At 52.5% G+C, this 57671-nt stretch carries 53 protein-coding genes, 1 tRNA gene, 1 other RNA gene and 1 pseudogene (2 of these 56 cut by a window edge); 39 read left to right on the forward strand and 17 right to left on the reverse strand.

The window, feature by feature from the left end:
- Together infB and rbfA are read left to right on the forward strand one after the other, a co-directional pair.
- Positions 1 to 855 carry the final stretch of a translation initiation factor IF-2 gene (infB, locus tag A4S02_RS13345; RefSeq protein WP_070324056.1) on the forward strand. 1815 nt of this gene lie to the left of the window's left edge, so only the last 855 of its 2670 coding nucleotides appear in the window; the start codon falls outside the window, past its left edge; it ends in the stop codon at positions 853 to 855.
- The gene (rbfA, locus tag A4S02_RS13350; protein WP_070324057.1) at positions 852 to 1316 is read left to right on the forward strand and encodes a 30S ribosome-binding factor RbfA; all 465 of its coding nucleotides are present in this window, start codon (positions 852 to 854) and stop codon (positions 1314 to 1316) included. The genes infB and rbfA overlap by 4 nt, the downstream gene beginning before the upstream one ends.
- 4 nt (positions 1317 to 1320) lie before the next feature.
- Here rbfA and A4S02_RS13355 read toward each other — a convergent pair whose 3' ends face one another.
- Positions 1321 to 1773, reverse strand: a complete 453-nt coding sequence (locus tag A4S02_RS13355; protein WP_070324058.1) for an Lrp/AsnC family transcriptional regulator — start codon at positions 1771 to 1773, stop codon at positions 1321 to 1323.
- Between the two features lie 128 nt (positions 1774 to 1901).
- Between A4S02_RS13355 and alr the strand changes: the two genes are divergently transcribed.
- From alr to A4S02_RS13370, 3 genes are all read left to right on the forward strand, one after another.
- The gene (gene alr, locus A4S02_RS13360; protein WP_082246848.1) at positions 1902 to 3047 is read left to right on the forward strand and encodes an alanine racemase; all 1146 of its coding nucleotides are present in this window, start codon (positions 1902 to 1904) and stop codon (positions 3045 to 3047) included.
- A gap of 30 nt (positions 3048 to 3077) precedes the next feature.
- Positions 3078 to 4337: a D-amino acid dehydrogenase gene (locus tag A4S02_RS13365; protein ID WP_070324060.1), complete on the forward strand. Its 1260-nt coding sequence runs from the start codon at positions 3078 to 3080 to the stop codon at positions 4335 to 4337.
- 250 nt (positions 4338 to 4587) lie between these two features.
- Positions 4588 to 6120 carry a glucoamylase family protein gene (locus tag A4S02_RS13370; protein WP_070324061.1) on the forward strand — a complete coding sequence of 511 codons (1533 nt, stop codon included), beginning with the start codon at positions 4588 to 4590 and terminating at the stop codon, positions 6118 to 6120.
- Between the two features lie 48 nt (positions 6121 to 6168).
- Here the strand turns inward: A4S02_RS13370 and A4S02_RS13375 are convergent, their stop codons facing one another.
- From A4S02_RS13375 to ssrA, 4 genes are all read right to left on the reverse strand, one after another.
- Entirely contained in the window at positions 6169 to 6561 is a 393-nt protein-coding gene (locus A4S02_RS13375; RefSeq protein WP_006115077.1) for a VOC family protein, read from the reverse strand.
- 59 nt (positions 6562 to 6620) lie between these two features.
- Positions 6621 to 8273, reverse strand: coding sequence for a fumarate hydratase (locus tag A4S02_RS13380; RefSeq protein WP_070324062.1), 1653 nt, complete (start codon positions 8271 to 8273; stop codon positions 6621 to 6623).
- Between the two features lie 46 nt (positions 8274 to 8319).
- Positions 8320 to 8856: an SspB family protein gene (locus tag A4S02_RS13385; protein ID WP_019088599.1), complete on the reverse strand. Its 537-nt coding sequence runs from the start codon at positions 8854 to 8856 to the stop codon at positions 8320 to 8322.
- 173 nt (positions 8857 to 9029) lie between these two features.
- Positions 9030 to 9358, reverse strand: a transfer-messenger RNA (tmRNA) gene (ssrA, locus tag A4S02_RS13390).
- A gap of 111 nt (positions 9359 to 9469) precedes the next feature.
- Between ssrA and thyX the strand changes: the two genes are divergently transcribed.
- From thyX to A4S02_RS13405, 3 genes are all read left to right on the forward strand, one after another.
- Positions 9470 to 10378, forward strand: coding sequence for an FAD-dependent thymidylate synthase (thyX, locus tag A4S02_RS13395; protein ID WP_019088598.1), 909 nt, complete (start codon positions 9470 to 9472; stop codon positions 10376 to 10378).
- A 22-nt stretch (positions 10379 to 10400) separates the two neighbouring features.
- A complete protein-coding gene (locus tag A4S02_RS13400; RefSeq protein WP_070324063.1) occupies positions 10401 to 10679 on the forward strand; it encodes a hypothetical protein in 279 nt (92 codons plus the stop codon).
- 124 nt (positions 10680 to 10803) lie between these two features.
- Positions 10804 to 11085, forward strand: coding sequence for a hypothetical protein (locus tag A4S02_RS13405; protein ID WP_070324064.1), 282 nt, complete (start codon positions 10804 to 10806; stop codon positions 11083 to 11085).
- Positions 11086 to 11159: 74 nt separating this feature from the next.
- Here A4S02_RS13405 and A4S02_RS13410 read toward each other — a convergent pair whose 3' ends face one another.
- A complete protein-coding gene (locus tag A4S02_RS13410; RefSeq protein ID WP_026019294.1) occupies positions 11160 to 12275 on the reverse strand; it encodes an Mrp/NBP35 family ATP-binding protein in 1116 nt (371 codons plus the stop codon).
- Between the two features lie 158 nt (positions 12276 to 12433).
- Here A4S02_RS13410 and A4S02_RS13415 point away from each other — a divergent pair, with 158 nt between their 5' ends.
- The 7 genes and pseudogenes from A4S02_RS13415 (at position 12434) to A4S02_RS13440 (ending at position 19186) form a co-directional block, all read left to right on the forward strand.
- The gene (locus A4S02_RS13415; protein WP_070324065.1) at positions 12434 to 13645 is read left to right on the forward strand and encodes an OpgC family protein; all 1212 of its coding nucleotides are present in this window, start codon (positions 12434 to 12436) and stop codon (positions 13643 to 13645) included.
- Positions 13646 to 13811: 166 nt separating this feature from the next.
- Positions 13812 to 14012, forward strand: a complete 201-nt coding sequence (locus A4S02_RS16195; RefSeq protein ID WP_228142397.1) for a hypothetical protein — start codon at positions 13812 to 13814, stop codon at positions 14010 to 14012.
- 7 nt (positions 14013 to 14019) lie between these two features.
- The gene (locus tag A4S02_RS16200; protein ID WP_228142398.1) at positions 14020 to 14232 is read left to right on the forward strand and encodes an SGNH/GDSL hydrolase family protein; all 213 of its coding nucleotides are present in this window, start codon (positions 14020 to 14022) and stop codon (positions 14230 to 14232) included.
- Positions 14233 to 14364: 132 nt separating this feature from the next.
- Positions 14365 to 15888, forward strand: coding sequence for a DegQ family serine endoprotease (locus tag A4S02_RS13425; protein WP_070324066.1), 1524 nt, complete (start codon positions 14365 to 14367; stop codon positions 15886 to 15888).
- Positions 15889 to 16917, forward strand: coding sequence for an FUSC family protein (locus A4S02_RS13430; protein ID WP_070324067.1), 1029 nt, complete (start codon positions 15889 to 15891; stop codon positions 16915 to 16917).
- Between the two features lie 102 nt (positions 16918 to 17019).
- Positions 17020 to 18016, forward strand: a pseudogene (locus tag A4S02_RS13435) (quinone oxidoreductase family protein).
- A 465-nt stretch (positions 18017 to 18481) separates the two neighbouring features.
- Positions 18482 to 19186 (forward strand): hypothetical protein, encoded by a 705-nt coding sequence (locus A4S02_RS13440; RefSeq protein WP_070324068.1) that lies wholly within the window; start codon positions 18482 to 18484, stop codon positions 19184 to 19186.
- A 127-nt stretch (positions 19187 to 19313) separates the two neighbouring features.
- On the opposite strand, the gene ilvD is transcribed toward A4S02_RS13440, so the two are convergent.
- On the reverse strand, positions 19314 to 21182 hold the full coding sequence (gene ilvD / locus A4S02_RS13445) for a dihydroxy-acid dehydratase (RefSeq protein ID WP_070324069.1): 1869 nt from the start codon (positions 21180 to 21182) through the stop codon (positions 19314 to 19316).
- A 264-nt stretch (positions 21183 to 21446) separates the two neighbouring features.
- Between ilvD and pstC the strand changes: the two genes are divergently transcribed.
- From pstC to phoU, 4 genes are read left to right on the forward strand one after another with little or no spacing between them, the layout of a single operon-like run.
- Entirely contained in the window at positions 21447 to 22430 is a 984-nt protein-coding gene (gene pstC / locus A4S02_RS13450; protein ID WP_070324070.1) for a phosphate ABC transporter permease subunit PstC, read from the forward strand.
- Positions 22431 to 22432: 2 nt separating this feature from the next.
- Positions 22433 to 23308 (forward strand): phosphate ABC transporter permease PstA, encoded by an 876-nt coding sequence (pstA, locus tag A4S02_RS13455; protein ID WP_070324071.1) that lies wholly within the window; start codon positions 22433 to 22435, stop codon positions 23306 to 23308.
- Positions 23305 to 24135 carry a phosphate ABC transporter ATP-binding protein PstB gene (pstB, locus tag A4S02_RS13460; protein WP_019088585.1) on the forward strand — a complete coding sequence of 277 codons (831 nt, stop codon included), beginning with the start codon at positions 23305 to 23307 and terminating at the stop codon, positions 24133 to 24135. Before pstA ends, pstB begins: the two co-directional genes overlap by 4 nt.
- A 17-nt stretch (positions 24136 to 24152) precedes the next feature.
- Positions 24153 to 24869, forward strand: coding sequence for a phosphate signaling complex protein PhoU (gene phoU / locus A4S02_RS13465; RefSeq protein WP_070324072.1), 717 nt, complete (start codon positions 24153 to 24155; stop codon positions 24867 to 24869).
- 27 nt (positions 24870 to 24896) lie between these two features.
- Here phoU and A4S02_RS13470 read toward each other — a convergent pair whose 3' ends face one another.
- On the reverse strand, positions 24897 to 25769 hold the full coding sequence (locus A4S02_RS13470; protein WP_070324073.1) for an SDR family oxidoreductase: 873 nt from the start codon (positions 25767 to 25769) through the stop codon (positions 24897 to 24899).
- A complete protein-coding gene (locus A4S02_RS13475) occupies positions 25769 to 27100 on the reverse strand; it encodes a hypothetical protein (RefSeq protein ID WP_070324074.1) in 1332 nt (443 codons plus the stop codon). Before A4S02_RS13475 ends, A4S02_RS13470 begins: the two co-directional genes overlap by 1 nt.
- Positions 27101 to 27306: 206 nt before the next feature.
- Between A4S02_RS13475 and rplM the strand changes: the two genes are divergently transcribed.
- On the forward strand, positions 27307 to 27783 hold the full coding sequence (rplM, locus tag A4S02_RS13480; protein WP_070324075.1) for a 50S ribosomal protein L13: 477 nt from the start codon (positions 27307 to 27309) through the stop codon (positions 27781 to 27783).
- Between the two features lie 5 nt (positions 27784 to 27788).
- Complete coding sequence (rpsI, locus tag A4S02_RS13485; RefSeq protein ID WP_003624653.1) at positions 27789 to 28277, forward strand: 30S ribosomal protein S9; 489 nt, start codon at positions 27789 to 27791, stop codon at positions 28275 to 28277.
- Between the two features lie 66 nt (positions 28278 to 28343).
- On the opposite strand, the gene A4S02_RS13490 is transcribed toward rpsI, so the two are convergent.
- Entirely contained in the window at positions 28344 to 29936 is a 1593-nt protein-coding gene (locus A4S02_RS13490) for a S10 family peptidase (protein ID WP_070324076.1), read from the reverse strand.
- Between the two features lie 184 nt (positions 29937 to 30120).
- Between A4S02_RS13490 and A4S02_RS13495 the strand changes: the two genes are divergently transcribed.
- The gene (locus A4S02_RS13495; protein ID WP_228142400.1) at positions 30121 to 30594 is read left to right on the forward strand and encodes a hypothetical protein; all 474 of its coding nucleotides are present in this window, start codon (positions 30121 to 30123) and stop codon (positions 30592 to 30594) included.
- A 61-nt stretch (positions 30595 to 30655) separates the two neighbouring features.
- Here A4S02_RS13495 and A4S02_RS13500 read toward each other — a convergent pair whose 3' ends face one another.
- Both A4S02_RS13500 and A4S02_RS13505 read right to left on the reverse strand, forming a co-directional pair.
- A complete protein-coding gene (locus A4S02_RS13500) occupies positions 30656 to 32413 on the reverse strand; it encodes a DEAD/DEAH box helicase (protein ID WP_019088578.1) in 1758 nt (585 codons plus the stop codon).
- 121 nt (positions 32414 to 32534) lie between these two features.
- Positions 32535 to 34589 carry a hypothetical protein gene (locus tag A4S02_RS13505; RefSeq protein ID WP_070324281.1) on the reverse strand — a complete coding sequence of 685 codons (2055 nt, stop codon included), beginning with the start codon at positions 34587 to 34589 and terminating at the stop codon, positions 32535 to 32537.
- A gap of 45 nt (positions 34590 to 34634) precedes the next feature.
- On the opposite strand from A4S02_RS13505, the gene A4S02_RS13510 reads away from it, so the two are divergent.
- The 11 genes from A4S02_RS13510 to A4S02_RS13560 all read left to right on the forward strand — a co-directional run bounded on the left by A4S02_RS13510 (position 34635) and on the right by A4S02_RS13560 (position 43276).
- Positions 34635 to 35036, forward strand: a complete 402-nt coding sequence (locus tag A4S02_RS13510; RefSeq protein ID WP_019088576.1) for a VOC family protein — start codon at positions 34635 to 34637, stop codon at positions 35034 to 35036.
- Between the two features lie 105 nt (positions 35037 to 35141).
- Positions 35142 to 35954, forward strand: coding sequence for a diaminopimelate epimerase (gene dapF, locus A4S02_RS13515; RefSeq protein WP_070324078.1), 813 nt, complete (start codon positions 35142 to 35144; stop codon positions 35952 to 35954).
- Complete coding sequence (gene mtaB / locus A4S02_RS13520) at positions 35951 to 37195, forward strand: tRNA (N(6)-L-threonylcarbamoyladenosine(37)-C(2))-methylthiotransferase MtaB (RefSeq protein WP_070324079.1); 1245 nt, start codon at positions 35951 to 35953, stop codon at positions 37193 to 37195. Before dapF ends, mtaB begins: the two co-directional genes overlap by 4 nt.
- A gap of 1 nt (position 37196) precedes the next feature.
- Complete coding sequence (ftsY, locus tag A4S02_RS13525; RefSeq protein ID WP_070324080.1) at positions 37197 to 38126, forward strand: signal recognition particle-docking protein FtsY; 930 nt, start codon at positions 37197 to 37199, stop codon at positions 38124 to 38126.
- A gap of 119 nt (positions 38127 to 38245) precedes the next feature.
- Positions 38246 to 38548, forward strand: coding sequence for an AtpZ/AtpI family protein (locus A4S02_RS13530; RefSeq protein WP_070324081.1), 303 nt, complete (start codon positions 38246 to 38248; stop codon positions 38546 to 38548).
- A 55-nt stretch (positions 38549 to 38603) separates the two neighbouring features.
- Complete coding sequence (locus A4S02_RS13535; RefSeq protein ID WP_003624139.1) at positions 38604 to 39353, forward strand: F0F1 ATP synthase subunit A; 750 nt, start codon at positions 38604 to 38606, stop codon at positions 39351 to 39353.
- A 55-nt stretch (positions 39354 to 39408) separates the two neighbouring features.
- Entirely contained in the window at positions 39409 to 39633 is a 225-nt protein-coding gene (locus A4S02_RS13540) for an ATP synthase subunit C family protein (protein ID WP_003624142.1), read from the forward strand.
- 49 nt (positions 39634 to 39682) lie between these two features.
- Positions 39683 to 40264: a F0F1 ATP synthase subunit B family protein gene (locus tag A4S02_RS13545; protein ID WP_026019292.1), complete on the forward strand. Its 582-nt coding sequence runs from the start codon at positions 39683 to 39685 to the stop codon at positions 40262 to 40264.
- Positions 40265 to 40287: 23 nt separating this feature from the next.
- Complete coding sequence (atpF, locus tag A4S02_RS13550; protein ID WP_019088569.1) at positions 40288 to 40791, forward strand: F0F1 ATP synthase subunit B; 504 nt, start codon at positions 40288 to 40290, stop codon at positions 40789 to 40791.
- Between the two features lie 26 nt (positions 40792 to 40817).
- The gene (locus tag A4S02_RS13555; RefSeq protein ID WP_070324082.1) at positions 40818 to 41591 is read left to right on the forward strand and encodes a glycosyltransferase family 2 protein; all 774 of its coding nucleotides are present in this window, start codon (positions 40818 to 40820) and stop codon (positions 41589 to 41591) included.
- On the forward strand, positions 41585 to 43276 hold the full coding sequence (locus A4S02_RS13560) for an ArnT family glycosyltransferase (protein ID WP_070324083.1): 1692 nt from the start codon (positions 41585 to 41587) through the stop codon (positions 43274 to 43276). Before A4S02_RS13555 ends, A4S02_RS13560 begins: the two co-directional genes overlap by 7 nt.
- Positions 43277 to 43361: 85 nt before the next feature.
- On the opposite strand, the gene A4S02_RS13565 is transcribed toward A4S02_RS13560, so the two are convergent.
- Positions 43362 to 43434 (reverse strand) — tRNA-Thr (locus A4S02_RS13565).
- 171 nt (positions 43435 to 43605) lie between these two features.
- Between A4S02_RS13565 and A4S02_RS13570 the strand changes: the two genes are divergently transcribed.
- Genes A4S02_RS13570 through A4S02_RS13580 form a run of 3 tightly spaced genes read left to right on the forward strand, consistent with a single transcriptional unit; the run spans position 43606 to position 47484 of the window.
- The gene (locus A4S02_RS13570; protein WP_070324084.1) at positions 43606 to 45075 is read left to right on the forward strand and encodes a paraquat-inducible protein A; all 1470 of its coding nucleotides are present in this window, start codon (positions 43606 to 43608) and stop codon (positions 45073 to 45075) included.
- Complete coding sequence (locus A4S02_RS13575) at positions 45072 to 46781, forward strand: PqiB family protein (protein WP_070324085.1); 1710 nt, start codon at positions 45072 to 45074, stop codon at positions 46779 to 46781. Before A4S02_RS13570 ends, A4S02_RS13575 begins: the two co-directional genes overlap by 4 nt.
- Before the next feature lie 4 nt (positions 46782 to 46785).
- The gene (locus A4S02_RS13580; RefSeq protein WP_070324086.1) at positions 46786 to 47484 is read left to right on the forward strand and encodes a PqiC family protein; all 699 of its coding nucleotides are present in this window, start codon (positions 46786 to 46788) and stop codon (positions 47482 to 47484) included.
- Positions 47485 to 47567: 83 nt separating this feature from the next.
- On the opposite strand, the gene purF is transcribed toward A4S02_RS13580, so the two are convergent.
- The 4 genes from purF to metH are packed head-to-tail and all read right to left on the reverse strand — an operon-like array spanning position 47568 to position 53556.
- Positions 47568 to 49055, reverse strand: a complete 1488-nt coding sequence (gene purF / locus A4S02_RS13585; RefSeq protein WP_070324282.1) for an amidophosphoribosyltransferase — start codon at positions 49053 to 49055, stop codon at positions 47568 to 47570.
- Between the two features lie 46 nt (positions 49056 to 49101).
- Entirely contained in the window at positions 49102 to 49626 is a 525-nt protein-coding gene (locus A4S02_RS13590) for a CvpA family protein (protein ID WP_070324087.1), read from the reverse strand.
- 51 nt (positions 49627 to 49677) lie between these two features.
- A complete protein-coding gene (locus tag A4S02_RS13595; RefSeq protein WP_019088561.1) occupies positions 49678 to 50028 on the reverse strand; it encodes a hypothetical protein in 351 nt (116 codons plus the stop codon).
- 21 nt (positions 50029 to 50049) lie between these two features.
- Positions 50050 to 53556, reverse strand: a complete 3507-nt coding sequence (gene metH / locus A4S02_RS13600; RefSeq protein ID WP_070324088.1) for a methionine synthase — start codon at positions 53554 to 53556, stop codon at positions 50050 to 50052.
- 104 nt (positions 53557 to 53660) lie between these two features.
- On the opposite strand from metH, the gene A4S02_RS13605 reads away from it, so the two are divergent.
- The 3 genes from A4S02_RS13605 to A4S02_RS13615 form a co-directional block, all read left to right on the forward strand.
- Entirely contained in the window at positions 53661 to 54038 is a 378-nt protein-coding gene (locus A4S02_RS13605) for a hypothetical protein (RefSeq protein ID WP_228142402.1), read from the forward strand.
- 182 nt (positions 54039 to 54220) lie between these two features.
- Complete coding sequence (locus A4S02_RS13610) at positions 54221 to 56476, forward strand: peptidase domain-containing ABC transporter (RefSeq protein ID WP_019088558.1); 2256 nt, start codon at positions 54221 to 54223, stop codon at positions 56474 to 56476.
- Between the two features lie 4 nt (positions 56477 to 56480).
- Positions 56481 to 57671, forward strand: partial view of an HlyD family type I secretion periplasmic adaptor subunit gene (locus A4S02_RS13615; protein ID WP_019088557.1) — the 5' portion only. It continues 273 nt past the right edge of the window; only the first 1191 of its 1464 coding nucleotides appear in the window; its start codon is at positions 56481 to 56483; the stop codon falls past the right edge of the window.

The raw sequence follows: 57671 nt of genomic DNA on the forward strand, positions 1-57671 counted from the left end.
GTGCGTGCTCTGCTAGATGATCGTGGCCGCCAGGTTACGGATGCAGGGCCTTCCATGCCGGTTGAAGTGCTGGGTCTTTCAGGTGTGCCATCTGCTGGTGCTCCGTTCGTGGTAGTTGAAAACGAAAACCGCGCTCGTGAGATTTCCGAGTTCCGTCAGCGTAAGCTGAAAGAACATCAGGTGGCTGGTCAGGTTGCTGCACGTGGTACGCTGGATCAGATGCTAGCCCGTATTCAGGCGGGTGATCAGAAAGAAGTTTCTGTTCTGATCAAAGCAGATGTTCAGGGTTCTGCGGAAGCTATCCAGACAACCGTGCTTAAGCTGGCAAATGAAGAAGTGGGCGTTCGCGTTCTCAATGCTTCTGTTGGCCAGATTACGGAAAGCGATGTGCAGCTTGGCAAGGCATCGGATGCAGTCATTATTGCATTCAACGTGCGTGCCACAGCGCAGGCGCGCCAACTGGCACAGCGTGAAGGTGTGGATATCCGCTACTATTCCATCATCTATCAGGTTGCTGATGATGTGGAACAGCTTGTGCGCGGTAAGCAGGCACCTAAGCATCGTGAAAAGTTCCTTGGCTATGCCGAAATCCGCCGTGTGTTCGAAATCAGCAAGGTGGGCAAAGTGGCTGGCTGTTACGTTACGGAAGGCGTTGTCAAACGCGGCTGTGGCGTGCGTCTGCTGCGTGATGGCGTAGTGGTTCATGAAGGTGATTTGAGCCAGCTCAAGCGCTTCAAGGACGATGTGAAGGAAGTCAGCAAGGGTTACGAATGTGGCCTTTCCTTTGCAGGCTACAATGATCTGCGCGAAGGCGATGTGGTGGAATGCTTTGAAAGTGAGCTGGTTCCAGCATGAGCCGTAAGAACGGATCAGGCAGTAAAGTAGCAGGGCCGGCGGGGTATCTCGCCGGTCTTGCTCCATCTGGCCCCTCTCAGCGTCAGTTGCGGGTAGGGGAAGAAGTGCGGCGTGTGCTGGCTGAACTTTTTGCCCGCACCACGTTTCGTGATCCGGATCTGGTAGATGTTTCCCTTACGGTAACAGAGATTCGGCTTTCTCCAGATTTTCGTCATGCAACTGTTTTTATTACCCGTTTGGGGCGTAGCGATGTTTCTGAACTTCTGCCCGCTTTAAAACGGGTGGCTCCATGGCTTAGAACACAGCTTGCGCATAAAATACGTGCGCGTACTGTGCCTGAGCTTCACTTCCAGCCAGATACAGCGCTGGATACGGCTATGCATATGGATACACTGCTGCGCTCTCCAGAAGTGCAGCGTGATTTGGATGCTTCGTCGGAAGATGAAGAATCGGAAAACTAGGTATTCAGCTACATTTGCCCTGTTGTACAATGGGGCGAATGGCAAAATTGCTTTGAATACGCACAACACCCGGCATGCGGGATAATTCCTCTTTGTGGATACGTTCGTAATCCTGCATGTCTCGGGCTTCTACACGCAGTAGATAATCAGCATCACCTGTCATCAGGTAACACTCCTTAACATCAGCGCATTCTTTAATGCGGCTTTCAAAACGCCGAAGGCACTCTTCTGTCTGCTTTTCCAAGGTGATTTGCACAATAATGGTGGCAACTGCCGGGCTTTTCTGCCGGGCAATAATGGCGTGATAGCCTTGTATGGTGCCCTGTTGTTCAAGTATGCGCACACGGCGCAGACAAGCAGATGGAGAAAGGCCAACTTTTGCAGCCAGTTCCGCATTGCTAAGGCGACCATTATGTTCAAGGTGTCGCAAAATGGCTTCGGTTACGCGATCTGGCATAATCTGCCTTTTATGGGCTGATATTGAAATTTTATTCTAAAATACAGGAAAAATAATATGTTCTGCAACACACAGGCAGGATATCTTATAGAATACCTGTTAAAATTCTGGAATCGAAACAAATAAGGGTGGCGGTTGTGAATACTGTTTCGTCCTCAGCTAGAACAATGTGGCCAGCATCTCGCGCAGGGGCAGTTCTTACGGTCAATTTGTCCGCCATTGCTGAAAATTACCGCTATCTTGTAAGCCGATTGGGCAAAACAGTTTGTGCGGCTGTTGTAAAAGCCGATGCTTATGGGTTGGGTATTGCGCAGGTGGCGCCTGTTTTGGAAAAAGCAGGGGCAAAACATTTTTTTGTTGCGCATGTAGATGAAGGGCTGGCTCTTAGGCCGTTTCTCTCTCCTCATATATCGGTAACAGTGCTGCATGGTCCAAGGCCAGATGCTGCTGAGGTATGTGTACGCAACAATCTGCGGCCTGTTCTGAACAGTCTGGAACAAGTTGCTGTTTTGCGAGATCTGGCGGCCAAAATGGATAAGCCGCTGGATGTGGCCATTCAGCTTGATACGGGCATGTCTCGTTTTGGGCTTTCAGAGGCTGACATCCATAAATTGGCAGAGTCTCCAGAACTTCTGAATGGCTTATCAGTCAGTCTGGTGATGAGCCATCTGGCTTGCGCAGATACGCCAGAAAATCCAGCAAATACCATGCAGCGCGAACGGTTTGAGGCATATGCACATGTGCTGCCCAAAGCGGTTTTAAGCCTTTCTGCATCATCCGGTATTTTTCTTGGCCCGCAGTTTCACTTTGATCTCGTGCGCCCTGGTGCAGCTTTGTACGGTGTGGCGCCACAGAATGAGGGGGATAACCCGCTTAAGCCTGTGGTGGGTTTGCAAGCGCATATTCTGCAAATTCGTCATTTATCCAAAGGGGATCGGGTAGGTTACGGGCTGACATGGCAGGCCAGTGGTTCGTGCCGTGTTGCTACCATTGCAACGGGTTATGCCGATGGTTTTGCGCGTGCAGGGGCTGCGGCTGGGTGCGCTTGGTATAAAGGATATCGGCTGCCAATTTTGGGCCGAATTTCTATGGATTCCATGACTGTGGATCTTTCTGCTGTGCCCGAATGCTTGCTGAAAGAAGATAGTATGGTGGAACTTCTGAATGAGTCTTACGGCGTGGATGCTGTAGCCAAAGCAGAAGGCACAATTGGCTACGAAGTACTGACATCTCTAGGGCGGCGTTATCATCGCGTTTACGCAACGGCCGCCTAAACAGTTTACCCAACAGAAAGATAAGCAGAAATGAAAATTCTGGTTCTGGGAAGTGGTGTTGTAGGGGTTACATCTGCCTGGTATCTGGCTAAAGCCGGGCATGAAGTTACAGTGGTGGATCGCCAGCCAGAAGCTGGTATGGAAACCAGTTTTGCCAATGCAGGGCAGGTTTCCCCCGGTTATTCTGCGCCATGGGCCGGGCCGGGTGTGCCGCTTAAATCGATTAGCTGGCTGCTGATGAAGTATCGGCCATTTGTATTTTGGCCAATGCCAGACCCGCATTTGTGGAAATGGCTTTTTCAGATGCTGGAAAACTGTACGGCTGCTGCGTATGATCGCAACAAAGGGCGTATGGTTCGGTTGGCCGAATATAGCCGCGATGTTATGCAGGATTTACGCTCTACTACAGGCATTACGTATGATGACCGTCAGCAGGGCACATTACAGGTTTTTAGAACCCAGAAGCAGCTTGATGCAACAGCCAAGGATATTGCTGTTCTTAAACAGTATAATGTTCCCTACGAACTTTTGGATGTAGATGGCTGCGTAGCAGCAGAGCCGGGTCTTGCCGCATCTCGCCAGAAGATAGTAGGAGGTTTGCGTTTGCCCGGAGATGAAACGGGCGATGCCTTTAAATTCACACAGCGTTTAGCCAGTATGGCGCAGGACGCTGGTGTGAAGTTTCTGTATGATACAGTTGTGCGCCGCATTCGTTCAGAAAGTGGGCGTATTACGGGTGTAGAAACATCTCGTGGTGTATTAACAGCAGATTCCTATGTGCTGTCATTGGGTAGCTTTTCTCCCGCACTGTTGCGGCCTTTGGGTATTGAACTCCCAGTCTATCCCGTAAAAGGCTATTCGTTAACAGCATCTATTCAAAATGCAGATGCGTCACCTGTTTCTACCATTATGGATGAAACTTTTAAAATTGGTATTACCCGTTTGGGAGATAGAGTGCGTATTGGGGGTACTGCTGAATTGGCAGGTTTCAGTCGCCGTTTACGCAAACCTCGCCGTGAAACGCTGGAACATTCTGTAACAGATTTGTTCCCCGGATGTTGTGATGTAGAGCAAGCCCTTTTCTGGACAGGCCTGCGCCCGATGACTCCAGATGGTACGCCGGTTATTGGACGTACAGGTTTGGACAATCTGTTCCTGAACACTGGGCATGGTACGTTAGGGTGGACCATGGCATGTGGTTCCGGCAAAGTGTTGGCAGATCTTATGTCTAACAAAAAACCTGAAATTGATACGGCAGATTTGAATATCTTCCGTTACCGTCAGTCATAATTTTGTAACCAGAAGATATTTTCAGGCGTGGGCGGAAAAGGCAGTATGCGTTTTCCGCTTATGCGTATCGCAAAAAATCTACTCTGAAAGCATTGTTTTTGCGCAAGCTGTGTTTCATGCTCACGTTTGTGGGAACTTTACACAGTTGTTGGGATGTTTTCATGCGTCTTGCATACAGGCCGCTTAGCTGGGCGGTTTTGTAACGTAATGGTCGGGACGGTCTGGGGTAACAATCGGATTTTTGGCGGTTATGAAAACAAAGTGCGTGCCTGATGTGTGGAAAAGTAAAAATTCGGATCTTTCAAAAAAACGAAAATCCTTTCTAAAAACAGGGGCTTTGTTTCTTGCCGGAAGCCTCTTTGTGGGTGTTGCCAGTATCAGTGGTCAGGCTTATGCGCTTGCACCTTCTGTGCAGACACCGCAGGCTTATGTTCCCACACCAACAGATGTGGCGATGGTATCGGATTTGGAGCAACGAACTTTCCAATGGTTCTGGGATTCAGCAGATCCGGCTACAGGGCTTATTCCAGATCGTTATCCATCAGATCAGAAGCAAGATAGTGTTGCTTCTGTAGGTTTTGGCCTTACAGCTTACGGTATTGGTGTTAAGCGCCATTATATTACACGCCAGCAGGCTGTAGAGCGTACGCTTACAACCCTACGCTATATGTGGAAACTGCCGCAAAACGAGAGTGCAGATAAAGCCTCTGGCTATCACGGTTTTTTCTATCATTTTCTGGATAACCGCACAGGTTTACGTTTAAATCCGGATATTGAACTTTCCAGTATTGATACAGCGTTATTGATGCAGGGTGTTTTGTTCTGTCAAAATTTTTATACGCAGGACACAGCGCAGGAAAAAGAAATTCGCCAGCTTTCAGAACAACTTTTCAATAGGGTTGACTGGAAGTGGATGGAACGTCCAGACCATCGGTTGAGCATGGGATGGTCACCCGAGCATGGTTTTCTTCCTAATTATTGGGAAGGATATAGCGAAGGGATGATGCTGTATATTCTCGCTTTGGGTGCTCCCGAACATGGGTTGCAGCCTGTTTCCTGGCAAGCATGGTTGGAAACAAATGATAAGCGCTGGGGTGAGGAATACGGGCAGACATTCCTGAACTTTGCACCTTTGTTTGGACATCAGTATTCCCACGCATGGATAGATTTCCGTGGCATTCAGGATAATTGGATTAGCAGTAAGGGCATTGATTATTTTGAGAACAGCCGACGCGCTGTGTATGCGCAACGTAATTATGCTGTGTCCAACCCCGGTAAATGGCAGGGATACGATGCCAATACATGGGGCTTAACAGCCAGTGACGGCCCCGGAGATGTGACCAAAACAGAAAACGGGCAGACACGTCACTTCCTGTCTTATAGTGCGCGTGGTGTTGGGCGTGATTATACGCAGGATGATGGCACCATTGCGCCAACGGCAGCCGGTGGTTCTGTCGCGTTTGCGCCGGAAATTGCCATTCCGGCGCTACGCACCATGAAAAGCAAATACGGAAACCATATTTATGGAAAATATGGTTTTGCAGATTCGTTCAATCCCAGCTTTCATGACGAAAAGCAGGATTACTGGGCAGATAATACTTACTTGGGTATCGACCAAGGCCCGATTTTGCTGATGGTGGAAAACTGGCGCAGCGGCTTTGTATGGGACACAATGCGCCAGAGTGCTGTTATTCGCCGAGGTCTGCTTCAGGCTGGTTTCCATGGCGGGTGGTTGCAACAGGTTGCGCAACAGCCCTCATCAGTCGTGCGGCGTAAGGGCTAAAAATAAAAGGCTTCCCTCTTGAGATTTATAAAAGAGAGAAGCCGTTTTTTAACCTTGATAAGATGCAATTTCGATCAGGTTTTCATCCGGGTCATGACAATAAACGGATGTAATGGGGCCCAGTGCGCCAAGGCGTGCTACTGGGCCTTCCACAATTGTCACACCACAGGTTTTTAGGTGTTCGCAAACATCTTCACTGGTAATGGCGGTTACAAAACATAAATCGTTTCCGCCGGGCAGGGCGTGGGTGGCAGTTTCCCACCCTTCGGCGTTGTAAGGGCGCAGATTAAGTTTCTGGCCTCCAAAACGCAACGCCGTGCGATTATTACGGCCATATTCTTCCCGGTCCATCCCTAGCACGCGCTGGAACCATGAAGCGGAAATTTCTACATCCCTTACAGTCAGCACCACGTGGTCTAACCGATCTACTGTAAAACGCATGAAACCGCATCGCTCCTTTGCTGTTGGCCCCTTTGTTGCAAAGGGGCCAAGGCTCTGTCTTACAGTTCAGCGTAGAAGTCGTTGCCCTTATCATCAATAACAATAAACGCTGGAAAATCTTCTACCTCAATTTTCCATACGGCTTCCATGCCCAACTCAGGGTATTCCAGTACTTCCACTTTGCGGATGCAGTCTTTGGCCAACCGTGCGGCAGGCCCGCCGACTGAGCCCAGATAGAAGCCTCCATATTTCTGGCAGGCATCTTTTACAGCCTTGGAGCGGTTGCCTTTAGCCAGCATGACGTAGGAGCCACCATTAGCCTGAAGTTCCGCTACGTAAGAATCCATACGGCCAGCCGTTGTGGGGCCAAAGGAGCCTGTAGGCATGCCAGCAGGTGTTTTGGCCGGCCCAGCATAATAAACGGGATGATCTTTGAGATACTGCGGCAGACCTTCGCCTTTTTGCAGGCGTTCGCGGAACTTGGCATGGGCAATATCACGCGCAACCACCACAGTACCCGTAAGGGCCAGACGGGTTTTGACAGGATATTTGGAAAGCTCCTTGCGGATTTCATCCATCGGCCGGTTCAGGTCGATCCTGATGGCTTCGCCTTCCAGATGTTCATCTGTGGTTTCTGGCAGGAAGCGGGCAGGGTCATGCTCGAGCTGTTCCAGAAAGAAACCTTCTGCTGTTACGCGTGCCTTGATCTGCCGATCTGCCGAGCAGGAAACTCCAATGCCAACAGGCAGTGATGCACCATGCCGGGGCAGGCGGATAACACGCACATCGTGGCAGAAATATTTACCGCCAAACTGTGCCCCAATCCCCAGCTTGCGGGTAAGATCCAGCACCTTCTGTTCCATCTCAACATCACGGAAGGCATGGCCGGTCATGTCCCCTTTGGTTGGCAGAGAATCGTACCAGTGGGTGGAAGCCAGCTTGACTGTTTTGAGCGTCTGTTCAGCAGACATGCCGCCAATAACAATGGCCAGATGGTACGGCGGGCAAGCGGATGTGCCGAGTGTTTTGATCTTGGTATCCAGCCAATCCAGCAACTGCTGTTCAGAGCCCAGCAGGGCGCGTGTTTCCTGAAACAGGAAGGTTTTGTTGGCGGAACCGCCCCCCTTGGCCACGAACATCAGGTCCATCTGCTCATCGTGCTCACCAGCGGGGCTGGCAAAAAGATCGCACTGAACGGGCAGGTTGGTGCCGGTGTTCTTTTCCTCAAACATGGTGAGTGGTGCCATCTGGGAATAGCGCAGATTGGTGCGTGTGTAGGTTTCGTACACACCTTTGGAAAAGGCGACTTCCTCGTTCCCTTCCACCCAGACACGCTGGCCTTTTTTGCCAAACACAATGGCGGTGCCGGTATCTTGGCACATGGGCAGCACGCCACCAGCGGCAATGCAGGCGTTTTTCAGCAGATCAAGCGCCACAAAGCGATCGTTATCCGAAGCTTCGGGGTCTTTCAGAATGGAGGCAAGCTGCGTCAGATGCGCGGGGCGCAGAAAATGCGCCACTTCATGAAAAGCCTGCGCAGTGAGTTCCGTAAGGGATTCTGGCGTAACATGCAGCACGGTTTTGCCACCGCACTGTGATGTACTCACACCTGCAAGATCCAGCTTGCGGTAGGTGGTTTTATCCTCCCCCATCGGGAACAGGGGAGAATAGGCAAATTCTGGCACCGGGGGGCGAGGGGGCTGGCTGGTCATTTCTTCGTGTCTTCTCCGTCAACCTGGCCCCGTTTGCACCGGGGCTTCAGGCGGGTGATGGTCCTTTCTTACGGAAAGCGTCAAGACTCACGACCTGTGAGGACGAGTCGCTTTCCTCCGGCCCGTCCTGTTCGGGCTGGCCAGTGGTGGGTTCTTCCGGCGCGGGTTCCTCCGTTGGCTCCATGGCAGCAAAATGCAGGCTGAACCTTATGGCAGGGTCAGCAAACCCAGTAATAGCCTGCACAGGAATAACCAGTATGGAGCCAACACCCCCAAAGGAAAGGCCGACAGAAACTGTTTTTGCTTCCCGGTCCACCTTCAGATCCCAGAACTGGTGCTGGAGCACGATGGTCATTTCATGCGGATACTGGGCGCGAAGTCGGGCAGGAATATCCACGCCGGGAAAATCCGTAAGGAAAGTCAGATAGAAATGGTGCTCTCCTGCAAGCCCTTCACGGCTCACATGTTCGAGCGCATTCAACATGACACCGCGTGAGGCATCATTCAGCCAACGTTCATAAGGCAGCAGGCTGGGAGCCGGAAAAAGGGAGTCGTTCTGTGTGGGGTCGTGGTCATCAGCCATATCATTTGCTCCTTGCCGCCACCGGGGTTCCCCCGGCTTTTTGATCAGTACTTATATAACGCAGGGATGCGCGAAAGATCACGCAAGCGCAAGCACGCCGGGCATGTTTGTTGCAACACCAGCCATGCAGGCCGCATTGCAATGTTTGAAACAGAGCTGAGTTTGGAAAATGAAGTGGGAGGGCTTCTGTTGCCCGGTGCCCTCCCGAACCGCGCTTATCGCTTATGCAGCGACAGCGAGCACCTCAGTGTTATCATTGGCACTTGTAAAAATAGCCCGATAACGGTGGTACAATACCGGGCAAAAAGAACATCTTTACTGCGCGTGTCGAGCCTATTTCGTCCCCATCTGTTCAAACCTTTGCAAGGCCGAATGATTGGTGGAGACGCCGGGTACCGCCCCCGGGTCCACTACGCCTATTCCATATCCCGTTTATTGCCATAGTCAGAAGCGAACTTCTAACGCTCCAAACATAGGCAGGAGTGTAAGGGTGCGCAAGGTGTTTAGAGTAAGAAAATTACAACGCACGACAGTCTCATCTGCGGGCTGGCATCTGTGGGGCGCTATGGAGTATGGAAGGCTAACTTTAGACCACGGGTAGGAACAAAGCGGCATGGCACTTACGGAAGAACAGCGGGCGGAAATAGCAGCCCACGGGCAGGAAACCTTTGCCACACGCAGGCCTACCGTGCCGGCGCTGGAAGCCATGTTGTATGAACCGCACGAAGTGTTGGACCATGGGTTCTTGCGCGTTATCGACTATATGGGGGATGACGCCGCCATTGTGCAGGCTGCGCGTGTTTCATACGGTCGGGGCACTCGTAAGGTTTCAGAAGATGCAGGGCTGATCCGGTATCTGATGCGCCATCGCCATTCCTCACCGTTTGAAATGTGTGAGATGAAATTTCACGTCAAACTGCCTATTTTTGTAGCGCGGCAGTGGATTCGCCATCGCATGGCCAGCGTGAATGAATATTCAGCACGTTATTCCATTCTGGACAGTGAATTTTACCTGCCAGCACCAGAACATATGGCCGCCCAGAGCGAAGTGAACCGGCAGGGCCGGGGGCAGATTTTGGCACCAGATCAAGCTGCTGAAGTTCTGGATATTCTGCGTGATGATGCGATGCGGACGTATCGTGATTACGAAAAAATGTTGGATGCAGAAAATGGGTATGGTCTGGCGCGTGAGCTAGGCCGTATTAATCTGACCCTGAACACCTATACCCAGTGGTACTGGAAAATAGATCTCCATAACCTTATGCACTTTCTGGCTCTGCGGATAGATCCGCATGCGCAGTATGAAATTCGGGTTTATGCAGAAATCATGCTGAAAATTCTGCACGCGTGGGTACCGGTAACGGCCAGCGCTTTTGAAGAATATCGCCGTGGTGCCGTTACATTCTCTGCAACTATGATACAGGTTTTGCGTCGTATGTTAGCCGGAGAAAATGTAGAGCAGAAAGGTTCTGGTCTTAGCCGCCGTGAATGGGATGAAATGATGGCCAGCATAAAAGGCTGATTGCGAGAGTGTTGTCCTGATCATGACAAACAAGCCGGATGATACAAACGCATCAAAGGGGGAAACACCTTTTTTTGAGCAGATTGTGCAGAAAGGCCCGCAAAGCAAAAAGCTACGACAACCCTTTAAGGCCGCACATTTACCGCCACTGTGGCCTTTTGTGGTTATTGCTGTCGTGCTGGTGGCTGTGTGGGGTGTTCTGTTTTTGAATGCTCCGGCCACCAAAGATAATTGGCATTTTCAATTCTGTGATCATGCGCAAGGTGGCATTAAAAATATCTGCCCTAAGCCGGGTTCGTAAGGCTGCCGTGCAATCGGGCAGGTTAGGATAAGTCTTCCAACCTGCCTGAGTTTGTGAGTATTTTTTAAATGCACAAACTCTTAATGTCGGCATGTTACAGATGCTTGGAAATTTCTAAAATTTAATGGAGTATAGAATGACACATTTTATGCGGCGTATCTCTATCATGCTTTCTAGTGTGGCTATGATCGGGCTGGCATATCCTGCTCATGCCGACGCATTGCGGGAAAAGCAGACAGAAGCTTGTAAAGGGGATGCTTTGCGCCTGTGTGCTTTAGCTATTCCAAATGAAAAGAAAATCACAAAGTGTATGGAGCGCAAGCAAGATCAGCTAAGCCCCAAATGCCGGGCTTTTTTCAAAAAAGGTTCCAAAACACCTCAGGTACATAAGCCAAAATCTAAATAATCACGTGTTCAATTTTTAAGAAAACCGGCCTCCCGTTGCATGAAGGGAATGGCCGGTTTTGCTTTTAAAACTGTTTATTTTTGCAGTTGTGGCCGCAGCATTTCCGCAACTTTATGTGCAATGTGGCGCCATGCTTTGGCACCTTCACCATCTGGCGTTTCAATAATGCCGGGCACGCCTTTATCTCCACTGGCGCGAATGTCTGCCAGAAGCGGAACTTCCCCAAGGAAAGGTACGCCCATGGCTTTGGCTTCTTTCTGGGCACCGCCGTGGCCAAACAGTTCTGTATTGTGGCCGCAATTTGGGCAGCAGAAATAGGACATGTTTTCAATCAACCCCAATACGGGCACATGTACTTTTTCAAACATTGTTACCCCACGGCGTGCATCAATCAGCGCGATATCCTGTGGGGTAGAAACAATAACGGCCCCGGTTAAAGGCACTTTCTGAGTCAGAGAGAGCTGCGCATCCCCGGTGCCGGGGGGCAGATCCACCACCATTACGTCCAGATTTCCCCATGTCACATCTGTCAGCAGCTGATTGATGGCGCCCATCACCATGGGGCCTCGCCAGATCATAGCGGCTTTTTCATCTACCAGCATGCCGAGGGAAACAGCCTTGATGCCCCAAGCTTCAACGGGTTGCAGCTTGCCATCTATAACTTCAGGCTTGCCCGTTGCGCCCAACATGCGGTGCAGGGAAGGGCCATGAATATCTGCATCCAGCAGACCAACTTTTAAGCCCTCTAAACCAAGCCCAACGGCCAGATTGGTTGCTGTGGTGGATTTGCCTACGCCGCCTTTGCCCGAGGCCACGGCAATAATGGTTTTTACACCGGGAAGAATGGGGGTATTACCATTATCTGGTGCCACGCCCCCTAAAGGACGATGCCCACCAGTTGCGGCCTTGGGTTTTGCTGCGGCCCCAGCAGGGCGGTGTGCAGTAAGAATGATACTCGCGCTTTGCACACCCGGAAGTGTTTCAAGCTGATGGGCCGCATTATCACATAAAGCAGAAATGGTTTGGGCGTGTTCCCGTGCTACAGCAAAGGCTACAGAAAGTTTGCCTTCTGTAAGCGAACAGCCCTCCAGATGCCCATAAGCCAGCAGGTTTTTGCCCGTTTGTGGGTCTTTTACATTTTCCAGAACACGCGCGATGTCCTGAGAGGAAACGGAGGGAGGCTGAGCCACAATTTTGCTCCTGTTGAAGGTGATGAGGTCTGTTGGGTTGGCAACAGCAAGCATGACTTGCCGTCAAGAGGAAAGGCCTGCGCGGGATGTTGTGCAGGTTCAGCGTGTTTCCTGCGTGTGACAGATTTTTTCTGGCACAGAACAGACGAGGCCGGTAGATGACGCACATGGTAAATACAGTGGCGGATGGCCGGGTGGATAAAATGACCTCACAGGCTGAAAAAACTTCAGGATCTGGTGTTGTCTCTGCACCGCCACCCAAGCCTGTTGTGGGCCGAGGGCGAGATCATCGGATTGATGCCATGCGTGGTGTGGCGCTGCTGATGATGTTTATAGACCACATCCCTCAAAATCTGCTCAACCGTTTTACCATGCGCAATGTCGGGTTTGCCGATGCAGCGGAAGTATTTGTGCTGCTTGCGGGCTATGCATCGTGGTTGGCGTATGGGCGTGGCTTTAGAAAATATGGTGTGCCCACAATTCTCAAGCGGATTTTCCGCCGGTGTGTGCAGCTTTACATTGGCCAAACCATTATGGTGGCCGCTTATGTCTTCACCGTGCGGGCATGGCGTCATTTTACCCCGGTTTCAGTCGATTATCTGGAGCCAGAACTGGCGCATGGCATGGGCTGGGTCTGGCGTGTAATGATGTTTGATGCCTTGCCCAGCAACCTCAATATTTTGCCCCTGTATATTGTTCTGCTGGGTGGGTTTCCGCTTTTTTATGTGCTGATGCGCGTGCATCGTTCTCTTGCGCTCGTGCTGTCTGGCGCTGTGTGGCTGTTTGTCAATTTTGATCCGGAAATCAACTTTCCGAACTGGCTGGACCCAGACGGATGGTATTTTAATCCATTTGCATGGCAGTTTCTGTTTGCGCTGGGGCTGACGGCTTCTGCCGAAACCGAGCGGCGTGGGGGTGATCTGCCACAGAAGCAGTTACTGGTGATCGCCAGCATTTTGTATCTGGTATTTTCTGCCATTCAGGCTTTTCCGTGGACATTATGGGGGCTGCCGGATTTCCGCCCGTTTGGGGATTCTATCGCGCCAGCCAAAACATGGCTTTCTCCGTTTCGTCTGCTGGATGTCGTGGCCATTTTTTATCTGGTTCAGTCTTCAGATAAAGCGCGGCAGTGGGCGGCAGAAAGCAAGCTGGGGCAAATTCTGGCACGGGTTGGCCGTCATTCTCTGGAAATTTTTGTGGTGGGCACGGTGCTGGATCTGTACGCGCGGCTCATTTTCAGCACGTTTGGTGATGGTTGGGGCTTGCAGGTGGCGGTCAACATTGTGGGGCTGGCTGTGTTGTTCTGGCTGGCGGCTTGGCTGGATGCGCGCCGCACACGCCAACGGGCGGCATTGGCTGCCAGTAAGTAATGCAGTGCCAGCAATTATAATAAAGGAAACACCATGTCCTTAACGAAGGTTTTCTCCCTATCGCATGTGGCCCAACTTTTGCAGCACAAAAAGCCAGTAAAAATTACGTGCTGCGGTACCTGCTAAGCTGGAGGTCATCAATCGCGGTATTGGTGGGCAAGGGGCTATGCAGATGCATGCCCGGCTGGCGCGGGTTCTGGCAGACAAGGCTGATCTTGTGATTTGGCAAGGCGGTGTAAATGATCCGCTGACAGGCGTAAAACTGTCAGACTTTGAGCGGCTCACGCGGGATGATCTGCTGGTTCTACGTGAAAACGGAGCAGACGCTGGAGATGATGGATTTGTAGTGGTGCCGTTTGCTGGATGAATGCTCTGTGGCACCGGCTTTTCAGGCATCTGTGCATGCACTGGGGCAGGCGCTGGAGATGCCAGTATTCCCGCGTTTTGACCTGATGAAGCAGTGGAGCAGAACATACGGGTTAGGGCGGGAAGAACTTTCCCCTGATGGCATCCATATGGGTGATACTGGCTATCGCCTGTTAGGTGAGGCTGTGGCTAAGTGGGTTCTGGAACTGGCAGCGGGGTAACCGCTTTAAATAGGGCTGATATGGGCCAAACCAAAAGCCACATGTGTAAAGCGGGCTGACCTTTCAGCATGTTCGTGCCATAAACTCACAATATACTTTCCTGCCGCTGTCTGACAGAAAGACTGTTTCTTCATGCGTATATCTGCCCGTTTTGCCCGTGTTTTTTCTCTGTCTGGTCTTTTGCTTGCGGGTGCAAGTTTTGTGCATCCAGCACAGGCAGATCAGGCTGCCACGCCCGTAGTGGTTGCGCAGCGTGCGCCGGAAAGCTTTGCAGATCTGGCGGCAAAGCTTTTGCCTGCTGTGGTGAATGTTTCCACCACCCAGACAGTGCGGGCAGATTCGGACGATGATGATGAAGATGACCAACTGCCACAGATGCCCAATTTTCCGCAGGGTTCTCCGTTCGAGAAGTTCTTTCATGATTTCATGAACAGGCAGACCGAGCCAGATGCACCGCCACGGCGGATGCAGGCATTGGGTTCTGGCTTTATTATTGATCCTACCGGCTACATCGTGACTAACAACCACGTTATCCGTAAGGCAGACCGCATTACGGTCACCTTGCAGGATAACACGGTGCTGACGGCCAAGGCTGTCGGGCATGATGATAGGACAGATCTGGCGCTGCTGAAGGTGGAAAGCAAAAAGCCTCTGCCTTTTGTGCAGTTTGGCAATAGTGACAGCCACCGGGTGGGAGATTGGGTGCTGGCCATTGGCAACCCGTTTGGTTTGTCTGGCACCGTTACGGCAGGTATTATTTCCTCCCGCGAGCGCAATATTGACCAAGGCCCGTATGATGATTTCATCCAGACCGATGCCCCCATCAACAAGGGTAATTCTGGTGGCCCTCTGTTTGATATGAGTGGGCAGGTTATTGGCGTCAATACAGCTATTTATTCACCCTCCGGCGGGTCTGTCGGAATCGGGTTTGCCATTCCTTCCAACGAGGCCCGCAATGTGGTTGAGCAATTGCGTAAAACCGGGAAGGTGTCACGCGGGTGGCTGGGTGTAAGAATCCAGAATGTCACGCAGGATATCGCCGATGGTCTGGGGCTTACGCCTGCGCGTGGCGCTTTGGTGGCTGGGGTAGAAAAAAATGGCCCGGCGGCCAAAGCGGGTTTGCAGACAGGGGATGTCATTCAGGCCCTGAACGCGCAGCCGATTGAAGGCAAAGCATTGCCACGCCTTTCTGCCCAACTGCCGGTAGGAAGTGTGGCGCATCTTGGCGTATGGCGGCATGGCAAAACTTTGGATCTGCCGGTCACTATTGCAGCCTTGCCAGAACCTGCTGAGGATATGCCTCAGAAACAGGCGGCTCCATCTAAAACCAAGGAAACCGTCAGTTTTGCAGATTTTGGGTTTTCTGTTGGTGTCATTGATACAGCCGCTCGGCAGAAATATGGGCTGTCTGCAAATCAGAAAGGGGTTCTGGTTACAGCGGTGCAAGATGATGGCCTTGCCGCAGACCGGGGGTTGAAGCCCGGAGATGTGATTACCGAAGTGCAGCAGGCAGAAGTGAATACACCAGCAGATCTGAAAAAACGGATTGAAGCAGCCAAGAAGGACAAAAAGCGTTCAGTGCTGTTGCTTGTGCATGATTCGGATGGTTTGCGCTGGATACCGTTTTCCTTAACGGGTGAAGATACGTCTCAATAAATGGTTCCATTTTCTATTCAGGCGCCATGGCTCAACAATGCCGTGGCGCGGCAGACCGTAAGGTTGCTGAGTGCCGTTGGTCTTTCTGGTTTTATGGTGTGGCTGACCAATCTGCAGGAACCGGGTTGGGCCATTATTACATCCGTAATTGTAACGCAAAACAGCATTACGGATACCATTTCCAAAGGGCGAGACCAGATTGTTGGCACGTTGATTGGCGCGGTTGCCAGTATTGTGCCCATTACGCTGATGATGTTTTTGCGCTGGCCATTGTGGGAGGCCTTTGCAATCGCCTTTATTCCATTGGCCGTGTTGGTGAGCTGGAAGCCCGCAGCACGCATGGGCGTGGTTACGCTCATGATTGCCACTTTGTTTCCCTCAGAAGGAGATCCGTACCTTCGGCCGATTGAACGTGTGCTGGCTATTCTGATTGGGGTAGGCGTTTCCACATTGGTGACATACGTTGTGCTGCATGAACAGGCACGGCGAGATGCTTTCCGCAACGCTGCGGAAACAGTGACGCAAATTGTGGCCATGCTGCAAAAAGCCCGTTCTGAAGAAACAGATTGGGTAACCATTCAGGACATGAATGATGAGTGCGCGGCCTCTTTGCGGAAGGTTCAGGCCGCGTTGGAAGAAGCACGGCGCGAGCACTGGAAGCCGTTGGAGCAACGAGACCCCATGCTGGCGCAACTTCCTAAGGAAGTGCGGCAATTGCAGATAGATGCATTGGTGGTGGCTCGTGCCATGCTGCGTTTTCCACATTCAGGTGCCACTATTCCGCCAGAACAGGTGGCCACCATTAGCGCGGGCCTTCTGCGTGGGTTCCAGTGGGTTATTCAGCGCTGTAATGATGAAGCCACGGCCCGTTCAGGTGATGATAGCCGCGTGGCAGCAGAAGTTATTTCAGCCCTTCCGACAGAAGATGAAACGGCAGACCCCATTATACGTTTTGTTGTGGGAATCCTGCTGACGGATCTGAAACATATTATCAGTTTTCTGGGTGAGGATGATGCAGACAGGCCCTGATTTTCAGGAAGGTAGGGCCGACATATCTGGAACACTGTAAATCTGTCTGGCTGCTGACGTGCTTGGGAACGTGACGCAGAGTCATGTAGCGGGCAGCGGAAAATGAGGCAAGAAATGGCAAGTGATCTCAACACAGTTGTGCGTGTGCATCATACAGACCCACCTAATGTATTGTGCGTTGAAACTCTTCCTGTTCCTCAGCCCCAAAAAGGCGAAGTACTTCTACGGCAGGAAGCTATAGGTGTTAATTTTATAGATACCTATTTTCGGTCAGGCCTGTACCCGTTCCCAACTTTGCCAGCAATTCCCGGAAATGAGGGAGCAGGCGTGGTGGAAAAAGTGGGCGAAGGAGTGCAGCATCTTCGGCCCGGTATGCGGGTTGCTTACGCCGGAGCTTTGGGGGCCTATGCCCGTTATCGCACCATTGCAGCAGACAGGCTTGTGGTGCTGCCAGATACTATTCCGTTTGATATTGCGGCTGCTGTTACCTTACGGGGCCTTACGGCCCATATGTTGCTGCGCCAAGTGTACCACGTTCGTGCAGGGCAGGATATTTTGGTTTACGCCCCGGCCGGAGGGGTCGGACAGCTTATCTGCCAATGGGCGCGGCGCTTGGGCGCGCGTGTCATAGGCGTGACATCTACAGAAGAAAAAGCCGCCATTGCCAAGGCTTGCGGTGCGACAGATGTTGTTATTGGCACATCAGATTTGCCCGCCCGGATAAAGGAGCTGACTGACGGGAGAATGGTGCCCGTTGTGTATGACAGCATTGGGCGTGATACCTTTGAAACCAGCCTGAACTGCCTCGCCCCACGTGGGCTTATGGTCAGCTATGGTAATGCATCCGGGCCGGTTACAGGTATATCCGTAGGAACCTTAAGCGCACATGGAAGCTTGTATCTGACACGCCCTTCTCTGATGACATATATTGCAGATCGCAAGGAGCTGGAGGCCGGGGCGCAGGAACTGTTCGCAATGGTAGAGCAGGGGGGTGTTGAAGCCCAGAATTGGCCAACGCTTTCCGCTTGAAGAAGCCGAACAAGCGCATAGGGCGCTGGAATCGCGCAGCACAACAGGCAGTACGATTCTAACAGCCTAGCTTTTTGCGCAGCTGTCATGAACATATGCCAACATGCGTTTCAATGGCATGACGTGCAGACGTGTATAGGGTAGGATAACGTATCTGCCTGATTGTAACGGGCGGAATAGATCAAGGATAACAGAACATGTCCAAGTGTGCGGTTAAGTGCCCGAAATCTCCGTGTGTGCGTGGCCTTCTGGTTGCCGGACTGATTGCAACAGTGGTGTATTTCCTGCGTAAGAAGAAGTCCTGCGCATAAAATTTGCTTCTTGCAGATTTCATGCAGCAAAGCCCGTCTGGTCCGCCAGACGGGCTTTCTGTTTTCTGATCGCGCCGTTGTCAGACCCCATAACATGGCGTCATGGCTTGTGTTATGGTGAAACCATTGTATCACGGGCATTAAAATAACCCAGTGTCTGGCGCATGACTGCATCAGACTGATGTTGGAAAGGATTAAGAGCGTTGCATCCTCTCGTTTCCCGTATGTCTTCTTTGGTCACAGGTTCTGTGGCCGTGTGCACGCTCGCTGTAGCTGGCTTGGCTTCTGCTCTTTCCGCAGCTCATGCTCAGGCTTCCGTGCTTCTGAAAAACCAGACCGCTACTGCTGTGGTTGAAACAGTGGACCGTGATGCGCGTGAAGTGCTGCTGCGTGAAGGCAATGGTCATCTGATTACCGTTGAATACGGTAGCGCTGTGCGTGATCTGCCGCATCTGCATGAAGGTGATCATCTCAAGATCCGGTTTGTAGAAACGCTGGGTGCACAGATGGCACCACCTGATAGCCCGCTGCCCGAATCTACCCTGACAACGGCCCGTGGTTATGCGCATGGTCATCCACGTGGCGTGATTGCAGCTTTCAACCGTGAACGTGGCACTATTAAGGCGATTGACCTGAACACTCACACGGCTTCCTTTGTAACGGACGATGGTGCGCTGCATGTTGCTGTTTTGCGTACACAAGCCATGCAGGATTTTCTGGCGACCCTGAAAATTGGTGACGTTGTGGATATTACGCGTGCGGAATCCATCTCCTACGTTCTCACCAATGAAAACGTGCCGCAGCCGCCAGCTAATGGGCAGCAGCTTGCTGTTCCGGCTGGTGATAGCGTAGCTGCCACTCCTGCCCCAGCAACACAGGCAGCGCCTCCGGCAGCTCCGCTTGAAGCTCCGGCAGCAGCTGGTCAGTAAGGTTTCATCTGCTCGGGTATCATCTTGTTTGGGGCGATATCCGGCTTTGTTGAAATGAAATAAAAAAGCCCCGGTGGATATTTTTCCACCGGGGCTTTTTGTAACTTATGTGCTGAAGAACCACGTATTAACGGGGTGTCCGCCGCGTAAGCTGGCTAACATCTCTTACTGCACCACGGGCAGCACTGGTGGTGAGGGCTGCATAGGCCTTCAGCGCGTTGGAAACTACGCGGTCACGCTTGGGCTGCCATGCCTGATCACCCAGATCATCCATACGTGCGCGGCGATCAGATAGTTCGCTTTCCGGCACAGCTACAGCCAGTTTGCGGTTGGGGATATCAATTTCAATAATATCACCTTCCTCAACCAGACCGATCACGCCGCCTTCAGCAGCTTCGGGGGAGATATGGCCAATGGAAAGGCCAGAACTACCGCCTGAAAAACGACCATCCGTAATCAAGGCGCATTTTTCAGCCAGCCCTTTGGATTTCAGATAGCTGGTGGGGTAGAGCATTTCCTGCATACCGGGGCCACCTTTGGGGCCTTCGTACCGGATCAGCACCACATCGCCCGGTTTGATCTTGTCACCCAGAATGGCGGAAACAGCGGCATCTTGGCTTTCAAAAATACGGGCCGGGCCAGAAAATGTTTCTAGGCCAGCGGCAACACCGGCTGTTTTAACAATGGCACCGTCTTCGGCCAGATTGCCGTACAGAACAGCCAAACCGCCATCCTGATTATATGCGTGGGCCCCGTTACGGATGGCACCGTTTTCCGTATCCATATCGAGTTCACGATACTGGCTGGACTGAGAGAATGCTTCCGTAGTGCGCACACCGCCCGGAGAAGCGCGGAAGAAATCTCGCGCTGTGGTATTGTTTTCAGCACCCGGAGCACGAATATCCCAATTTTTCAGGGCTTCGGGCAGGTTGGCAGCGTGCACCATAGGCACATCGCGGTGCAACAGGCCAAGCCGATCCAATTCACCCATAATGGCCGGAACACCGCCTGCCCGATGTACATCTTCCATATGCACATCCGGGCGGGAAGGGGACACCTTACACAGATGCGGCACCTTGCGGGAAAGGCGATCAATGTCCTTCATGGTAAAGGGTACATCGCCTTCATGCGCAGAGGCTAGAAGATGCAGTACTGTGTTGGTGGAACCACCCATCGCGATATCAACTGAGATCGCATTTTCAAATGCATCCATAGTGGCAATGCTGCGTGGCAGCACAGAGGCATCTTCCTGCTCATAATAACGGCGTGCCATATCCACAATGCGATGCCCTGCTTCTACAAACAGGTCACGGCGTGCGGAATGTGTAGCCACAAGGCTGCCATTGCCAGGCAGGGAAAGGCCCAGAGCTTCTGTCAGGCAGTTCATGGAATTGGCTGTGAACATGCCGGAGCAGGAGCCACAGGTAGGGCAAGCCGAACGTTCAATGGCAAGCGAATCGGCATCGCTTACATTCGGGTTGGCCGCAGAAACCATGGAAGTTACAAGGTCTGCCCGCTGTTCAATATCCGCCAGTGTTACGCGTCCGGCTTCCATCGGGCCGCCGGAAACAAAAATGGTGGGGATATTCAGCCGCATGGCGGCCATCAGCATGCCCGGCGTAATTTTATCGCAGTTGCTGATGCAAACCAGTGCATCAGCACAATGTGCGTTCACCATATATTCCACTGCATCGGCAATCAGCTCGCGCGAGGGCAGGCTGTACAACATGCCACCGTGGCCCATGGCAATGCCATCATCCACCGCAATGGTGTTGAATTCACGGCCAATTCCGCCTGCTTCGGCAATGGATTGGCACACAAGTTGGCCCATATCCTTAAGATGCACATGGCCGGGCACAAACTGGGTAAAGGAGTTGGCAACCGCAATAATGGGTTTGCCAAAATCGGAGTCTTTCATCCCGGTGGCGCGCCACAGGCTGCGAGCGCCTGCCATGTTGCGCCCGTGTGTGGTGGTGCGGGATCTGTAACCGGCCATGGTGGGGTCTTCTCTCTGGTTTCTGTCTGCTGTGTGGTTCCGGAGCAATCTGGCGTCCGCCAGATATATGGGGGCTGCACATTAGACTACAAAGAAACTTCTGTCAGGCCGGGATTGCAGCCTGCGTGCGGATAGTGGTTTTTCCTGCTACAGTTTTGTGACAAATCTGCTTTTCCCCAGCTTTCTTGCGGGGATTATGTTGCAGGAGACGGAGGCGTTCAGTATTCCTCCTCGCATCCGGCGGACGTTCGGAACGGAGAGCAGATGGAAATTTCCGCAAGGCAGCCCCTGCCCGCAACAAAAAAGAACCACCCAGCCGGAGGTGTTCACACAGCAGATCCTTTCTTCAGGATGCTGGTGATGGCAACCGGTATTGGTGTTCTGGTGGTGCTGGGGGCCATTATTGGTGTGATGGCAGTAGGAGGCTGGAAAGCCTTTGCTGTTTTTGGGCCTGAATTCCTTATATCTGCGGTGTGGAACCCTGTTACCCAGCATTTTGGGGCAGCGGCACCCGTTTTTGGCACCATTGTCAGCAGTGCGATGGCACTTGTTGTGGCCGTGCCCTTGGCTTTTGGCACGGCATTCTGGCTGGCAGCCCTTGCACCTCCGGCAGCCGCAGCTTTTATTGGCATGGCTGTGCAGCTTCTGGCCGCTGTTCCTTCTATTATCTTCGGGATGTGGGGCTTTTTTGTGGTGGTGCCGTTAGTTGCCCACTATGTGCAGCCTACGGCCCGGCATCTGTTCGGGCATGTGCCCGGGCTTTCTGCGCTTGTGGCAGGTGCGCCATTTGGCACAGGTCTGTTTACCGCCAGTCTTATTCTGGCAATTATGATTACGCCTTCCATTACCGCCGTTATGCGGGACGTATTTGTGTCCATGCCAACGGTATTGCGTGAAAGCGCCTACGGGTTGGGTGCTACACGGTGGGAAGTTATGCGCAACGTGGTGTTGCCGTGGTCTCGGCAGGGCGTGATTGGCGCTGTTGTGTTGGGCATGGGCCGCGCCATGGGTGAAACAATGGCTGTGACGTTTGTTATTGGTGATAGCAACCATATTGGTTGGTCACTTTTTGCGCCGGCCAACACCATTGCTTCTCTTATTGCTCTGGAATTTCCCGAAAGCTCGGCAGGTAGCCTGAAGTTGGCGTCTCTTATGGCGCTAGGGGCTATCCTGATGGCGATTTCGTTCCTGACACTCTGGTTCTCTCGCTGGCTTCTGGCCCGTGGGCAGAAAGCTGCGGGAGGTTAAGAATGGCCACATCACGTTCCCTGCTTCGGTCCGACCGTTCTGCCTCGCTTTTGTTGCGCAGAAAAGTGACCGACAGAATGGCCACAGGCCTTAGCTGGCTGGCCATGCTGATTGTTGTGTGTGTTCTGGGGTCCATTTTGTGGACTTTGCTTAAAAACGGGTTGGCTGGGCTAAGCATTAACCTGTTTACGCATTCCATGGCCGCGCCGGGCCAGAATGGTGGGTTGGCAAACGCCATTATGGGCAGCATTCTGCAAACCGGGCTAGCTATTCTGCTGGGCACACCGGCAGGGCTGCTCACAGGTATTTATCTGGCGGAATACGGCACAAACAGCGTGTTGGCGCGCACGATGCGCTTTGTTTCTGACATGCTGCTTTCTGCCCCATCCATTCTGATCGGTCTGTTTATCTATATGGTGCTGGTGGCACCGCTGGGCCATTTTTCTGGCTTTGCGGGTTCTCTTGCCCTTGCCATTCTGGCTATGCCCATTGTGGTGCGCACAACAGAAGACATGCTTTATCTGGTGCCTGTTGCCATGCGTGAGGCCGGTATTGCGTTGGGGGCGCCAAAGTGGCGCGTTATCCTGTTTATCTGCCTGCGCGCAGCGCGTGGCGGCATTCTTACAGGTGTTTTGCTGGCAGTGGCACGTGTGGCGGGTGAAACAGCGCCGCTGCTGTTTACATCACTGGGTAATTCCGAATGGTCTGTTGATATGAACAGGCCTATGGCCAGCCTGCCCGTAGCTATCTACCAGTATGCAGGTTCTCCTTATCAGGATTGGATGCAGCAGGCCTGGACAGGCGCGCTGCTGGTTACACTTGGTGTATTGGTCATTAATATTGTGGTGCGGGTAGGAACCCGTGGAGGACGGACATGAGCGTAGAGGTCCAAACGGAAACCGTTGCCGCAGAGCAGACAGTGACTGTTGCTGAGACAGAAAAAGATGCCCGCCCGATTGCTTTGCAGGTGCGGGATCTGAATTTCTATTACGGCAAGTCACACGCGCTGCATGATATTTCTCTTAATTTTCCCGAACGCAGCGTAACGGGCATGATCGGCCCTTCAGGGTGCGGTAAATCTACCCTGCTGCGTGTGTTAAACCGGATGTATGATTTGTATCCGGGCCAGAAAGCCACAGGTGAGGTGATATTTGATGGCCAGAATATTCTGGCTTCCGGGGTGGATTTGAACGTTCTGCGTTCACGCATTGGCATGGTGTTTCAGAAACCCACACCATTTCCTATGTCCATTTACGATAATATTGCGTTTGGTATTCGGCTGCATGAGCGTGTTTCTCGTTCAGAAATGGATGGGCGGGTAGAAGATGCTCTGCGGCGCGTAGCTTTGTGGTCTGAGGTGCAGGACAGGCTTAGCAGTTCTGCTACGGCTATGTCTGGTGGCCAGCAGCAGCGTTTGTGCATTGCGCGTACGATTGCTGTGCGGCCTGAAGTTATTCTGCTGGATGAACCCACAAGTGCGTTGGATCCAGTTTCTACAGCCCGTATTGAAGAACTCTTGGATGAACTGAAAACCGAGTTCACCATTGCCATTGTAACGCACAACATGCAGCAAGCTGCGCGGTGTGCGGATCAGGTAGCGTTTTTCTATATGGGCAAGCTGATTGAAGTGGACAGCACGGCACGCATGTTCACAACCCCGCGTGAGCAGCAAACGCAGGATTATATTACCGGTCGCTTTGGGTAAGCAGAAAGGAACACGTTATGGGAAACGAACCAGCACATACCGTTACCCGATACGATCAGGAGCTTGATCGCCTGCGTGGAATTGTTGTCCGCATGGGTGGTTTGGTGGAACGCCAGACAGCGCAGGCCATTGCCGCAGTGGTGGATCAGGACGAAGAAGCCGCGATTGAACCTCCCGAACTGGATACAGAGGTGGATGCGTTTGAGCGTGAGGCAGAAATGCTGGCGATCCGCATTCTGGCTCTACGTGCGCCAATGGCGGTAGATTTGCGTATGATTGTTGCCGTTCTGAAAATGAGTGGTGATCTGGAACGTATTGGCGATTATGCCTCCAGTATTGCTCGCCGTGCCATGAAGGTGGAACCTCTGGATGGCGCATTTTCCTTCAGCCCGTTACGGGCTATGGCACGCCTTGTTCAGGAAAATCTGCACAAGGCTATTGAGGCCATGGTGGAAAATGACAGCACCCGCGCCATGGAAGTATGGAATGCGGATACGGCTGTGGATGAGCTGTACACAGCCATGTTCCGTGAACTGGTGACGTATATGATGGAAGATCCGCGCAAGATCGGTCCGTGTATCCATCTTCTGTTTGTGGCAAAAAATCTGGAACGTATTGGTGACCATGCCACCAACATTGCAGAGCGCGTTTATTATGCTGTAACCGGCAACATGCTGCCAGCAGTGCGCCCACGGGGTGGTGCTGCCAGAAAAGACACCCATAAAGATTCTTGATTTTGTAGAATCAAAGGTTGGCGCGAATTAGCCTGCAAAGGTACGCGCCAATCCTTCCTGCAGATCTATGGGCTGCACGCCTAAAAAATTCTGCATTGGCGCAATATCAAAATTCTTGTTTTCAAGCAGGCGGCGAATTTCGTCTGGCCCGATTTCAGGTAGCCCCGGAATCCGAGAGGTTACACGGGCACACGCCATAAGCAATTTGGCGGGTAATGAAATAAATGGGCGCGGGCGTAATCCGCTGGCTTGTTCCACTAAAGTTACAAATTGTTTGTAGGTTACGGCGTTTTTCCCGGCAATTACAAGGCTACGTGGGCCATGCCATATCTGTGCAAGTGCAGCCAGAATACTGGCAGTCACATCTCCTTGCCAGATAGGCTGCACCAAAGCTGTGCCGCCATTGGGTAAAGGGATAACTGGCAAAAAGCGTAGGAGTGCTGCTAGGCGCTGCACGTTATTTTCACCCTGAGCACCATAAATCATGGTGGGGTGTAAAATAATACTATCCCGCCCGGAGTCCAGAAGGGCTTTTTCACCTAACAGAACGCCATTGCCATGTGCATCGGGCCAGTGTGTAAATTTACGTGTGCTGCCCAAGCATACCAGTTTGGCAGAAGCAGGCGCAGCAGCCAATAAGGCTGGGATATTACGTGCATGCGCTGTGCACACAATACGCGTGGCATCTGCCAATACAGGTTTTACCTGCTCTGTAGGGGCGGTTAAATCGGCAATGCGGATATTTTCTAATCCGGTTGCCCGACTGGCGTTGCGCACAATCGGAACAACGGGAACACCCTGTGCCAGTAAAGCCTGACACACAGCTCGCCCAGAACGACCCGATGCTCCAATAACATGAACAGGGTCTGGTGCAGGCTGAAGCGTATGAAGGGGCAACATTACGGCGTATGCAGGGAAAGGCCGACCTGCTGCGCAATTTGTGGTGCCACGCCCACAGCCCCCAAAGATGCCAGAACTGTCATGAGAGGGAGAGGACGTTGCGGTTGAATATAGATATCCAACGGGCCTTTTTCAGGGTGCAGGGCATAGGCAAGTGCTTGGGTCAGAATCGGGTTATTGCCCTGTTTGGTCTGCTCCTGCCAGCCAGACAGCATATCCCGTAGGTTCATGTTGCGCGCCTTGGCAGCCTGATCCAGTATTTTAGGTACAAGCCCATGATCCATATAGTTCATGTGCATGTGTAAAACCTGCATGTCTGCATTTGCGGCTACAACAGCGTGGGAACCTGCCTGCGCAAAGTCTCCATCCAAGTGCAGGCGGCCCATCTGGGCTGCATCTATGCTCAGTTCTTCAATATGCAGTTTGTCTGTTTTCAGATCGTGCGTATCGTTGAGAACCAGAGAGGCCCGCAGGTGATCGTAACCCAAGGTGGGCAACCACGACATATTGGGCAAGCTGGGCCAGAGTTCTGCATCCTGCACGCTGGAAACTTCCTGTTCAGCGGATTCAGACTTGCTGGAATGGGAAAGAATTTTCACGGCGCGTAAAAGTGGGCTGTCGGCATCAATGGCAAGATGATCAATCTGAATGTCACGGGTGCCATTGCGACCGGTATAGGCCGCACCGGTTGTAAGGCTATTGTACAATCCAGCCAGATCCAGCCCATCAATGCCAACATGCTCAGCAGAAACATGGCGGGCAGGGGGTACATCCGCAGAAAATTGTAGCTTTGCGGCCTCAAGGTGCGAAGCCATGCTTTCCCCAAAATCATCTACTGTAACGGTATCAGCAGAGATGTCGGATTGCAGGCTATCAATAAACCCGTGCAGCTTTGTGGCCTCTGCATGCTGGATGGAAAGCGTGTGCGCTGGTGTGTGCACGTCTTCCTTTACAGGGAGCGTAACACCTTCCATGGCCAGTTTTGCCAAGTGCAGGCTACCTGCCGTATCTGCCATCTGAAAGTTACGGAAGGAAAGATGCTCAATAAGTGGGGACTCGGAGCCTTTGGTAACGGGTTTGGAAACCTCAGCTTCATCTGCAGTTATGGTTTCTGGCCCTTGGCGGAACACAAGGCTGGTAAACTTTACGCTGCGCCCCAGCACACCAGGTGTGGCTTTTTTATATGTAAAAGAAGCATCAGGCCCCAAGGTTTGCCTAAAACGCTCTATGCTTTTGTCCAGCATAAGGTGTTCGGCATGGCGTGCGCCAAGCCAACCAATGCCACCTAGAATGGCAATGCCGGAAATCATGACCAGAACGTTCTTCTTCACCCGTTGGAAATCCTACTGTTTCAGGACACAAAACCAGCTTTAGTGCATGGTGGATGGGGCTGCAAGCGCTAATGCGGTAACATGTTACCTATAGAAAACCCCCTGAAAATACAGACATCAACGCAAACAGTGCTTGACGTTTTGTTTTGGGCACCGCATAAGGCGCCATCTTGGATACACAACTGTTCTAGTATGGAATCAGTGTCATGAAGACCACCCTCTCGCTGAAGCTCGCGGAGGTGACGAAGAACTGGATCCTGATCGATGCCGAAGGTCTCGCTCTAGGTCGTCTCGCCGTCATCATTGCCCAGCGCCTGCGCGGCAAGCATAAGCCTCAGTTTACTCCGCATGTCGATTGCGGTGACCACGTTGTTGTCATCAACGCGGAAAAAGTTGCCCTGACAGGCCGTAAGGCTGATCAGAAGCTCTTCCACTATCATACCGGTTACCCCGGCGGCATCAAGGAACGCACTGTAAAGCAGCGTCTTGAAAGCAAAAATCCGGGTCAGCTGGTTGAAAAAGCAGTGGAACGTATGATCACACGCGGTCCGCTGCAGCGTCAGCAGATGCGCAGCCTGCATGTTTATGTTGGTGCAGAACACCCGCATGCTGGCCAGAACCCCCAGCAGCTTGATGTTGCGGCCATGAACCGCAAGAACGTTGTTAACGTGCAGAAGGGCTGAGCAGAATGTCTGAAACTCAGGAACGTACAGGCACGCTGGCCGATCTGAAGACCGTGGTTCCAGAAATTGCTTCTGACGCCCCGGTTTATGAAGCCAAGCGTGACGCTCAGGGCCGCTCCTATGCAACAGGCCGTCGTAAGGACGCAGTTGCTCGCGTGTGGATCAAGCCTGGCAAGGGTGAAATCACCGTTAACGGTCGCCCGGTTGGCACATACTTTGCGCGCCCCGTGCTGCGCATGCTGCTGACCCAGCCTTTCCTTGTGTCTGACCGCTACAACCAGTTCGATGTGGTTTGCACCGTAACGGGTGGTGGTCTGTCTGGTCAGGCAGGTGCTGTTCGTCATGGTATCAGCCGCGCGCTGACACATTACGAACCAGAACTGCGCAGCATCCTTAAGGCTGCTGGCTTCCTTACGCGTGACTCTCGTAAGGTGGAACGTAAGAAATACGGTCGTGCCAAGGCTCGTCGTTCCTTCCAGTTCAGCAAGCGCTGATCTGTCAGGAAAAACGGTTTACCGTTTGGCAAAAACGGGTGGGGAAGAAATTCCCCACCCGTTTTTTTATGGTGTCATGAAAGTTTTGGCATCCTGCGCGAGTGCTGCGCGGCTGTCTGCCCGGATGTAAATCATATGCCCGCCGGGGTAAGTGTGCAGGGCAATGCGGTTTCTGCCTACAGGAATATGCTCAGCCACCCAGCGGGATGAGGCAAAGGGGCAGACGAGATCATAATACCCATTGGCAATAAAAACCCGCAGGGTAGAGTTAAGTGCCAAAAGGCGGCGCAGTGTCGGAATAGGACGGACAATGGGGCTGCCCCCATCCCGATAATCCCACGCCTCATTCACCTTCATGTTCAAAAGAGAATAGCTTAGCGGCGTGCGGAAATTCAGGCTCGTGGCAGCATATTGTTCAAATGCGCTGCCATAGGCACGGGTAAAGCCATCCAGAATCGGATCAGGGCTTGCACCATTTTCCACACCTTCGGGGAACGGGTCAGCAATAGAAAATGTGCCATCGTAAAGGGAATAAAGTCGCCCGTTACGGCTGCGTACATCGTGGGCTTCTGGTTGCAGCATGCCGCGTTCTTTTGCCACCGTCTCAAGCGGTATGCCTGAATGCGTGGCAACGTCTTCGTAAAAATCCTGTGCGGCGTTTCCGGCAAGTGGCGCATTGGCCAGCGTGCTGAGAAATGGGCCAATGGCGTAATGGTAAGCACTATCTAAACGCCCAGCAGCGTTTTCTGGCGTCAGTTTATGTTGTAGCGCAAGCTGGGATGCTTCCAGAGAGGGTAGTACAAAACTGGTTGCCAGAATATCATTGGCTGTATCCAGTAATGTCATATCCAGCGCCGGGGAGATCATGATGATCCCATTCACCAGAATATTCTGATCCTGCGCTAGGGCATCGGCCACTTCAATGGCGCGGAGGCCACCGTAGCTTTCACCTACAAGATAACGCGGAGAAATCTGCCGATTGTTGCTTTGTGCCCAAAGTTGAATAGCTTTGGCAAATGCGTGTGCATCTTGTTTGACGCCGTAAAATGCCTTGGCAGCTTTTTTAGCATCTGTAGGGATAGACCAGCCAGTGCCTGGTGCATCTATAAACACCAGATCTGTCGCAGCCAGCCAGCTTTCCGTGTTGGGTGTGAGCTGTGCATTGGCACCATCTGCTGGGTTCCCATTAGGAAAAGAGAGAATAGAAGGCCCAACTGCGCCTAAATGTAGGTAAGCCGTACCTGCACCGGGGCCACCGTTAAAGAAATAAGCAACAGGCCGATGAGCCGGATCTACGCCATCCTGCGTATAGGCAACGTAAAAAACACGTGCAGTAGGAGCACCTTCATCATCCCGTAAGGTCAGGGTACCGGTATGGGCTGTGTAAGAGATCTTGCGTTTATCAAAAATGCCAGTGTGATGGGTGATGGCATCCTGAGGCAGCAGGGCTGCTTCATTGTGAAATGTATCAGTTTGCGTTTGTGTCGGAGCAGGCCCTGTTACTGGGGGTGTAGGTTTAGCTGGTGGTGGTGATGGCTCGGTTGCGGCTATGGCTGAGGTGGATAGACTAAGGGCAACCGCCAAAGAGCCAGCAAGCTTCAGCTTACTAAAGTTTGGCCACTTTGCCGGGTGGAAACCAGGTTTCATCACGATACGCATAATCCTTGGATCTGTCGAAAATACTTGCCGCTATGCTGCGTCTGCAATCGTGTTCTCGCAAGGGCCGGGGTGGACTATTTTTTGCCAGAATTACATGTCTAAAAATTCATCAACGCTCCACTCCGTGTGGACAGAATTGAAGAAAGAATAGGTTATTATGCGATTTGTTCAGAAATTTGCGGTGATGAGTTTATCTGTAGTAGCTCTGGCAGGCACAACGTCTTTGGCACATGCTGATCCGTGTCTGTCTCTGACAGGTTGTTTGCAGCAAGATGCAAAAGACCAATTGAATGCAACGCGTGACAGCGTGCGTAATGATACAAATAATCTGACATCTGGTTTCAGGAATAGCGGTCAGGCTGCGCGGGATCAGGTGCGAAATAGTTGGAACAACAGCACCCAAGCAACGCGTGAACAGTTGCAGCAGCAGCGTGACAGTGTGACTAATGCGGAAAAGAACGTGCGAGACCGCTGGAATAATAGCGGCGAGGAAGCACGCCAGAAGTTGCAAGCTCAGCGTGACCGTGTAACCAATGCGGAAAAGAACGTTACAGACCGTTGGAATAATGCGGGGGAAAATACGCGGAAGGCTTGGAAAGCTCAGAAAGATCGGGTTTCTTCAGACCTGCGCGATGCAACCACTTTGCCGCCTTTGTAAGGCTGGCTTAAACTGCATCAGGCCGCCTTCCGGCGGCCTGATGGGGAGATACCTATAAGATTTATTTTGGTTTACGCTTACGGGAAGAATTGTTTTTGCTAGCGCCTTCCCGGCGTGGTGCAAAAGAACGGCCACCTTTTGGTTTCCGGTCAGCATAGGCCGGGCGAGGTCCACCACCGCCGCCGCCTTTGCGGGGTGCGGCTGCAGGTTCCACTGTAATTTCATCCGGGTCCGTTGCAGAGGCGCAAGACGCAAACTGCTCGGCTTTATCGGGGGAAATTTCAACCAGAGTATGGTCCTGCGTGATGCGGATAGAGCCGATATCTTGCTTTTTAATGTTCCCCAAGCGGCACAGCATGGGTACCAGCCATTTGGGGTCTGCCCGATCTTCACGACCAACAGAAAGGCGGAACCATTTGCCATCCATCGCAGGTGCGCGTTCTCTTTCGCGCACAGGGCGGTTGGGGTCACGCTCACGCGGGGCAGCGCGGCGCGCATCTGGTGTAATAACTCGCACGGAAACAGGAGCCGGCAGGCTTTTATGCCATAGGCCAACAAGAGCCGCAGCCAGTTGTTCTGGCGTATGTTCGGCGGCAAGGCGACCAATCAGCGTTTGTGTTTCTGCATCTTCTGGTGCTGGTGCAGAAAGGAATGGTGCACCTAAAAGGCGCTCAGCATCTGCTGTGGCAATAGCTGCCGGAGTAGGGGCACCACTCCATTCTGCGGTTACCTTGGCAGCCTGAAGCAGCCGTTCTGCCAATCTTCTGCGTGCGGGCGGTACCAGCAGCACACAGGTGCCTTTTTTGCCCGCACGGCCCGTACGACCGGAACGATGCAGCAAAGTGGCTGGGTTGGAAGGTAGGCTGGCATGGATAACCAGCCCCAGATCCGGAATATCAATACCGCGGGCGGCCACGTCTGTTGCCACACACACACGGGCTTGGCCGTGGCGCAGGCTTTCTATGGCGCGGCTACGTTCGTTTTGCCCCAGATCACCTGAAATGGCGACGGAGGAAAAACCGCGTTCTGTCAGAATCGCCTGCAACTGGCGCACAGCTTCACGCGTATGGCAGAAAACAATAGCAGCAGAGGATTCCATCAGCCGCAGCACGTTTACAACCGTGCCAGCCATATCGCCTTGTTCTGTCAGAACAGCGCGGTAGGTAATATCGGCATGGGGGGTGTTTGTCCCTACCGTATCAATGCGCAGGGCATCCTGCTGATAGCGGCGTGCAAGGGCTGCAATGTCACGTGCAATGGTTGCGGAAAACAGCAGGGTGCGCCGCTCTTTGGGCATGGCGTCCAGCAGGGTTTCCAGCTCATCACGGAAGCCCAGATCAAGCATTTCATCTGCTTCATCCAGCACCACGGCTTTCAGGTGTGAAAGATCAAGCGCACCGCGGCGCAAATGGTCACACAGACGGCCCGGCGTACCCACAACAATGTGGCAGCCAGAGGCAAGGGCGCGGGCTTCCTTGCGGGGTTCCATGCCACCAACGCAGGAAACAATGCGCGCGCCGGTTTCGGCATACAGCCATTCCAGCTCACTGCGTACCTGCAAGGCAAGTTCACGCGTGGGGGCAATTACCAGAGCGATAGGTGCGCCAGATGGCACGCAGCGGCCTGCATCATTCAGGAGCAGGTCAGCCAGCGTCAGGCCGAAAGCAACAGTTTTGCCAGATCCGGTGCGGGCTGAAACCAGCAGGTCGCGATTTTTGGCATCATCGGCCAGAACGGCGGCCTGAACAGCGGTAGGAGCAGTAAAGCCACGTGCAGCAAGAGCACGAGCGAGAGGGGCAGGAGCATTCTGAAAAGGCATACAATCCGGATCCGGGCAACGGGAATAGAAATGCGAGATAAAGGTTCCTGCCCGGAAAAGCTAGTAGTTTGACGGCAGAACCCTGTACTGCATGATTTTATAGCACAGGAATTATGCGCTTTTACTGGAAAGGAAGATAGCGGAAATCCATAAAAACCTGGCTCATACCAGCACTTGGGGCGCCCCCCAGCCCTTCCCAAGCCTTGCGGCGGGAATAAGCAAGCTGCAAACCGGCTTCTACAGTGCCGTAATGTCCCTTGAAGAAACGATACCATGCGCCAACGGTTGCTTCCATCACGCTGCGGGTGTTGCCTGTGCAGCCCAGAGTTGAAAGCTCGGTGGCCATTTCAATATTACAGCCGCTGTTATCAAACGATGGGTTGCCATACCCATATGCAGAGCCATTGGAATTAAAGTAACGACGGCCAGCTTGCTGATATCCAAAATAACCATAGACATCGATAAGCTGGTTAGGGTGGGCAATCACACCAGCCGTGCCTTGTATGGATGGAATCGGTGAGGGCTCACCTTTGGAATTAAGCGTAGCATCTGGCAGCAACACAGAGCCGTAGCGGCCAATACCCACTCCAGCCAAACCGGCAAGCTGCACTTCCACCTTGTGCGGAAGAACAGGAAGCACAACAGAGCCACCACCACCGCCAGCAATGGCAGTATGGTTGCGTCCGCCGCCAAGCTCAGAAACGCGGGTATGAGGAAAGTGTAGAATGCCCTCAACTTCGTAATGGCCCCAGTGCGGGTCCCATGCCAGCTTGCCAATAATGTCTGGGGCAATTTCGTTGGGGAAGAGGGCATCGTTTGTCAGGCCGGTGCCGTCATACCCTACAGTTGCAATGCGTCCGTTTGGCAGGCGTACTTGCCCATCTGTCACGCTAGAAAAGCTATCAACATTATACAGCGTGGCTGAGTTTTCGATGGAAAGACCAGCCCACAGTCTGTGCTGGAAGAAGTCTTTTACAAATCGGAACTGTAGCTGCCGCGCCCACGTTTGGCCTGCCAGCATGGAGGATTCGATGGTGAGTGGCAGATTTTCCTGACGAGGAATAATACCCACACGGCCCGGTGTTAGCATGCTCCACGCTTGCCCGGCCAGAAAGTGAAAGTTCAGAGCACTGTTATCGTAGGCCATATAAAGTTGGCGCATACGGAAGGTGTAACTGTTACTTTCGTAAGGATCTGTTGTGGAGGCACCCGCTCCGAAGTCCATTTCGTAAAAGCCGGAAATGGTGGAGTTTTTATCTACGTTGCCGCGGGCCATAAGGGAAATTCGGCTGTAACGTGCGCTGCCTTCAAAGTTATCGGTATGGTAACGGGCATCGCCTTTGTAAGGCATGTCCGCCCAATAGTTGAAGGTGCCGGTGGATGTATGGCGGTTTGATTCCACCGCAGCGGCATCCAGAAACCCACCCAAAATGAGGGTAACCGGCCCAAGGTGGAACACCCCGTGGTCACCCAGCGCGCCAGCGGCCTGTGCGCCAGCCGTTTCACGCTGGTGCGCGCCAACCTGGTTGTCTGCAATGCGGGCAATCATCTCTTCTGCACGATGCCCGACAACAGATTCCACTTCCGGGGTATCGTTTTTACCAGAAAACACGGGTTGTGCATCTGGACCCATAGCGTGGCGCAGGGAGCCGCCAGAGCGTGTTGAAGCTGGTGCGCTAATGCCCGGATCAGTGGAGGTAGTGCTGGCAATTGTGCCATCTTGCATAGCAACAGTTACGCCAGAGCCTGAACTGGCAACAGCACGGTGGCTGCCAGAAACAGCTCTGCTTGCCGTGGAATTACCATTGCTGGCGTGTACAGTGCCACGGCGCTGGGCAATCTGTTTTTGCACGCTTACCAGCGCTTTTTGTAATTCGCGCTGTTCGGTTTGAATGCGGGAAATCTGCTGTTCCAGCGCATCGAGCGAGGCTGCATCATCCGCCGCGGCATAGGCGTAGTTCATGGCCATTCCGCCAGAGGCCAGTACAGTGCCCATGCATAGGCCTGTTTTGATATGACGTGCCATGCGGCAGGAAAACTGACGGAAGATGCGCATTCGCTTTTCAAATATTGTTGAAGTGGTTCTTATATGAATGTGAACCATTTTCCTTGGCTTGCCGTAAAGAGCTCTCTCCTTAAAAAATAATTTCAAGGAAAAAAGATGTGCGTTAAGCACAGGCATTGGTTTTTATTATGCTCTGTTTGGTAAAGGAATATTTTTATGGCCAAGATGATCCACAGCATGTTGCGGGTGTTGGATGAGGCACGATCCACGCATTTTTATGCAGATACACTAGGCATTAAACCTGTGGGGCGGTTTGAATTTGAGAGTTTCACGCTGGTGTATCTGGCCAATGATGAGCAGACTTTTGAGCTTGAACTCACCATTAATCACGGGCGGACGGAATCTTATGATTTAGGGGAGGGTTACGGCCATCTTGCTGTGTCTGTTGCAGATGTGCAGGCTGAACATGCACGTATGGAAGCTGCCGGACACCCTGTTACACCAGTTAAAACGCTGGAAAATAAAGGCCAAGTGGTTGGGCAGTTCTTCTTTCTGACAGACCCAGATGGTTATAAAATTGAAGTATTGCAACGCGGTGCTCCGGGACGCTTCCTGTAAGCGCGTTACAATTATGCCAGTAGGGTGCGGAAAAGACTGATTTCCGGGCCTGCTGGCTGCTTTCTCTCATGGCATCGGCGCTTAAAGTGGCGTATAAGCCACAGCATGCTGACATCTTTCCGTAAAATGCATGGTCTGGGGAATGATTTCGTCATTCTGGACGAGCGCGATGGGCATTTGTCCCTTACGTCAGCCCGTATTGCTGCCTTGGCGCATAGGCGCCGTGGAATTGGGTGTGACCAGTTGGTAACGTTGCGCCCCGCCTGTGCGGAAGGGGCGGATGTGTTTGTGCGTTTTTTTAATCCCGATGGGTCGGAAGCCGGTGCGTGCGGAAATGCTTCGCGCTGTGTGGCCGATCTGATCTGGCGGGAAACAGGAAACAGAACTCCTGTGTTGCAAACGCGCGCTGGACGCCTGCCTGCGCAGATAGAAAAAAACGGCCTGATTACGGTAGATATGGGTGAACCCCGCCTGAACTGGCAGGATGTGCCTTTGGCGGCGGAAATGGATACCCTGCATCTGCCATTGGAGGGTGACCCTGCCGCCGCATCTATGGGAAACCCGCACGCAACGTTTTTTGTGGAAGATTTTGTGCACCTTTCCCAAGGGCATGCGCTGGAGCATGATCCGCTTTTTCCCGAACGGGCAAATATTGGTTTTGCGCGCATTGATGGGCCAGCACGTATGCGGCTCAAGGTGCATGAGCGTGGTGCCGGAGTGACGGAGGCCTGTGGTTCAGGCGCATGCGCTGCAGTGGTAAATGCGGCGCGGCGCGGTTTGGTAGAGCGCGTATGTGAAGTAGAGCTGGATGGCGGCATTTTGCGGATTGAATGGGCAGACAATAATCATGTGTTCATGACGGGTTCTGCAACAACAGCTTTTGAAGGGACGGTTGATCTGGCCGCTTACCCGGAATGAGTAAGCCGGAAATTCTCACATTTGGCTGCCGTCTGAATACATGGGAAAGTGAAGTCATGCGCAACCACGCAGCTTCACTGGATAATGTTATTATCGTGAACACCTGTGCCGTTACGGGGGAGGCAGAGCGTCAGGCGCGTCAGGCTATTCGCCGTGCACATCGTGAAAACCCGGATGCTCGCATTGTGGTGACGGGGTGTGCTGCCCAGATTAACCCCGAAAGCTGGAGCGATCTGCCCGGCGTAGCCCGTGTGCTGGGGAATGAGGAAAAGCTGAAGGCCGAAAGCTGGTCTGCTGCCGCTTTGTCTCAGCCATTTGCTGTGTCCGATATTATGGCCGCCAAGGAAACCGCTGCGCATCTGGTGACTGAATTTGCAGGCCGCACACGGGCCTTTGTGCAAGTTCAGCAAGGGTGTAATCATCGGTGTACGTTTTGCATCATTCCATTTGGGCGCGGGCCTTCTCGGTCTGTGCCTGTTGGTGCTGTGGTGGAGCAGGTGCGTGCTCTGGTGCAGTCTGGGTATCGGGAAGTCGTGCTCACTGGGGTGGATATGACATCTTGGGGAGAAGATTTGCCCGGCAAACCGGTTCTTGGTCAGCTTTGCCGTCGTGTGCTCCGTTTGGTACCAGAACTGGAGCGGATGCGCCTTTCTTCTGTTGATCCGGTAGAGATTGATGAAGATATCTGGCAGCTTTTGGCCGAAGAGCCACGTTTTATGCCCTATTTGCATTTGTCCTTACAGGCTGGGTCTGACCTGATTCTTAAGCGCATGAAGCGGCGGCATTTGGTGGCAGATGCCGCGCGGGTGGTAGAGCGTGCCCGGGGCTTGCGGCCAGATATTGGTATTGGTGCTGATGTTATTGCGGGTTTCCCAACAGAAGACGAAGCGCTGTTTGAAGAAACACGCAGTTTTCTTGCCCAGCAGGCGCTGCCGTATCTACATGTCTTTCCGTATAGTGAACGGCCTGGAACGCCTGCCGCGCGTATGCGTGCAGTGCCTGTGCCTGAACGCAAAGCGCGTGCTGCGCAATTGCGGGAAGTGGGGGCAGCCTCTGCGGCTCGGTATTATAAAAGTCTTATAGGTCAGCCCCTACGTGTGCTGATGGAAACCCCAACTGCCGGTCATAGTGAGCAGTTTGCCCCGGTGCGGCTTGCTCAAGGTGAAGCCGAAGTGGGGGAAATTATAACCCTTCAACCCACAATGGCCGATAGTGCAGGGTTGGTGGTGGAAAGGATCTGAGATGGCGCTTGGTTTTTTCTCTCGTCTCAAGCAGGGATTGTCACGTTCTACCCAAAAGCTGGGTGGGGGTATTACGGGCATTTTCACCAAGCGCAAGCTGGATGATGAAGCACTGGAAGAGCTGGAAGATCTGCTGATTACAGCAGATATGGGTCCGGCTGTTGCAGAACGTATTATCGAATCCTTCCGATCCTCTCGTTTTGGCACCGAGGTGACGGACGAAGAAATTCGCACCACCTTGGCGGATGAAATCGCCGCAATTCTGGAGCCTGTTGCCAAACCTTTTGAGCCTGATCCTGCGCATAAACCGCATGTTGTGTTGGTGGTGGGTGTGAATGGCGTAGGAAAAACAACCACCATTGGCAAAATGGCCCGCTTTTTTACCGAGGAAGGTAAGAAGGTGATGATGGTGGCGGGTGATACCTTCCGCGCCGCTGCGGTGGAGCAGTTGCAAATTTGGGGGGAAAGAACCGGTTGTCCGGTTATTGCCGGTCCTCCCGGTGCAGATGCAGCCGGTTTGGCTTTTGAAGCACTTAAGCGCGGTAAGGCTGAAGGGGCGGATCTACTGTTTGTAGATACGGCAGGCCGCCTGCACAATAAAAGTGCGCTGATGGAAGAACTTGCCAAAATTATCCGCGTCATGCGTAAGTTCGATGAAACGGCACCACACTCTGTGCTGTTGGTGCTGGATGCCACAACTGGCCAGAATGCCGTGGAGCAGGTTCGGGTGTTTCGCGAACTTGTGAATGTGACCGGTTTGGTTGTGACAAAATTGGATGGTTCTGCCCGTGGGGGCATTGTGGTGGCTCTGGCTGATCAGTTTGGGCTGCCTGTGCATGCCGTGGGTGTGGGTGAACAGGCAGAAGATCTGCGACCTTTTTCCGCAGTGGATTATGCACGCGGTTTAGTGGGTGTGGCTGACACAGTCTGATTTTTTGTGGAGAATTATGGTGGAAAAGGCAGATTTTGATGCATCTACCCATCATGGTTTCTTGACAGGATATGACAGCCCCGTTAGCAAGCGCCTGCACCCCTCTGAAGGGGCGAAGAATGAGTAAGAACGGTAACGATTCCTTTGGTGCTCGGCTGAAGGCGGCAGAACGTCGCTCTGGCCTAGAGAAAAAGGAAAATTCAGCCGAGAAAGAGGATGCTGTAGAGCAATCTCTTCCTGGGTTGGCGCTTAGGGCTGGGGCTGAAATGCTTTCAGCGCTGATAGTAGGCGTTGCAATTGGGTGGGAGCTGGATCACTGGCTGAAAACCCGGGCGGTTTTTCTCATTCTCTTCGCACTGATGGGCGGAGGTGCTGGCGTGCTGAATGTTTGGCGGCTGGTCAAGTCGATAGACGGCAAGTAAGAAGCTGTAATCCGAATACGATTCGGATGCGGTAAAGGGTTTTAGGAGAGCGGTTGTGGCGGGCGGTTCCAGCATCAACGTACTTGAACAGTTTGAGCTTCATCCCGTTCTTGGTGGGTTGGGCGAAGCATTGCGTTTCAGCCAATCCCCCCTGTACATGATTGTGGCAGTGTGTCTGGTTCTCGCATTCCTGTATTTTGGTATGCGTCCAGCTGCGGTGGTTCCCGGTCGTTTACAGGCTGCGGCAGAAGTTTGTTACGAATTTATTCATAACATGGCGGTTGATACGATTGGGCCAGAAGGCACGGCTTTCTTCCCGTTCATCTTCACTCTGTTCTTCTTTATCCTGGCCGGTAACTATATTGGTCTGCTGCCGTTTTCCTTTACATTCACCAGCCATATTGCCGTAACCTTCGCGCTCGCCATGATGGTGTTTGTGCTTACGGTTATTGTTTCCCTTAAGGTGCAGGGGCTGCGTTTCTTTGCGCACTTCATGCCGGAAGGCGCTAGCCCGTTTCTGGCTCCGCTGCTGATCCCGATTGAAATTCTTTCTTTTCTTTCGCGTCCTGTCAGCCTCTCCATCCGACTGTTCGCCAACATGGTTGCCGGGCATGTCATGTTCGATATTTTCGCAAGCTTTGTTATCATGCTCGCCGGTTTTGGTGTGGTGGGTGACGTGTTTGCGGTTGGGCCGATTGCCATTAACGTGGCACTGATGGCTCTTGAGTTGCTTGTTGGTGTGTTGCAGGCCTATGTGTTTGCCATTCTAACGTGCATCTACCTGCGGGAGGCCGTGGCTCACTGAGGAGCTGCTTTGCCCGTTTCGTTTGAACTGTACTTGAAACAAGGAAGTGACTGATATGGACATCGCTGCAGCCCGGGAAATCGGTGCAGGTATCGCCGTGATCGCCCTTGCCGGCGTTGGTATCGGCCTCGGCAACATCTTCTCCACGCTGGTAAGCAGCATTGCGCGCAATCCGGCTTCCCGTCCGCATGTGTTCGGTCTGGGTATGCTCGGCTTTGCTCTAACAGAAGCTATCGCTCTGTTCGCGCTGCTGATCGCGTTCCTGATCCTGTTCGTCTGAGAAAGCTTTCAGGAAAGAGGAGAACATTCCTGTGGGTGTGATTAAGAAGATGCTTCGTGCCGGCCTGTTCGCAACGGTTTCCGGTGTGTCTCTTCTGGCCGTTTCCGCGCCTGGTGCATACGCCACGGGAATGCCTCAGCTAGATTTTGCCAACCCCCTTGTAACCGGTCAGGTTATGTGGGGTGCGGTAATTTTCTTCGTCTTTTATATGGCGCTCAGCAAGGCCATGCTGCCCGGTATTGCCCGGGTGCTGGAAGACCGCAGCAAGCGTATTTCCGGGGATCTGGAAATTGCACGTGCGGCCAAGCAGGATGCCGATAAAGCTGTTGCTGAACTTCAGCAGGCCCGTAAAGATGCTATGGCAGAAGCCCAGGCGCATCTTGATCAGGTTCTGGCAGAAGAACATAAAGCAGCCGAACAGCAGATGCAGGAAATTAATGCGCGAGTAACAGCAGAAATTGCTGATGCTGAAAAACGCGTGGCTGAGGAAAAAACGCGTGCATTGAGCGCGCTTAAAGAAATTGCGGGTGATACCACGCAGGCTCTGGTTCAGCGTCTGACGGGTATTGTGCCTGATGCTCAGCTTGTTGCCCAGAAGGTTGAAAGCGCTTCGGCGCACAGCACTATCTGACCAGCTCCGGGGGAATTTTCGTCATGTCTGGCATTTTTCACGAAGCGGGTTTCTGGGTCGCTGTTTCGTTTGTTCTGTTCTTTGTGCTGGTTGGTAAAAAGATTTGGGGGCCTATTGCCACCATTCTGGATAGCCGCGCCAACCGTATCCGTGAAGAACTTGATGAAGCCGCCCGCTTGAGAAGAGAAGCTGAGCAGATGCTGGAAGATGCCACGCGTGATCGTGAGCAGGCACTGGCAGAAGCTAAGTCTTACGTCGAGCAGGCTCATCAGCAGGCTGCTGAAATGGCCCAGAAAGCACGTGCAGAGGCAGAAGCCGCTGTGCAGCGCCATGAACAAATGGCGCGTGATCGTATTGCAGCTGTAGAACGCGCTGCTGTTAAAGAAGTGCGCCAGTTGGCAATTGATGTGGCCGTACAGGCTGCCAACGGTGTTATTCCTCAGACGCTTGATGAGCAGAAAGCCGCAGGGCTTGTTGATCAGGCACTGGCTGGTTTGCCTGCCGCTCTTGCGCGCAAGGCAGCCTGAAACATTATCAGCTGAATGGTGAATACGTGACAGGTCTGGTTTCAGCCTCACCGTCACAGCATAACGATGCTCAGTGTGAACTGAGCATCGTTATTGCTGTTTTGGATGAACAGGATAATCTGCCACAGGTTTGCCGAGAGCTGGCGGAGGCCATGCAGCAATTGCCTGTGGCCGAAGTTGTTTTTGTAGATGATGGTAGCCAAGATCAGACCGTAGAAGTTTTACAACGTTTACGGGATGAATGTTTGCCAAGCTTACGCATTCTTTCACATGATCGGCGTTGCGGTAAGTCTGCTGCCCTACGCACAGGTATTACGGCAGCCCGTGGTACATGGATTGCCACTATTGATGGCGATGGGCAGGATGACCCGCGTGAGCTCGGCACTTTGGTTTCTCTTGCGCAAGTGCAGGCAACCAAGGGTAGGGCCCCACTTGTTGTAGGGGTGCGTACACGCCGTAAAGATGGTTGGTCCCGCCGTTTTGCAACACGTTTTGCTAACGGGTTGCGGCAGAAACTTTTAAATGATCAGTGCCCAGATACAGGAGCACCTATCAAAATTTTCCAGCGAATAGACTTTCTGCGCTTGCCGCAGTTTGAAGGTTTGCATCGTTTTCTGCCGGCGCTGTTTGCATCTTATGGTGTGCCGTTGGTGTGCCATCCTGTTACACACCGGCCGCGTTTGCATGGGCATTCCAAATATACCAACTTCAATCGTGCCGTGGTTGGGGTGCGTGATCTGCTGGGCGTGATGTGGTTACGGAATCGTACGCATCTTCCAAAATCGATTCGTGAATGTTGAAGCAAAAAAACGGTCATCAGCCTCTTTCTTTTAAAGCCCTGCTGCTTTTAGGCCTTGCTGCTTTTTTGCTGTTTCTGCCGGGACGGGCTGTTACGCCACCATTTGATCGGGATGAACCCCGATATATGGAAGCCACGGCGCAGATGCTAGAATCGCACAATTTTGTAGATGTGCGTTTTCAGGACAAACCACGTTATTTACAGCCTGCTGGTATTTACTGGCTAGAAGCTGCTGCCGTTTCTCTTACAGGAATGCAGCATCAACGGGTTGTTTGGCCGTATCGCATTCCTTCACTTCTGGCCATGTCTGGCGCTGTTGTTCTTACAGCACTTATTGGCTCTATGCTGTTTGGGGCTTCGGTCGGCCTTGGTGCGGGCTTGTTGTTTATGGCTTCTGTGCTGGTTGCAGCAGAAAGCCGTATGGCCACAATCGATTCCTGCTTGCTGCTTACGGTGCTGCTCGCACAGTTGGCGCTCACAGGCGCTTTACGAGATCGCCAGCAAGATGTGGCCACACCAATAAAACGTGCTTTGCTGTATTGGGGTGCCATTGGCTGCGGTCTGATGCTGAAAGGGCCGGTTATTCTTATTCCATCTCTTGCGACACCATTGGTGTTGGGGATGCTGGATCGAGATTTTGGTCTGTGGCGCAGAATGCGTCCGGCATGGGGCTGGCTTTTATCTGCCGCTATTCTGGTGCCGTGGTGTGTAGCTATTGGGATTGTAAGCCACGGTGAATTTTTTCGGAATGCTGTTGGCACCAACTTTTTGGGCAAGGTTGCATCTGGGCAGCAAGCGCATGGGTTGCCGCCAGGATACCACTTGTTGGTTTTCCTATTGGCATTTTGGCCCGGATCATTTTTTGCAGCCTGTGTAGCGCCTCTGGTTTGGCGTGCACGTAAACAAGAAACCGTGCGCTATTTGCTGTGTTGGATTGTGCCGCATTGGTTGGTGTTTGAGGCTATTGCTACAAAGCTTCCGCATTACGTGCTGCCTACTTACCCGGCCATTGCCATTCTTACAGCCGCGTTTCTGGCTCAGGGTGGAGAGGTGTGGCGTCAGTGGCCTGTGCGTGTTTGGGGCAAGGTATTTCTAGGCATTTATGCTGTTGCATGGGCTCTGGTGGGTATGGCCTTGGCCGTTGCTGGTCCAACACTGGTGTGGGTGCTTGAACACCAAATATCGGCAGCGGCTATTGTTTTGGCCTTGGGGGTATTGCCGCTGGTTGGCCTTTCAGCATGGTTTATTTCACGCGCGCGTTTGCAGCAGGCTGCTTTAAGCAGTGTGGCTGCGGCTGTACTGCTCTATGTGGGGCTGTTTACGGTTGTGGTGCCGCAGTTGCAAAGCATCTGGTTGGCCCCGCGTCTGACAGCACTAGTGCAGGCACATCAGCCGTGTGCAGAGTCGCACGTGGTGTCAGTGTCCTTTTCTGAGCCAAGCCTGGTCTTTCTGCTGGGTGGCAAGGTGCTGCTCACAGGAGCAGAAAATGCGGCAGCAGCTATGAAGGCAGATGCAAAGTGCACGGTGGCACTTGTTGATCAGCGAGATGCCCCCGCATTTATGGCAGCATTGGGTAATAAAGCGGAAAATGCCGTCAGCCTCGGCACAGTAGGTGGGCTGAATTACTCTAACGGTCGTCATTTGCTTATAAGTTTGTACAAGCTGAATACACCACCAAAGCAGTAAAAGTGTTTGAATGGATGGATATAAAACGCATTTTTACAGGGTAATGTAAAAGTGCATTCAGTATTTTGGGAAGCGCAAAAGGAAATGCCCGCTGGCGGATTCGAACCACCGGCCCCATCATTACGAATGACGTGCTCTACCAACTGAGCTAAGCGGGCACATTTTGTTTGCGGGGCGGTGACTATCATGATCCCTGTGCCTACGCAAGGGAAAACTGCAATTTACCTAGAGGTTTGGGCAACAACAAAACGTCATTTCTGGCTTTAAGCAGGGGTGCCATTCTGTTTTGAGTGTGACGGAACGGTTTTTTCGTTTTAAGAACTATCCGTATGAACATGTCGCAGTTATTTGGCTTGGTGCGGGAGGCCCTTAATCCCGGGCAGAATGTTCCGGTTGATGAAAAGCGGCATGTTCGGCTTGTGCAGGGCATTGTGGAATGCCCTTGCTGTGGTCATTACCAGCATCTGTCCGAGCTTAAACCCGGAACACAGGCACGCTGTTGCCGATGCGGGCAATTGCTTGATCGACGCAATCGCACCTCTCCCATTGCAACACCGCTAGCCTTTTGCATCAGTTCGGCGTCCCTCTATTTGGCCATGCTGCTTTCCACATTGATGATGTTGGATCTGTATGGGCGGGAGAGAACCGTAGATATTCTTACCGGCCCGATAGAGTTATTGCATGAGGGCTGGGGCGAAATTGGTGTGTTGGTGGCCATAGCCACCATTATTGTGCCGGGGCTTGTTATCAGTATGATGATGCTGGTGCTGGTTGGTGCACTTCAGCCCAAACTACCGTTCTGGGTGCCGCATCTTCTTAAGTGGTATGAACGCCTGCGCCCGTGGTCGATGGTGGAAGTGTATATTCTGGGTGTTTTCGTGGCCTACACCAAGCTGTCAGATATGGCTTATGTGCAGGTGGGGGCAGCGGTCTTTCTGGTGGCCTCACTTATGGTCACCATGTCTGCCACAGATGCCACGTTGGATACGGAACTGATCTGGCGGCGCAGGCAAACAGATACCAGCTTGCGGCGGATGGATAATAAGCGCGTACGCCTATCGTGCGAGGAAATAGGCCCGAATGACCAGATGTCCCCAGCTAGCCATATGGTGTCCTGTCTGTCTTGCTCCGCTGTGCTGCTGTTTGATGAAAAGCTGGATCAGACAGCTCCGTTAGGGTTTTGCCCTCGCTGCGGGCATGTGCTGCGCCAACGCAAGCCTGATAGCATTGCCCGTACCGTGGCGCTGCTTGTTTCTGCCGTGGTGTTTTATCTGCCTGCCAATATCTACCCGGTCATGACTGTTATCCGGCTGGGTGCAGGGACGGGGCACACCATTGTAGAAGGGGCCATAGAACTGTGGGAGAGCAATATGATTCCGCTTTCCCTGCTGGTGCTGTTTGCCAGTGTTTTGGTGCCTGTTCTTAAAATTATCGGGCTGATGTTTATGGTTATCAGCACCAAATACCATTCTGCGCGAAATCTGGCTGCCCGATCCAGACTGTACAGGCTGGTAGATGTTATCGGGCGCTGGTCTATGATTGACGTATTCATGGTTTCCATTCTGGTGGCCATGGTGCGCTTCAGCAGTATGGCCAGCATCAGTGCTAATGGCGGGGTGGTATGTTTTGCCGCCGTGGTGGTGCTGACAATTTTTGCAGTGCATGCATTTGATCCTCGGTTGATGTGGGATGCAGCGGGCAAAAACGGCGATACGGCCCCAACCGATGCCGGACAAAATTGTCCGGCAAAAATTGAGGCCGCTGCATATTGGGACAACATGGAGCCGGACAGGGCGTGAACGGACACAGTGATAATCATTTCTCTCCTCCAGAAGGGGAAAGTGCTCAGGATGCTCTGGTAAGGCGCATTCGGTTTTCCATTATCTGGATTATTCCTATTGTTTCCGTGCTGATTGCGGGCTTTCTGGTCTGGCGCAGTTTTATGGACAATGGGCCAGAAATTACCGTTGTATTTGATACGGCAGATGGCCTGACCAGCGGCCAGACACAGGTGAAAAACAAATCTGTGGTGCTGGGCACGGTGGAAGGTGTCTCGCTGACCGATGACTTGCGGCATGTCAAAGTGCGTATCCGTATGAACAAGGGTACGAACGATATGCTTACGGATAGCGGCCGGTTCTGGGTTGTGCGTCCGCGTATCAACGGGGCGAGCATTACCGGTTTGGAAACCCTGATGTCTGGCGCGTATATTGCGTTCGACCCGGGGCTGAACAAGAATGGCCACCCTGCTGGTAAGCGCACCACAACGTTTGAAGGGCTAGAAGCCCCTCCGGGTGTGCGTTCAGATCAGCCAGGGCGTATTTATACGTTGGTAGCGGGCAATATCGGCTCTATCGGGCAGGGGGCGCCTGTTTTCTTCCGCGACGTGGATGTGGGGGAAGTGCTGGGTTACACCATGCCACCCGGCGGACGCGGCCCGGTGATGATCCAGATTTTTGTGCGTGAGCCATATGATCATTACCTGAACACCAATTCCCGTTTCTGGAACGTTTCTGGCGTTAAGGTTGGGTTTGGTGCTGGTGGGCTTAAGGTGCAGCTGCAATCCTTGCAGGCTTTGTTTTCTGGTGGCGTGGCTTTTGGTTTGCCTCCGGTTGCGGAAAGCCGTTTGCATCCAGCTTCAGAAGCTCCGGCCAATACGGTTTTCAAGCTGTATGATACGCATGAGGATGCAGATAACGCGGGCTACCGTGAGCGTGTGCCGCTTGCTACCTATGTTATGTCTTCTGTCAAAGGGTTGGACGTTGGCAGCCAGGTGACGATGTTTGGGATTCAGGTGGGGAATGTAACCAGCGTAAAGCTGGATCTAAGCTCCAATCCCGGACATCCGCGCGTACGTATCGGTATGGAAGTGCAGCCTGAACGTGTGCTGTCTTCGGCTGAACTGCGGAACAACAATCTGACAGACATGTTCCGCACTTTGGTGGCGAATGGTCTGCGTGCTTCAACAGACAGTGTCAGTTTCCTGACGGGTGAGGGGATGATTTCCCTTAACTTCATCAAGAACCCAGCACCCGCCACAACCAGTATGGAAGGCGCAACGCTGGTTATTCCAAGCCAGGCAGGTGGTATGGGCGGGATTATGGATTCCCTTTCCACCATTACGTCTCGCTTGGCCGCTATGCCGTTTGAACAGATTGGTACAAATGCCAATAACCTGCTGGCACATGCGGATCAGACACTTGTCACCCCGGATGTTAAGCAGTCTCTGGTTGGGTTGCGGAATTCCATGCAGAACCTGCAGGCTCTTACGCATGATTTGCGTAACGGCGTTGCTCCGCTGAGCAAGCGTTTGCCAGAAATGGCACAGCAGCTTGATCAAACCCTGCAAAATGCCAACCGTCTGCTAGCCAGTTATGGCGGCAACAGTGATTTCCATCGAAATCTGCAATCCATGGTGGTGCAGTTGGGGCAGACAGCGCGCTCCCTGCGTTTCCTGTCAGACTTCCTCACCAACCATCCTTCTGCACTGCTTTCAGGACGTTAAGATCATGACGCAAACTGTTTCTTGTAAGCCCATGAATACCCGTCTTGACCGGCGTATGTTGCTCCGCCTGAGCGGTGTAGCTGGGCTGGGTGTTATGGCTGTTACGCTAACGGCCTGCTCTGGCGGTAGCCCTTCATTGTACACGTTGGCCATTACGCCCGGCCAACCGCAGCCGGGTGGGCCACGCTTTGTGGAAGTGCGCTTGCCTACAGTAGCATCCGGTTTGGATAGAGACCGGATTGTTACGGCTGATAGTGGCTATAAGCTTACAGTATCTTCTGCTGATGCATGGAGTGATTCTCTGCCAGCTCAGATCAGCCGCGTTATGGCTGGTGATCTGGCGCAGCGTTTGCCGGGCACAGGCGTGTTTGTAGAGAATGATACCGTGGCGACTGAGCCAGAAGCCTATGTGGATATGTCCATCAGCCGCTTTTCAACCGGCCCGTCAGGCAATGTAGAACTGGATGCTACGCTTTCCATCCAGCCTGCTTCTGCTGGTGTTCCTGGTAAAGATGAGCAGTACTATATGCAGAACTTTACACTGCAGGGCACGCAGGCCAGCGCCACCATGCCAATGGTACAGGTATTAAGCCAGCTTCTAGGCCAGTTGGCAGATGTTGCGGCCCAGCAATTGCGCCAGCTTCCTTCTGGTCAATCCACCGGGCGGCACACCATTGTGCGTAAGAAAGCGCAGCATGGATGATGTTACTCTAAACTATGGGTAATGAAGGTTATAAAAAAAGCGGCCAATTTGGCCGCTTTTTTTATTTAGTAAGGATGCTGGCCTCAGGCGGTGCCTGGGCCAAACTCCGCATCATGGTCGATAAGGGGAATAGGATAGTCCCCCGTAAAGCAGGCATCACAATAGCGAGCATCGCTTGCCTGACGGTCTTTGTAACCCATAGCGCGATACAAACCGTCTAGCGAAATAAAGGCAAGGCTATCTACACCAATCAGTTCTGCCATGGCTTTCAGATCATTCTGGGCAGCCAGCAGCTTGCTGCGTTCTGGCGTATCAATGCCATAGAAGCAGGAATGCCGAGTGGGTGGGGAAGAAATACGCATATGCACTTCTGTTGCACCCGCAGCCCGCACCATATCTACAATTTTGCGGGATGTGGTGCCGCGCACAATGGAATCATCCACCAGAATAACGCGCTTGCCACTTAGAATAGGGCGATTGGGCGAGTGTTTCATCTTCACGCCCAAATGCCGGATCTGATCTGTGGGTTCGATAAAGGTGCGGCCCACATAATGGTTGCGGATAATGCCCAGTTCAAAAGGGATCCCACTGGCTTCGGCATAACCGATAGCTGAAGGCACGCCTGAATCGGGCACTGGCACCACTACATCGGCATCTACATGGCTTTCACGTGCTAGTTCGTGCCCGATCTGCTTACGCACTTCGTAAACAGGCAACCCTTCTAGAACAGAGTCGGGGCGGGCGAAGTAGATGTATTCAAACACGCAAAAACGCGGATGCGTATCACCAAACGGGCGCAGGGAGCGGATACCGTTTTCATCAATCACAACCAGTTCGCCCAGTTCCACATCACGCACAAATTCTGCGCCGATAATGTCCAGACCACAGGTTTCTGATGCCAGAACCCATGAGGGCTGCTTGCCATCTTCGGAGGGTAGCTTGCCAAGCACCAGTGGGCGTACACCCATGGGGTCACGTACGCCAATCAGCGCCTCTTCAGACAGCACAACCAATGAATACGCGCCGGTTACCCGTTTAAGCGCATCAATCAGCCGGTCTTCCACTGTTGCATAAAGAGAGATGGCAATCAGATGGATGAAAACTTCCGAATCCGTGGTGGACTGGAACAGGCAGCCGCGGCGGATAAGTTCACTTCGCAGAGTGTCAGCGTTGGTCAGGTTGCCGTTATGAGCCACAGCCAAGCCGCCAAACGCAAATTCAGCAAACAGTGGTTGTACGTTACGAAGCAGCGTAGCGCCCGTTGTGGCGTAGCGGTTATGACCAATGGCGCGTGTGCCTTTAAGCGTAGCCATAACGCGGGAATCTGCAAACACATCACTCACAAGGCCAAGGCCTCGGTGAGAATGGAAGCGACGTTCCTGCGGGTCAAAGCAGACAATACCAGCGGCTTCTTGCCCGCGGTGTTGAAGGGCGTGCAAACCCAGAGTGGTAAGGGGAGCAGCATCCTTAGCGTTCCAGATACCAAAGACAGCACATTCTTCGTGTGGATGATCATCATCCAGTGTCAGTGGATCAGGCAAGGAAGCAGACGGCGTGGGATGGGCGAGCATAAGCGTGCAGGGCCTCCGCAGAAGGTCAGAAACTGGCCGTATGGGATCACAAGGTGGCGTCATGACCTGTAGAAGGATTCCGCGCAACCCCTTTTGCGCTTAAATCCGGTAGATATGGCTGGATATGGGATGCGCCGAGCCGGATGTAAGGGGTAAGCCGGCTATCTTCTGTTAGGGCGGCCATGTCTTGAGGTTGTAGTAACCACTGTGCGGCCATGAACAGCACAACCACCAAAAACATTCCGCGCACAATTCCAAAAAGCAGGCCCAGCAATCGGTCCAGCGCATCTAAGGGTGTTGCTTTGACGATTCGGACAATCGCAGCAGAAAGCACATAACCAGCGCACAACACCCCAAGCAGCAGCAGAACAAAGGCGCTTATCTGTGCGCCTGTAGGGGAGGTGATAAAGCGCTGCACAAAGGGCAGAAAAGCTGCGTGAAAGCGCAGGGCCAGCACAATGGCAATGCCCCAGCTTACAAAGCCCAACGCATGCCGCGTAAACCCCCGCCATGCGCCATGCAGAGCAGACAGGCCAATAATCAGCAGGGAGAGGGCATCTATGGCAGCCATGAGGGACGCTTTATGCCAACGAATGAGCGGCCTGTCATGCGCTTCTGTATTTTATGGCAGCTTGCTGGTGGTTACGCGCCATGGGCGCATGACCTTGCCGTTTCGTTTTTTTCTGTGCGGAGGTTGATTGAGTTTCATCAACAGCTCGGCCACTTCCAGCCTGCGCAGTAGTTCAGTCCATACTTCGGCCGGATTAACATCCTGGCTTTCCCATAATTTGTGCAGAGTTTGGAGGAACAAAGCGCTTTCATGCACAATATCCTGCTGCCGGTCATCTATAAATGCGGCAGTACAGTTTGTGGCATGAAGCCCAACCTGCCGACAGAGCCGCTTGAGCGCGACGCTGGCTGGAGGAGAGGCAGGTGGGAGTGAAGTAACCATAAGGTGAATGATGCGCTGCATCTTCACCCTTGGTCAATGGTATTAGATTGTGAAGTATTTCGCGTGCTTGTTTAGAATAACAAGTGCTGAGGTAGACTGTTCCGGGTGGAGTTGATCCCCATCTGTTAGGGAAACCCCAATGCGTTCGGCATCCAACAAGGCCAGAATGGGGTGTTGGTCTTCCAGCCGTGGGCAGGCCGGGTACCCAAAGGAATAGCGAGACCCGCGATAGCCCTGCTGCAGCAGCTTTTCCATATCGCGTGCATCTTCCCCAGCAAAGCCGAGTTCAGCCCGGATACGTTTGTGCGTATATTCGGCCATGGCTTCTGCCATTTCTACGGAAAGACCGTGGAGGTACAGATAATCCTGATACCGGTTTTCTTCAAACCAATCACGGGCGATGTCGGATGCTTTTTGGCCGACGGTTACAACCTGCAGACCGATCACATCACGCTCTGGGTCTGATATATCGCGTACAAAGTCAGCAATACATTCGCCATCTGCTTTTGGCTGGCGTGGCAGCGTAAAACGGCAGGCTTCGGTTGTGCCGTCTTCTTCAAACAGTACCAGATCATTGCCATCCCCGGCAGCTTTCCAGTAGCCGTAAATGGCCTGTGGTTTGAGAATGTTTTCTTTGGCCGTTAGATCCAGCATGCGGCGCAGGATTGGGCGGAGTTCCTGCCGTGCCCATATCAAGAAGTCATCCAAGGAGCGGCCTTGCTTACGGAAGCCCCACTGGAACTGATAAAGTGCACGTTCGTTCAGGAACGGCAGAACGGCTTCTGGTGTGGCTTCCAGAACGCGGGAACCCCAGAATGGCGGAACCATAGGTGGTTCATCTGCGGTCAGACGTTCACGCCGTGCACGTGCCGCAGCAACATCAACTGGGCCAAAGCCACGTGTTTCTGCTGTTTCTGGTGTGCGGGCATTGGTGCGGGTAGCTTTGCCTTCGCGCCGTTTCTGGATGGCAGCCAGATAATCATCAAACTTCTTCTGGCTTATCTGGTCCATAAGCGTCAGACCATCAAAAGCATCACGCGCATATGCCACTCGCCCTGTAGGCGCATAGGCGGCAACGCAATCTTCTTCCACATAGTTACGGGTAAGGGCTGCGCCGCCCAAAAGAACAGGTGTATCCAGCCCATCGCGGGAGATTTCTTCCAGGTTTTCACGCATGATGACGGTGGACTTCACCAACAGGCCAGACATGCCAATGGCATCGGCCTTTTCCTTGCGTGCTGCCTCGATCATATCCTGCACAGGCACCTTGATGCCTAGATTGACAACGCGGTAACCATTGTTGGTGAGGATGATATCTACAAGGTTCTTACCGATATCGTGCACGTCACCTTTAACCGTAGCCAGCACGATTGTGCCGCGCTGCTGGCCGTCTATCCGCTCCATATGAGGTTCCAGATAGGCAACAGCGGCTTTCATGGTTTCGGCAGATTGCAGCACAAATGGCAACTGCATCTTGCCCGCACCAAACAGTTCTCCCACCACCTTCATGCCATCCAGCAGAACGGTGTTGATGATGTCCAGCGGGGCCATGTTTTTCATGGCTTCTTCAAGGTCTGCCTCCAGTCCTTTCCGGTCCCCATCAACAATACGGTCTTTTAGGCGTTCTTCTGCTGTTTCAGCCCGTTTGCGCTTCACCGCATCTGCGGCTTTACGATCTGCAAACATGGCCAGAAGCGTTTGTAGTGGATCGTAATCTTCTGTGCGGCGGTCAAAAATCAGGTCTTCTGCAACTTTAACTTCTTCAGGGGCAATTAAGTGCAGAGGACGGATTTTGGAAACGTGCACAATGGCGGCTGTCATGCCGGCTTTAACAGCGTGATCCAGATAAACCGAGTTCAGTACGGCACGCGCAGCCGGATTGAGCCCGAAAGAGATATTGGACAGGCCGAGCACGATCTGAATATCCGGGAAGGCATCCCGAATCATTTTAATGCCCTCAAGCGTCCATTGCCCCAGTTTGCGGTCATCTTCCGCACCGGTGGCGATGGTAAAGGTGAGGGGGTCAATCATCAGGTCAGACTGTGGCAGACCGTATTTTTCGCAGGCAAATTTTACAAGGCGGCTGGCAATACGCAGTTTGTCTGCCGGCTTGCGGGCCATGCCTTCTTCATCAATGGTCAGGGCAACAACAGCGGCACCAAATTTGCGGGCCAGTGTCATGCGGTCTGCTGCAGGGCCTTCGCCATCTTCAAAGTTGATGGAGTTGATAATGGGTTTGCCACCGTGCAGCTTAAGGGCTGCCTCAATAACCGGTGTTTCGGTGGAATCAATCACCAGTGGCGCGTTTACGGATGAGGTGAAGCGTTTGATCACTTCATCCATTTCTGCACGTTCATTACGGCCTACAAAAGCCGTGCAGATATCCAGTGCATTGGAGCCTTCACGTATCTGTTCGCGCCCAACGGTTACACAGCCATCCCAGTCATGTGCTTCCTGAAGTTCGCGCCATTTTTTGGAGCCGTTGGCATTGCAACGTTCCCCGATGGAGAAATAGGCGTTTTCCTGCCGGAGGGGCACCTGAGAATAAAGGCTGGCAACAGAAGGCATCCATACGGATGTACGCGGCACAGGGGCAGGGCGTAGGCGGCCCGTGCCTTCTGCACGGCGGCGCAACATGGCATCCAGTGCTTCTGTATGCGGGGTGGAGGTGCCACAGCAGCCGCCGATCAGGTTGAGGCCATCTTCTGTAATAAAGCGCTCAACCCATGTGGCCATTTTTGCGGGTGTAAGGGGGTAATGAGTTTGACCATTTACCAGTTCGGGCAGGCCAGCATTGGGCTGCACGGAAATGAGCCGTGGCCAGTTTTCAGACAGCCATTTTACATGTTCAGCCATTTCCCGCGGGCCGGTCGCGCAGTTTAGGCCCATCAGATCGACGTCAAGACTGTGAATGACCGTGGCTGCCGCAGCAATGTCCGGCCCTACCAGCAGAGTGCCTGTGGTTTCTACGGTGACCTGCACGAAAATCGGGGTTGTGGCCCCTAGTTCTTTCCGTGCGATCTTTACGCCATTTACGGCCGCCTTGATCTGAAGTGTATCTTGGCAGGTTTCAATCAGGATGGCATCTACGCCACCTTCAATCAGGCCACGTGCTTGCTCTGCCAAAGCTGCTTCAAGGCTATCATAATCAATATTGCCCAGAGAGGGGAGCTTGGTGCCAGGGCCCATGGAACCCAGAACATAGCGGGTGCGGCCATCAGCAAAACTTTCTGCGGCTTCGCGCGCCAATATGGCGGAGTTCTTGTTGATTTCCCGCGTTTTGTCTGTCAGACCAAATTCGCCTAGCGTGATGGGGGAGCCGCCAAACGTATTGGTTTCCACCATGTCTGCGCCGGCTTCAAAATAACCGCGATGGATTTCACGGATAAGTTCCGGGCGTGAGAGCGTGAGAATCTCGGTGCAGTTTTCCTGCCCCCAGTAATCACGCTGGACATCCAGATCTAGCATCTGGATACGTGAGCCCATGCCTCCATCACAAAGCAGAACCTGATCACGTAGGGCATCAAGAAGGGGCAAACGAGAAGACATGGCGACCATAAAATATAAAAAGAAAGGGGAAAGTGCTTTCCCAACACCGCAAAGCACAAGGCATCACGTTATTCCAGAGAGCAGCCCGTATGTCTACTAGCCTTATGGAACAGAGCACAAAGCCCAGAGATGGGCGGATTATGCTTCATGTTTGTATATCGGTGCCGGATACGCAGATTAATCATCATGAAGATGCGCTTTTATTTGTTAATACCAAAATAACACAAGAACAGAAGGCAGGCTGGTGCCATGTTTGGCACTGGAATGGAGAAATAGGGCAGCACGCTGCGCATTGTGTCTGCTGTAATGGGCAAGGAAGCTTATCGAGTTTTTTGCTCGCACGGGCTCAGGAAAGCGTTTTAGGGCGCTGTGTGTCTTACCGGTCTGTGTGGATTATATGTCGCAACAATGAAGCAGAACGTGTGCAGAAACGGCTGCAGAAAGAAGGATTTTTAAATTCTTTTTATAAATTTGTCGCTTAAAGCCAGTTTTCTGCCTTTATTACTGCTCAGTTTTCTTTACATATTTTATCATAACCTACACAGAAAAACTTGGAGACTGTGTCTTCTCCTGTCATAACGGCGCATGTGCCGAGCAGGAACGTATCTGCTGTATTTGTGCGGTACGCTGTATTGTTAAGTTGGTTTAACCAAAAGGGTTGTGCGTGGACCAGACTGATCATGTGCCGGAACAGGCCGGTTCTCCTTCAGATACACATCGCGGTCAGGGAGCTCCCGTTTCTGCGCCTGTTATCCGGTTAAAAGCTGTTGCTGCAGCGGCCAAATATCATGGTCTGGAACTGGATATCCGTGATTTTGCAGCGGAACCGGGAGAAGATACGCCATCCCCTGCAACATTGGTGCGCTGGTTAGAAGATCAGGGTGCCGTGGCAAAGGCTGTGCGGATTAAGTGGCGTTATCTGGTTAAGATGACCAACTCTCCGCCGATTGTTTTGATGTTCCGCGATGGTTCTGCTGCACTGATGGTCAATGCGACACCAGATCGTGGGGTCGTATGGTTGCAGGATCCGCTTAAAGGCGCGGCTGTGGCTGCTGTGCCGGTAGATGAACTGCGTCTGTCTCAGATATGGACAGGTGATATTCTCCTTATCAAACGGCGTAGGGGAGAATCGGAAGCTGATGCTCCGGTCAGTCTGGGATGGCTGGCCAACATGGTGCTGCGTGAAAAGCGCTCTTTGCGCGATATCGGCATCGCATCCATGACGCTGAGTGTGTTGCAGATTTTTCCGCCGCTTATTGTTATGCAGGTTATCGATAAAGTGGTGGGCTACCACTCTATGTCGACACTCGTGTCAATTTCTGGCCTGCTGTTCATATTTTCACTTTACGAAGTGCTTATCGGTTATGGGCGGCGCGAGCTGTCTATGGTGCTGACAACACGTATTGATTCTCGTATTTCCCTGCATCTTTTTAGCCGCCTTTTGTCCTTGCCGTTGGAATATTTTGAACGCCAGCAGACAGGTAACGTGCTTGGGCGTGTGACAGCTATTTATAAAGTGCGAGATTTTTTGACCGGACGGTTGATGACCACCGTCTTGGATCTGTTTACGCTGGTTGTCGTTCTGCCTTTCCTTTTTATTCTCAGCGCAACGCTAGCTTGGATGACAGTTGCTTGTGCGGGTCTTATCGGTTTGGTTGTTGTGGTTGCTATGAGCCCGCTTGCCAAACTTATGGTGCAACAGCTTGCTGCTGATCGGGATAGAAGTGCCGTTCTGTATGAAAGCGTTGCGGGTATCCGCACCCTGAAAACACTTGCTTTGGAACCTATTCGTAAACAGGCGTGGGATGATGCCACGGCAAATGTTATTCGTTGGAAACTTGCGGTAGGGCGCTTTTCAAACTGGACCCAAACAATCGTTATGCCGCTTGATCTGTTTATCAATCGCGGCATCATTCTGGTTGGGGCTTATCTTGCGCTTGTAAGCCCCTCTACCGTGGGCATGGGTGGCCTGGTTGCATTTATGATGCTTGGCGGGCGTGTTGCTGCCCCGCTGGTTGGCCTGGCAAGGCTGATGGATGAGTTTAACGAAGTTATGGCATCTCTGGGTGAAGCCGCTTCGGTGCTGAATCAGCCTACGGAAACAAGAGCACTGACAACAGGGATGCGCCCGCGTATCAAAGGGGCGCTTTCGTTTGAGGATGTTAACTTCGCCTACCCTGGGTCTACCCGCCTTGCTCTGAAGGACGTCAATTTCTCTGTGCCAGCAGGCACCATGCTAGGGCTTGTTGGGCGAAGCGGATCTGGTAAATCCACCATTACGCGTTTGTTACAGGGGGTTAGCCGGTCTTACACAGGCTATCTCAAGCTGGATGGCGTTGATTTGCGTGAAATTAACCTTACCCACTTGCGCCGGTCTTTTGGGGTGGTGTTGCAGGATAACTTCCTGTTCCGTGGCACCATCCGCGATAATATTACGGCGGGTCGCCCTGGGTTTACGATTGATGATGTTGTGCATGCGGCCAGAATGGCTGGGGCCGAAGAATTTATTGAACGGATGCCCGCGGGTTACGAAACGTTTATTGAAGAAGGTTCAACCAATATTTCTGGTGGCCAGCGTCAGCGTCTTGCTATTGCGCGTGCTGTGATTACTGACCCCAAGCTGATGATTTTGGATGAGGCGACGTCTGCGCTGGATCCAGAAAGTGAAGCTTTGGTGAACGCCAATCTGGAGCGGATTGGTAAGGGTCGTACTATGGTCATTGTTTCGCACCGTCTCTCTTCCCTTGTGAACTGTGATCAGATTTGTGTGATGGATCAGGGGGAAGTGGCAGATATCGCACCTCATGATGTTCTGCTCGAACGGTGTGATATTTATCGGACACTTTGGATGCAGCAAAACCGGCATACAGAAGGACGTTCTTCTTCTGCAGGCGCATCTTTGATCGCGGAAGGAGAATAATCCCATGAGCGAACAGGATGCACAAATCGTGCCTAACGATCCATCTGATGAAAATCAGCAGAAGGCTGTCACGCCCGCTTCGGATGACTTTCTTAAGCAGGCTGATGATCCTTATGCACAAGGTGACATGCCCGTTGCGCTATTGGAGTTTCATTCTCCTACAGCGGCACTGGTTAATATGCCGCCTACACCCAGTGCGCAGTATATTGTGTGGGTGATTGGCGGGTTGGTACTGTTTTCCATGATTGGGATGACGGTCTTTCCGCTTGACCGTGTTGTTTCTACGCAAGGGCGCTTAATTTCCAGCGAACCATCGCTTGTGATCCAGCCTCTGGATACCTCAATCATACGTTCGATTGATGTGAGGGAAGGCGATTTCGTCCATAAAGGTGATATTTTAACGCATTTAGATCCTACGCAAACAGGCGCAGATAGTGAAAATCTGAAAACTCAGATGGATCAGTATCAAGCTGAAGTGGATCGCCTTACGGCAGAAGCGAACGGGCTGAATTATAAACCCGATGTAAATAATCTGGCCGCGTTACCGCAAGGGGAAGCGTATTTGCGGCGCATGGCTGAATTTAACGCTAAAGTTGAAAATTATAATAAGCAGATTGCCAGTTTGCAAAGTGACTTGCAGGGATATGTTGCAAATGCGGCAATGTATGCCGCACGTGCCAAAGTGGCTGGTGACGTTCATAAAATGCGTATGGAACTCCAGAAGGATCAGGTAGGTAGCCGACTGTCTACTTTGAGCGCTCAGAATGAGTTGATGGAAGTGGAACGCTCACAAATTTCAGCTCAGCAGCAGGCGGCTTCTACGCGGAACAAGTTGGCTGCTTCAGTTTCTGAAAAAGAAGGCTACATTCAAACTTGGAAAGCCGAAGTTTATAAAGATTTGATTGTGGCACAGCATAAGCTGGCAGAAGCAAAAGGCGCTTATCAAAAGGCTATTTTACACAGCAGCATGGTGGCGCTCAAAGCCGATGAAGATGCTGTTGTGCTGAATATCGCTAAAATTTCAGTTGGATCTGTTGTAACCCCGGCTGAAAAAATTATGACCCTTGTGCCTGTCGGGAAAGGGTTGGAAATTGAAGCTGTTATGTCAGGGCAGGATGTTGGTTTTGTGCGGATTGGAAACAAGGCACAGGTAAAATTTGCAACCTTCCCTTACCAGCAATATGGCGGTGCTGAA

Source organism: Acetobacter ascendens, from assembly GCF_001766235.1.
GTDB lineage: Bacteria > Pseudomonadota > Alphaproteobacteria > Acetobacterales > Acetobacteraceae > Acetobacter > Acetobacter ascendens.

Coding starts and splice junctions, on each gene's coding strand:
- A4S02_RS13530 (WP_070324081.1), top strand. CDS start 38,246: ATGAGTAAGAACGGTAACGATTCCTTTGGTGCTCGGCTGAAGGCGGCA.
- A4S02_RS13570 (WP_070324084.1), top strand. CDS start 43,606: ATGAACATGTCGCAGTTATTTGGCTTGGTGCGGGAGGCCCTTAATCCC.
- rplM (WP_070324075.1), top strand. CDS start 27,307: ATGAAGACCACCCTCTCGCTGAAGCTCGCGGAGGTGACGAAGAACTGG.
- A4S02_RS13590 (WP_070324087.1), bottom strand. CDS start 49,626: ATGGCTGCCATAGATGCCCTCTCCCTGCTGATTATTGGCCTGTCTGCT.
- A4S02_RS13560 (WP_070324083.1), top strand. CDS start 41,585: ATGTTGAAGCAAAAAAACGGTCATCAGCCTCTTTCTTTTAAAGCCCTG.
- A4S02_RS13500 (WP_019088578.1), bottom strand. CDS start 32,413: ATGCCTTTTCAGAATGCTCCTGCCCCTCTCGCTCGTGCTCTTGCTGCA.
- thyX (WP_019088598.1), top strand. CDS start 9,470: ATGGCACTTACGGAAGAACAGCGGGCGGAAATAGCAGCCCACGGGCAG.
- phoU (WP_070324072.1), top strand. CDS start 24,153: ATGGGAAACGAACCAGCACATACCGTTACCCGATACGATCAGGAGCTT.
- rbfA (WP_070324057.1), top strand. CDS start 852: ATGAGCCGTAAGAACGGATCAGGCAGTAAAGTAGCAGGGCCGGCGGGG.
- pstB (WP_019088585.1), top strand. CDS start 23,305: ATGAGCGTAGAGGTCCAAACGGAAACCGTTGCCGCAGAGCAGACAGTG.
- A4S02_RS13580 (WP_070324086.1), top strand. CDS start 46,786: ATGACGCAAACTGTTTCTTGTAAGCCCATGAATACCCGTCTTGACCGG.
- A4S02_RS13370 (WP_070324061.1), top strand. CDS start 4,588: ATGAAAACAAAGTGCGTGCCTGATGTGTGGAAAAGTAAAAATTCGGAT.
- rpsI (WP_003624653.1), top strand. CDS start 27,789: ATGTCTGAAACTCAGGAACGTACAGGCACGCTGGCCGATCTGAAGACC.
- A4S02_RS13385 (WP_019088599.1), bottom strand. CDS start 8,856: ATGGCTGATGACCACGACCCCACACAGAACGACTCCCTTTTTCCGGCT.
- A4S02_RS13540 (WP_003624142.1), top strand. CDS start 39,409: ATGGACATCGCTGCAGCCCGGGAAATCGGTGCAGGTATCGCCGTGATC.
- A4S02_RS13430 (WP_070324067.1), top strand. CDS start 15,889: ATGGTTCCATTTTCTATTCAGGCGCCATGGCTCAACAATGCCGTGGCG.
- purF (WP_070324282.1), bottom strand. CDS start 49,055: ATGCTCGCCCATCCCACGCCGTCTGCTTCCTTGCCTGATCCACTGACA.
- A4S02_RS16195 (WP_228142397.1), top strand. CDS start 13,812: ATGCAGATGCATGCCCGGCTGGCGCGGGTTCTGGCAGACAAGGCTGAT.
- A4S02_RS13400 (WP_070324063.1), top strand. CDS start 10,401: ATGACAAACAAGCCGGATGATACAAACGCATCAAAGGGGGAAACACCT.
- A4S02_RS13545 (WP_026019292.1), top strand. CDS start 39,683: ATGCTTCGTGCCGGCCTGTTCGCAACGGTTTCCGGTGTGTCTCTTCTG.
- ftsY (WP_070324080.1), top strand. CDS start 37,197: ATGGCGCTTGGTTTTTTCTCTCGTCTCAAGCAGGGATTGTCACGTTCT.
- A4S02_RS13415 (WP_070324065.1), top strand. CDS start 12,434: ATGACGCACATGGTAAATACAGTGGCGGATGGCCGGGTGGATAAAATG.
- pstC (WP_070324070.1), top strand. CDS start 21,447: ATGGAAATTTCCGCAAGGCAGCCCCTGCCCGCAACAAAAAAGAACCAC.
- A4S02_RS13375 (WP_006115077.1), bottom strand. CDS start 6,561: ATGCGTTTTACAGTAGATCGGTTAGACCACGTGGTGCTGACTGTAAGG.
- A4S02_RS13440 (WP_070324068.1), top strand. CDS start 18,482: ATGTCTTCTTTGGTCACAGGTTCTGTGGCCGTGTGCACGCTCGCTGTA.
- A4S02_RS13470 (WP_070324073.1), bottom strand. CDS start 25,769: ATGTTGCCCCTTCATACGCTTCAGCCTGCACCAGACCCTGTTCATGTT.
- A4S02_RS13365 (WP_070324060.1), top strand. CDS start 3,078: ATGAAAATTCTGGTTCTGGGAAGTGGTGTTGTAGGGGTTACATCTGCC.
- ilvD (WP_070324069.1), bottom strand. CDS start 21,182: ATGGCCGGTTACAGATCCCGCACCACCACACACGGGCGCAACATGGCA.
- mtaB (WP_070324079.1), top strand. CDS start 35,951: ATGAGTAAGCCGGAAATTCTCACATTTGGCTGCCGTCTGAATACATGG.
- A4S02_RS13380 (WP_070324062.1), bottom strand. CDS start 8,273: ATGACCAGCCAGCCCCCTCGCCCCCCGGTGCCAGAATTTGCCTATTCT.
- A4S02_RS13355 (WP_070324058.1), bottom strand. CDS start 1,773: ATGCCAGATCGCGTAACCGAAGCCATTTTGCGACACCTTGAACATAAT.
- dapF (WP_070324078.1), top strand. CDS start 35,142: ATGCTGACATCTTTCCGTAAAATGCATGGTCTGGGGAATGATTTCGTC.
- A4S02_RS13495 (WP_228142400.1), top strand. CDS start 30,121: ATGAGTTTATCTGTAGTAGCTCTGGCAGGCACAACGTCTTTGGCACAT.
- A4S02_RS13595 (WP_019088561.1), bottom strand. CDS start 50,028: ATGCAGCGCATCATTCACCTTATGGTTACTTCACTCCCACCTGCCTCT.
- metH (WP_070324088.1), bottom strand. CDS start 53,556: ATGTCTTCTCGTTTGCCCCTTCTTGATGCCCTACGTGATCAGGTTCTG.
- A4S02_RS13425 (WP_070324066.1), top strand. CDS start 14,365: ATGCGTATATCTGCCCGTTTTGCCCGTGTTTTTTCTCTGTCTGGTCTT.
- pstA (WP_070324071.1), top strand. CDS start 22,433: ATGGCCACATCACGTTCCCTGCTTCGGTCCGACCGTTCTGCCTCGCTT.
- A4S02_RS13510 (WP_019088576.1), top strand. CDS start 34,635: ATGGCCAAGATGATCCACAGCATGTTGCGGGTGTTGGATGAGGCACGA.
- atpF (WP_019088569.1), top strand. CDS start 40,288: ATGTCTGGCATTTTTCACGAAGCGGGTTTCTGGGTCGCTGTTTCGTTT.
- A4S02_RS13490 (WP_070324076.1), bottom strand. CDS start 29,936: ATGCGTATCGTGATGAAACCTGGTTTCCACCCGGCAAAGTGGCCAAAC.
- A4S02_RS13605 (WP_228142402.1), top strand. CDS start 53,661: ATGGAACAGAGCACAAAGCCCAGAGATGGGCGGATTATGCTTCATGTT.
- A4S02_RS13405 (WP_070324064.1), top strand. CDS start 10,804: ATGGAGTATAGAATGACACATTTTATGCGGCGTATCTCTATCATGCTT.